The 44075-nt window shown below is 31.4% G+C and carries 37 protein-coding genes, 1 tRNA gene and 1 rRNA gene (1 of these 39 cut by a window edge); 25 read left to right on the top strand and 14 right to left on the bottom strand.

What is annotated here, in order from left to right; genetic code table 11:
• Both rrf and FHS04_RS13135 read left to right on the top strand, forming a co-directional pair.
• Window positions 1–74 (top strand): 5S ribosomal RNA (rrf, locus tag FHS04_RS14450); the annotation flags it as partial.
• Between the two features lie 99 nt (window positions 75–173).
• Complete coding sequence (locus tag FHS04_RS13135; RefSeq protein ID WP_106678770.1) at window positions 174–2612, top strand: helix-turn-helix domain-containing protein; 2439 nt, start codon at window positions 174–176, stop codon at window positions 2610–2612.
• A gap of 58 nt (window positions 2613–2670) precedes the next feature.
• Here the strand turns inward: FHS04_RS13135 and FHS04_RS13130 are convergent, their stop codons facing one another.
• Window positions 2671–3813, bottom strand: coding sequence for an acyl-CoA dehydrogenase (locus FHS04_RS13130; protein ID WP_106678772.1), 1143 nt, complete (start codon window positions 3811–3813; stop codon window positions 2671–2673).
• 94 nt (window positions 3814–3907) lie between these two features.
• Here FHS04_RS13130 and FHS04_RS13125 point away from each other — a divergent pair, with 94 nt between their 5' ends.
• The 10 genes from FHS04_RS13125 (at window position 3908) to FHS04_RS13080 (ending at window position 13382) form a co-directional block, all read left to right on the top strand.
• Window positions 3908–4972 (top strand): anhydro-N-acetylmuramic acid kinase, encoded by a 1065-nt coding sequence (locus FHS04_RS13125; RefSeq protein ID WP_106678774.1) that lies wholly within the window; start codon window positions 3908–3910, stop codon window positions 4970–4972.
• 96 nt (window positions 4973–5068) lie between these two features.
• A complete protein-coding gene (locus tag FHS04_RS13120; protein WP_106678776.1) occupies window positions 5069–5716 on the top strand; it encodes a hypothetical protein in 648 nt (215 codons plus the stop codon).
• Window positions 5709–7217, top strand: a complete 1509-nt coding sequence (locus FHS04_RS13115; protein WP_106678778.1) for a hypothetical protein — start codon at window positions 5709–5711, stop codon at window positions 7215–7217. The genes FHS04_RS13120 and FHS04_RS13115 overlap by 8 nt, the downstream gene beginning before the upstream one ends.
• 162 nt (window positions 7218–7379) lie before the next feature.
• Window positions 7380–8606: a Glu/Leu/Phe/Val dehydrogenase dimerization domain-containing protein gene (locus tag FHS04_RS13110; RefSeq protein ID WP_106678780.1), complete on the top strand. Its 1227-nt coding sequence runs from the start codon at window positions 7380–7382 to the stop codon at window positions 8604–8606.
• A gap of 7 nt (window positions 8607–8613) precedes the next feature.
• Window positions 8614–10008, top strand: coding sequence for a sodium:proton antiporter NhaD (nhaD, locus tag FHS04_RS13105; protein ID WP_106678782.1), 1395 nt, complete (start codon window positions 8614–8616; stop codon window positions 10006–10008).
• Between the two features lie 51 nt (window positions 10009–10059).
• Window positions 10060–10764 carry a MotA/TolQ/ExbB proton channel family protein gene (locus FHS04_RS13100; RefSeq protein ID WP_106678784.1) on the top strand — a complete coding sequence of 235 codons (705 nt, stop codon included), beginning with the start codon at window positions 10060–10062 and terminating at the stop codon, window positions 10762–10764.
• A 1-nt stretch (window position 10765) separates the two neighbouring features.
• Window positions 10766–11158 carry an ExbD/TolR family protein gene (locus FHS04_RS13095; protein WP_027880332.1) on the top strand — a complete coding sequence of 131 codons (393 nt, stop codon included), beginning with the start codon at window positions 10766–10768 and terminating at the stop codon, window positions 11156–11158.
• A gap of 7 nt (window positions 11159–11165) precedes the next feature.
• Window positions 11166–12026, top strand: coding sequence for an energy transducer TonB (locus tag FHS04_RS13090; protein ID WP_106678786.1), 861 nt, complete (start codon window positions 11166–11168; stop codon window positions 12024–12026).
• Window positions 12026–13243 (top strand): bifunctional folylpolyglutamate synthase/dihydrofolate synthase, encoded by a 1218-nt coding sequence (locus FHS04_RS13085; RefSeq protein WP_106678788.1) that lies wholly within the window; start codon window positions 12026–12028, stop codon window positions 13241–13243. Before FHS04_RS13090 ends, FHS04_RS13085 begins: the two co-directional genes overlap by 1 nt.
• A 64-nt stretch (window positions 13244–13307) precedes the next feature.
• Window positions 13308–13382: transfer RNA gene (locus FHS04_RS13080), tRNA-Val, on the top strand.
• Window positions 13383–13417: 35 nt separating this feature from the next.
• Here the strand turns inward: FHS04_RS13080 and FHS04_RS13075 are convergent.
• On the bottom strand, window positions 13418–14698 hold the full coding sequence (locus FHS04_RS13075) for a UDP-N-acetylmuramoyl-tripeptide--D-alanyl-D-alanine ligase (protein WP_106678790.1): 1281 nt from the start codon (window positions 14696–14698) through the stop codon (window positions 13418–13420).
• 69 nt (window positions 14699–14767) lie between these two features.
• A complete protein-coding gene (gene gldJ, locus FHS04_RS13070; protein WP_027880336.1) occupies window positions 14768–16447 on the bottom strand; it encodes a gliding motility lipoprotein GldJ in 1680 nt (559 codons plus the stop codon).
• Between the two features lie 263 nt (window positions 16448–16710).
• Between gldJ and porU the strand changes: the two genes are divergently transcribed.
• The 6 genes from porU to FHS04_RS13040 all read left to right on the top strand — a co-directional run bounded on the left by porU (window position 16711) and on the right by FHS04_RS13040 (window position 25947).
• A complete protein-coding gene (gene porU / locus FHS04_RS13065; RefSeq protein WP_106678792.1) occupies window positions 16711–20610 on the top strand; it encodes a type IX secretion system sortase PorU in 3900 nt (1299 codons plus the stop codon).
• 32 nt (window positions 20611–20642) lie between these two features.
• Window positions 20643–21884 carry a type IX secretion system outer membrane channel protein PorV gene (gene porV, locus FHS04_RS13060; protein WP_027880338.1) on the top strand — a complete coding sequence of 414 codons (1242 nt, stop codon included), beginning with the start codon at window positions 20643–20645 and terminating at the stop codon, window positions 21882–21884.
• 81 nt (window positions 21885–21965) lie between these two features.
• Entirely contained in the window at window positions 21966–22448 is a 483-nt protein-coding gene (gene cdd / locus FHS04_RS13055) for a cytidine deaminase (protein ID WP_106678794.1), read from the top strand.
• Between the two features lie 89 nt (window positions 22449–22537).
• Entirely contained in the window at window positions 22538–23536 is a 999-nt protein-coding gene (gene pdhA, locus FHS04_RS13050; RefSeq protein WP_027880340.1) for a pyruvate dehydrogenase (acetyl-transferring) E1 component subunit alpha, read from the top strand.
• A 3-nt stretch (window positions 23537–23539) separates the two neighbouring features.
• A complete protein-coding gene (locus tag FHS04_RS13045; protein WP_106678796.1) occupies window positions 23540–25174 on the top strand; it encodes a pyruvate dehydrogenase complex dihydrolipoamide acetyltransferase in 1635 nt (544 codons plus the stop codon).
• A 92-nt stretch (window positions 25175–25266) separates the two neighbouring features.
• On the top strand, window positions 25267–25947 hold the full coding sequence (locus FHS04_RS13040; protein ID WP_106678798.1) for an SDR family NAD(P)-dependent oxidoreductase: 681 nt from the start codon (window positions 25267–25269) through the stop codon (window positions 25945–25947).
• Between the two features lie 3 nt (window positions 25948–25950).
• Here the strand turns inward: FHS04_RS13040 and FHS04_RS13035 are convergent, their stop codons facing one another.
• Window positions 25951–26376, bottom strand: coding sequence for a hypothetical protein (locus FHS04_RS13035; RefSeq protein WP_146131305.1), 426 nt, complete (start codon window positions 26374–26376; stop codon window positions 25951–25953).
• Window positions 26377–26492: 116 nt separating this feature from the next.
• On the opposite strand from FHS04_RS13035, the gene FHS04_RS13030 reads away from it, so the two are divergent.
• The gene (locus FHS04_RS13030) at window positions 26493–27047 is read left to right on the top strand and encodes a thioredoxin family protein (RefSeq protein ID WP_106678802.1); all 555 of its coding nucleotides are present in this window, start codon (window positions 26493–26495) and stop codon (window positions 27045–27047) included.
• A 74-nt stretch (window positions 27048–27121) separates the two neighbouring features.
• The gene (gene ctlX / locus FHS04_RS13025) at window positions 27122–28054 is read left to right on the top strand and encodes a citrulline utilization hydrolase CtlX (protein WP_106678804.1); all 933 of its coding nucleotides are present in this window, start codon (window positions 27122–27124) and stop codon (window positions 28052–28054) included.
• Between the two features lies 1 nt (window position 28055).
• Here the strand turns inward: ctlX and FHS04_RS13020 are convergent, their stop codons facing one another.
• Window positions 28056–30122: a tetratricopeptide repeat-containing sensor histidine kinase gene (locus FHS04_RS13020; protein WP_106678806.1), complete on the bottom strand. Its 2067-nt coding sequence runs from the start codon at window positions 30120–30122 to the stop codon at window positions 28056–28058.
• Window positions 30123–30431: 309 nt separating this feature from the next.
• On the opposite strand from FHS04_RS13020, the gene argS reads away from it, so the two are divergent.
• Window positions 30432–32216: an arginine--tRNA ligase gene (gene argS, locus FHS04_RS13015; protein WP_106678808.1), complete on the top strand. Its 1785-nt coding sequence runs from the start codon at window positions 30432–30434 to the stop codon at window positions 32214–32216.
• A gap of 56 nt (window positions 32217–32272) precedes the next feature.
• On the opposite strand, the gene FHS04_RS13010 is transcribed toward argS, so the two are convergent.
• Complete coding sequence (locus tag FHS04_RS13010) at window positions 32273–32872, bottom strand: NAD(P)H-dependent oxidoreductase (protein ID WP_106678810.1); 600 nt, start codon at window positions 32870–32872, stop codon at window positions 32273–32275.
• A gap of 162 nt (window positions 32873–33034) precedes the next feature.
• Between FHS04_RS13010 and FHS04_RS13005 the strand changes: the two genes are divergently transcribed.
• The 3 genes from FHS04_RS13005 to FHS04_RS12995 are packed head-to-tail and all read left to right on the top strand — an operon-like array spanning window position 33035 to window position 36214.
• Window positions 33035–33634 carry a SprT-like domain-containing protein gene (locus tag FHS04_RS13005; protein ID WP_027880349.1) on the top strand — a complete coding sequence of 200 codons (600 nt, stop codon included), beginning with the start codon at window positions 33035–33037 and terminating at the stop codon, window positions 33632–33634.
• Window positions 33635–33638: 4 nt separating this feature from the next.
• Window positions 33639–34721, top strand: coding sequence for a mannose-1-phosphate guanylyltransferase (locus FHS04_RS13000; protein ID WP_106678812.1), 1083 nt, complete (start codon window positions 33639–33641; stop codon window positions 34719–34721).
• A 14-nt stretch (window positions 34722–34735) separates the two neighbouring features.
• Window positions 34736–36214 (top strand): DUF389 domain-containing protein, encoded by a 1479-nt coding sequence (locus FHS04_RS12995; RefSeq protein WP_106678813.1) that lies wholly within the window; start codon window positions 34736–34738, stop codon window positions 36212–36214.
• On the opposite strand, the gene FHS04_RS12990 is transcribed toward FHS04_RS12995, so the two are convergent.
• On the bottom strand, window positions 36211–36978 hold the full coding sequence (locus FHS04_RS12990) for an ABC transporter ATP-binding protein (protein ID WP_027880352.1): 768 nt from the start codon (window positions 36976–36978) through the stop codon (window positions 36211–36213). The two genes, FHS04_RS12995 and FHS04_RS12990, sit on opposite strands and share 4 nt — an antisense overlap.
• The gene (locus tag FHS04_RS12985) at window positions 36978–37715 is read right to left on the bottom strand and encodes an MlaE family ABC transporter permease (RefSeq protein WP_027880353.1); all 738 of its coding nucleotides are present in this window, start codon (window positions 37713–37715) and stop codon (window positions 36978–36980) included. Before FHS04_RS12985 ends, FHS04_RS12990 begins: the two co-directional genes overlap by 1 nt.
• Window positions 37716–37824: 109 nt before the next feature.
• Here FHS04_RS12985 and pafA point away from each other — a divergent pair, with 109 nt between their 5' ends.
• The gene (pafA, locus tag FHS04_RS12980) at window positions 37825–39489 is read left to right on the top strand and encodes an alkaline phosphatase PafA (protein ID WP_106678815.1); all 1665 of its coding nucleotides are present in this window, start codon (window positions 37825–37827) and stop codon (window positions 39487–39489) included.
• Here the strand turns inward: pafA and FHS04_RS12975 are convergent.
• From FHS04_RS12975 to ftsH, 6 genes are all read right to left on the bottom strand, one after another.
• Window positions 39486–39833 (bottom strand): SdpI family protein, encoded by a 348-nt coding sequence (locus tag FHS04_RS12975; protein WP_106678818.1) that lies wholly within the window; start codon window positions 39831–39833, stop codon window positions 39486–39488. The genes pafA and FHS04_RS12975 overlap by 4 nt on opposite strands.
• Before the next feature lie 6 nt (window positions 39834–39839).
• Window positions 39840–40106 (bottom strand): acyl-CoA-binding protein, encoded by a 267-nt coding sequence (locus FHS04_RS12970; RefSeq protein WP_027880356.1) that lies wholly within the window; start codon window positions 40104–40106, stop codon window positions 39840–39842.
• Window position 40107: 1 nt separating this feature from the next.
• Entirely contained in the window at window positions 40108–40758 is a 651-nt protein-coding gene (locus FHS04_RS12965; protein ID WP_106678820.1) for a phosphatidylserine decarboxylase family protein, read from the bottom strand.
• Window positions 40748–41572, bottom strand: coding sequence for a phosphatidate cytidylyltransferase (locus FHS04_RS12960; RefSeq protein ID WP_106678822.1), 825 nt, complete (start codon window positions 41570–41572; stop codon window positions 40748–40750). Before FHS04_RS12960 ends, FHS04_RS12965 begins: the two co-directional genes overlap by 11 nt.
• 4 nt (window positions 41573–41576) lie before the next feature.
• Window positions 41577–42185, bottom strand: a complete 609-nt coding sequence (locus tag FHS04_RS12955) for an LUD domain-containing protein (RefSeq protein ID WP_027880359.1) — start codon at window positions 42183–42185, stop codon at window positions 41577–41579.
• A gap of 114 nt (window positions 42186–42299) precedes the next feature.
• On the bottom strand, window positions 42300–44075 hold the 3' portion of the coding sequence (ftsH, locus tag FHS04_RS12950; RefSeq protein ID WP_106678824.1) for an ATP-dependent zinc metalloprotease FtsH. Its footprint extends 186 nt past the window's final position; only the last 1776 of its 1962 coding nucleotides appear in the window; its start codon lies off the right edge, out of view; it ends in the stop codon at window positions 42300–42302.

Genomic DNA, 44075 nt, shown 5'->3' with positions numbered 1-44075 from the left:
CCATTCCGAACAGAGAAGTTAAGCCCATTAGCGCCGATGGTACTACATTGTGGGAGAGTAGGTCGTCGCCTTTTTTAAAGTCCTCAACATATTTTGTTGAGGACTTTTTTTTTTGTTCTTTTGTTTTCTATTTATGCTTTTTAATATATTTATTTCTTTTATTTTTGAAGGTGATGGAAATAAATAAAGAGTTAGAATTAGCTTGGAATTTTGTAAACAAAAGCCAGCGAAATATTTTCTTAACAGGTAAAGCTGGAACTGGTAAAACAACGTTTCTTCATAGATTAAAATTAAATTCACTTAAAAGAATGGTTATTGTTGCACCTACGGGTGTAGCAGCAATTAATGCTAAAGGTGTAACTATTCATTCTTTCTTTCAATTACCTTTTGGGCCTATTCTTCCTGATGATATTCTTTCTAATGCTAGTGGTTTTAAAACTAAATTTAGTAAGACTAAAATTAATATTATTAAATCATTAGACTTATTAGTAATTGATGAAATTAGTATGGTCAGAGCAGATTTATTAGATGCTATTGACAAAATTTTAAAACGATATAAAAACAGAAATCAAGTGTTTGGTGGTGTACAAGTTCTTATGATTGGTGATTTACAACAGTTGTCACCTGTTGTAAGAGATAATGAATGGGAACTTCTCAAACCATTCTACAATAATGCTTATTTTTTTAGCAGCCATGCGTATCAATATTGTAACCCTATTACGGTTGAGTTAAAGCACATATACAGACAAGATAATCCTAAGTTTATTGAGGTTTTAAATGAAATTAGATCTAATAGCTTATCTAAAAATTCAGTAGAAGAGCTTAATAAACGTTTTGATCCAAATTTTTCACCTTCAGAAAATGAAGGCTACATATTTTTAACTACTCACAACCGTAAAGCCGATCAAGTTAATAAATCAGAATTAGATAAACTTTCAACAAAATTAGTTAGTTATTCAGCTAAAGTACAAGGTAAATTTCCAGAGTTTTCTTATCCGAATGAGGATAAATTAGTATTAAAAGTAGGAGCGCAAGTCATGTTTATTAAAAACGATAGCTCACCAGAAAAGCGTTATTTCAATGGGAAAATAGGAAAAGTAATTCATTTAGACAAAGACGAAGTTGTTGTAAAATGTCCAGACGATGATTTTACTATAATCACAAAACCTGAAACTTGGGAAAATATTACCTATAAAGTAGACAAAGAAACAGATGCCATAACAGAGGACAAAATTGGAAGCTACACGCAGATGCCTTTACGCTTAGCTTGGTCAATTACAATCCATAAAAGTCAAGGATTAACTTTTGAAAAAGCTGTTATTGATGCAGAAGGTGCTTTTGCGCATGGTCAAACCTATGTTGCCCTAAGTAGATGTAAATCTTTAGAAGGTTTAGTCTTAAAAAGTAAGATTGATTCAAGACATATTATAAGTGACACCAATGTTCTTAATTTTACCAAACAAGCTGAAGAAAACCAACCAGATGAAAAAGAACTAGAACAATCAAAATCAATTTTTCAGCTTCAATTAATTTCAGAAGTTTTTGATTTTTTTCAATTTATATATCCTGTAAATAGAATTCTAGATATCTATTATAAAAATAGAGGAAGTATTGAAGGTAATGTAGAGCAACCTTTAACCATTATTAAGGATTGTGCTACAAACTTACTGAAAGTAGCTAATTCATTTAAAATTCAACTAAAAGAATTAGCTCAAGATAAGTTGCCAGAAAACGATCAGGTTATACAAGAACGTTTTAAAAAAGCTATTAATTATTTTTCTGAAGAAACTAAAAGCAAAATTATAGATGCTTATCAAAACTTTAGTTTTAGCACAGATAACAAAGCTTTAGATAAAGATATTAGCAAACAATTAGATACAATTGAAGAACTTATAGCCACTAAAAAACTTTACTTCTCTGAATTAAATCAAGGTTTTGAAGTCAATAATTTTTTAGGTCTAAGAGCTAAATCGGTCTTTTTAACTAAAGACAAACCAAAAAAACTCAGAAAAACTGTCATTGATGGTACTACAAATATTGAATTATTTGAGCTGTTAAGAGAATTAAGAAATACTCTTGCGCAAGAACACGATTTAATCCACTATCAAATCTTTACCCAAAAAGCACTTTACGAGATGTGCGAAACCTTACCAACGACCAAAAAAGAATTATTACAAGTCAATGGTTTTGGTAAAGTGCGAGTTGAAAAGTATGGAAACGATATTTTAACTGTAATTAAAGAGTATTGTGAAGAGAATGATATTGATACTTCAGATGATACTCAATTTGAATTTGTAGAAGAAGAAAAGCCAAAACGTAAAAAGGGAGATACACAAAAAGAGTCTTTAGCACTTTTTAAAGACGGTAAAACTATAGAAGAAATTGCTCACATTAGAGAATTAAATGAAAATACAATATTCGGTCATTTGGCTAAATTTATTAAATCTGGTGAAATTAAAATTTCCGATTTAATGCCAAAAGCGCATTATCAAGAATTAAAAGAGTTAATACCAAAACAAAAGTTTGATACACTTTCAGATTTAAAACATCAACTAGATGATAAATATAGTTATGGTGAAATCAGGTTGGTTTTAGACGAATTAAACTCATAAAAAAAAAAAGGCTTCAACAGTATATGCGAAGCCTTTTCAATTTTATATAATTGAAATGTTACCCTTTAATAACACCTCTAGAAATTACAATTTTTTGGATTTCAGAAGTTCCTTCATAAATCTGAGTGATTTTTGCATCACGCATTAAACGTTCTACGTGGTATTCTTTTACAAAACCATTTCCACCGTGTATTTGTACAGCTTCAACCGTTTGTTCCATAGCAACTTTACTAGCGTATAATTTTGCCATAGCACTAGACATATCGTAATTGTTACCTTGGTCTTTATCCCAAGCAGCTTTCATTACTAACATACGTGCAGCTTCAATTTCTGTATACATATCTGCAAGTTTAAAAGCAATTGCTTGATGGTTACAAATTTCGGTACCAAAAGCTTTACGCTCTTTACTATATTTTAAAGCTAACTCGTAAGCTCCAGAAGCAATACCTAAAGCTTGTGCAGCAATACCAATACGTCCACCAGAAAGTGTTTTCATTGCGAATTTAAAACCAAATCCATCTTCACCAATTCTGTTTTCTTTTGGTACTTTAACATCGTTAAATTGTAGCGTGTGTGTATCACTTCCTCTAATTCCTAATTTATCTTCTTTAGGACCAATATCAAAACCTTTCATACCTTTTTCAACGATAAAAGCATTGATTCCTCTGTGTCCTTTTTCTCTGTCTGTTTGTGCAATTACTAAATAAACATCAGATCTACCACCGTTGGTAATCCAGTTTTTTGTTCCATTAATTACATAATGGTCACCTTTGTCTATTGCAGTAGTTGTTTGCGATGTTGCATCACTACCAGCTTCTGGTTCACTTAAACAAAATGCACCAATTTGCTCACCAGTAGCTAATTTTGTTAAATATTTTTGTTTTTGCTCTTCTGTTCCAAAAGCTTCAAGACCGTAACAAACTAATGAGTTGTTTACAGAAACCATTACAGAAGCAGACGCGTCTATCTTAGATAACTCTTCCATAATTAATACGTAAGAAATCGCATCCATACCACTTCCACCGTATTTTGGGTCTACCATAATTCCCATAAATCCAAGTTCTCCCATTTTTCTAACTAAATCTTGAGGGAATTCTTGTTTTTCGTCACGTTCTATAACGCCAGGTAATAATTCTGTTCTTGCAAAATCACGAGCTGCGTCGCGAATCATTAAATGTTCTTCTGTAAGATTAAAATCCATAGTGGTATATAAAATTGTTAATTCAATAAAAAATGTCTTCAAAGATAACTTTTTATTAGCATTTTTTCAATCGTTATAGTTATTTTTACTCGATATGTTAAAAGAAAATTATCACATAGTAGGTGTTATGTCTGGAACATCTTTAGACGGAATTGATTTAGCTGAAATTAATTTTACTAAAAAAGATACTTGGCAATTTCAAATTTTGAATTCGAATACAGTATCATATTCTGAAGAATGGCTAATAAAACTTAAAAACTTAACCCAACAATCTATAAAAGATTTACAGCAAATAGATGTTGATTACACTAATTATTTAGCTGAAGTTATTTCGACTTTCATTAAAAAAAATAACATAAATCACCTTGATGCTGTTTGCTCTCATGGTCATACCGCATTACACCAACCAGAAGAAAAATTAACGTATCAAATCGGGAATTTACCTGTATTGGCAGAACAATTAAAGCAAACTGTTGTATGTGATTTTAGAGTACAAGATGTACAATTTGGTGGTCAAGGTGCGCCATTAGTACCAATTGGTGATCAGCTTTTATTTTCGGAGTGTGATTATTGTATCAATCTTGGCGGATTTGCAAACGTGTCTACATTTATTAATAAGCAACGCATCGCTTTCGATATTTGTCCAGTTAATATTGTACTTAATAAATATGTACAACAATTAGGATTTGACTATGACGATAAGGGACATTTAGCTTCACAAGGAAAAATAAATCAACAACTATTAGAGCAGTTAAATGCTTTAGATTTCTATAAAAATTCATATCCAAAATCTTTAGGTTTGGAATGGGTAGAGCAGCAAATTTTTCCATTAATAGATAACTACAAATTAGAAGTAAAAGATATTTTGCACACTATGATTTATCATGTGGCGCAACAAATAGTAAAGGTGATTAACCAAAAAGATAATGCATCTGTTTTGCTAACTGGTGGCGGAACGTATAATGATTTTTTAGTTGAAAGAATTAAAGCTTTAACCAATGCTAAAATCGTTATTCCATCTGCTGAATTAATAGAGTTTAAAGAAGCATTAATTTTTGGCTTTTTAGGTGTGTTAAAATTAAGAAAAGAAAATAACTGTTTAGCATCTGTTACAGGAGCAAGTAAAGATCACTCTTCTGGGAAGATTTATAAATTTTAACAATACAATATCAGTAGTTTACTTAATTTTGAAGCTTTGATACAGCTTTTGAAAAGTATATCAAAAAATAATAACAATTAATAAATAATTAAAAAAATGAAACAACTATTACTAGCATTTGCATTACTAATTTCTGGATTAACTTATGCTCAAGATTTTGATGATAATTGGGAAGACAGATCAGAAAAGTTACCAGGTTACGTAATCACTAATAAAGGTGAAAAGATAGAAGGTTACTTAAAAAGATTCTTAAAAATTAAAAGCCAACGTAAAGTAAAATTCTTCAAAACTTTAGAAGATAAACCAGTAGTTTATGATCCAAAAGATTTAAAAGCCTATAAAATTGGAGAGGATTATTACGAAACTCATCCTTACGAAGGTTTAAGCGGAAAAACAAAAGTCTTTTTATTAAGAACAGTAGATGGAAAAATTAGTCTTTTTGATTATTACATAAGAGTAGAAGATGATAAAGGTGCAGAAATGACACTTAAAAAAGATGGCAACAAAGAGATTATTTTAGACTTTGATGGTACAAAAATTCAAACAGAAGTGTTAGCAGTAAAAGATGGTGATGATTACCTAAAATTTGCTTCGCCAAAGGTATTGTTTAGCTTTAAAAATGTAATGAGTAAATACGTAAGTGATTACCCAGAACTAGCTAAAAAAATAAAAAGCAAAGAAAAAGGATATCGTGTTTTAGGTATTTTAAAAATTGTAAACGAATACAACGCACATTTTGAATAAGATACAATTTAATAAAATAACACTGTTGTTAATATTACTATCTACAACAGTGTTTTCTCAAACCGCCAATTTTACTTGGACAGATTGGGCAAAAAATGGTCATAATGGATATCAAAATCCAAATATTATTTTTCCAACAACAGAAGATTTTACAATCTATAGTATAGAAAAATCAGGATCTCATGTTTACGCACCAAAGCTAATTTACATTACAAAGCACGATTACAATCGTCAAGTTTTAAAGGATGTGAGTTTTAAATTACCACAGCGTCAACGCATGGATGCTACTTTAATAGATGTTATAGAAGGCGATAATAAACTTTACTTTTTCTCTAATATTGCTTTAAAAAAAGATGGTAAAAACGTGTTATACGTTCAAGTATTTGATAATGATAGCTTTACTATTTCAGAAGAAAAAGAGCTGTTTACCTTACCTATAGAAAAAGTAAATAACTCAGGTTTTTTTAATGTAGAAATTTCTCCAGACAAAAACACAATAGCTGTTTTAGTAAATAATGTTTTTGAGAAAAAGCAAAACGAAAAAATTACAACAGTTTTATTTGATAAAGATTTAAATGAAATAGCTAATTCAAATTTCACTTTAAATTTTGAAAGCGAAAGAGCTTACAAAGAACAGCTTTACATCACTAATGATAAAACAGTACATATTGTAAAACATACAGATATTTTTAAAAAAGAACCAAAAACAGCTGTTATTACAATAAACGGAACAGATATAAACACACAACAAGTTTCAGCTTCAGAGTTTTATATTTCAGACAGTAAAGTAATAACTGTAGCTAATACAAATTATCTAATAGGTTTTGCGACAGATAACGTAAAACCAGGAATTTCGGTTGGCGGAAAAAAAGATAAAAGCTATTTTCTTTACGATATAACTAACGGAAATTTAATAAGAAATCAAGGTTGGTCAGACACTATACTTAAAAAAGTTTTAGGTAAAGGCTTTTTAGATTTAACAATTCAAAATGTACTAACTCAAGATAACAATATATATTTAATTGGCGAATGTTATAAATCCGAAAGTGCCTTAAAAGAAGGCGCAAGTTTTGAGTATGATTACACGTATAATATAGGTCCAGGAATAGTTGTAAAGTTAGATACAGCAGGACAAGTAAAGTACGAGTCTTACTTAAAATATTCAGACACTTATAAAAATGAAGCTAAGCGTATAGCCTCATTTTATCCTTTTTTAAATAACGGAAAATTAAATCTGCTAACAACAGAAAAAGAATACGTTTTAAAAGAGAAAAAAATTGTTTTAGGTAATAAGAAAATCGAAGCAAGAGCAGTTATTTTAAACACAATTGATGATACAGGAGATCAAACAATTGTACCATTTTGGGACAGTAAAGTTGGCGGCGAAGATTTAATAATAGACTTTGCACCAACCTTTACAAAGCAAATAGATACTAATAATTTTGCTATTTATGGCTATGGTAATCTATATCATGCATTTGGAAAAATGACTTTAAACTAAAAACTTAACAATAATTTATAATAATAAAAATGGCTTTACTTTTAAAGCCATTTTTTGTTTTTTATATTTGTTGTTACTAATTAACAATTCTTCAAAAAAATGAATCAACTAAAAACCTGTTTAAACCTAAACTAACTAGTTGATTTTATTCTTAATAATTAAATGAAAGACTTACTAAAAATTTACGAAAATAAGGCGCCAGAAATTGTATTTAACTGGAAAGATTCAGAAACAGATGCAGAAGGATGGACAGTTATAAACTCTTTACGTGGTGGCGCTGCTGGTGGCGGTACACGTATGCGCAAGGGATTAGATATGAACGAGGTTTTATCTCTTGCCAAAACAATGGAAGTAAAATTTACGGTATCTGGACCAGCAATTGGTGGTGCAAAATCAGGAATAAATTTTGATCCAAAAGACCCAAGAAAACGCGGTGTTTTAGAGCGTTGGTATAAAGCAGTTTCACCATTATTAAAAAGTTATTATGGTACCGGCGGAGATTTGAATGTAGATGAAATTCACGAAGTAATTCCAATCACAGAAGATTCAGGTGTTTGGCATCCGCAAGAAGGTGTATTTAATGGTCACTTTCAACCTACAGAAGCAGACAAAATTAACCGTATTGGTCAATTACGTCAAGGTGTAATCAAGGTTTTAGAAAACGTAAATTATTCACCAGACGTTTCAAAAAAATATACTGTTGCAGATATGATTACTGGTTATGGCGTTGCCGAAGCGGTAAAACATTATTATGAAATTTATGGCGGAAATGTAAAAGGGAAACGTGCCGTAATCCAAGGATTTGGTAACGTTGGTTCTGCAGCAGCTTATTACTTAGCACAAATGGGAGCAAAAGTGGTAGGAATTATAGATATTTCTGGAGGAGTAATTAATGAAAACGGATTTACTTTTGAAGAAATTAAAGAGTTCTTCTTAAATAAAAACGGAAATACTTTACTAGCAGAAAACATGATTCCGTTTGAAGAAATGAATCAGCGCGTTTGGTCACTTGAAACCGAAATATTTGCACCTTGTGCTGCATCACGTTTAATTACTCAAGATCAAATTGACAAAATGATAAGTACAGGTTTAGAAGTCATTTCTTGTGGCGCAAATGTACCATTTGCAGATAAAGAAATTTTCTTTGGACCAATAATGGAGCAAACCGATGAGCGTGTAAGTTTAATACCTGATTTTATCTCTAACTGTGGTATGGCACGTGTATTTGCTTATTTTATGGAGCGTAAAGTACAAATGACAGATGAAGCTATTTTTAATGATACTTCAGACATAATCAAAAAAGCAATTCAAAACGTTTACGATAAAAGTCCTTTAAAGACTGAAATTAGTAAAACAGCGTTTGAAATAGCACTTAAACAACTTATTTAAATAAAACATGGAATCAGTAATTATTATTGTATTTGTAATTGGTTATTTAGCAATTACTTTAGAGCATAATTTAAAAATAGATAAACTTATACCAGCTTTAGTTATGATGGCTATAAGTTGGGCATTAATTTCTTTGGGTATTGATGCTTTCCCTCAATGGTTTGACTCTGCAAATCATGGTTTAGTAGATGGTTTTACGTCTATGGCGCATGATAGTAAAATGCACTTAATGGAAGAAACATTATTACATCATCTTGGTAAAACAGCCGAGATTTTAGTGTTCTTATTAGGAGCAATGACAATTGTAGAAATTATAGATTATTTTGATGGCTTTTCTACAATCAAAACATTTATAAAAACTAAAAAGAAAAAAAACATACTTTGGATATTTTCTATTTTAGCTTTTATACTTTCTGCTATAATAGATAACCTTACAGCAACCATAGTTTTAATTTCTATTTTACAAAAAATAGTAAAAGATAGAAACGTACGTATTTGGTATGCAGGTATTATTATTATTGCCGCAAACGCTGGTGGTGCTTGGTCACCAATTGGAGACGTAACAACAACTATGCTTTGGATTGCAAATAAAGTGTCTGTTGGTCACTTAGTAGGCTATTTATTATTACCATCTTTAGTTTGTATGGTTGTACCAACTTTTATAGCTTCATTTTTACCATCATTTCAAGGTCAATTAGAACAAGATGATAGTGCAGATGATAAACCAAAAAGTAGATTTAGTTCTACAATGTTATACCTTGGTTTAGGAGCTATTGTTTTTGTTCCAATTTTTAAAACAGTAACACATTTACCTCCATATGTAGGTATGATGTTTGCTCTTGGTGTAGTAGCGGTTTTTGCAGAAATCTATAGTTCTTCTAAATTTAGTTTAGCAGAAGTGGATCATACAGAAAGTGACTCTCATGCACATCATAGTCCTGTACACAGCTCTTTATCAAAGATTGAGTTGCCAAGTATTTTATTCTTTTTAGGAATATTAATGGCAGTAGCTGCGTTAGAATCTTTAGGAATATTATTTGGGTTTGCAACTACTTTAAAAGAAGGAGTGCCAATGATTGGAACAGAATTACACGGAGAAGGTGTTTCTGATTTAGTAATTTTATTACTAGGTATTGGATCTGCAGTTATTGATAACGTTCCGTTAGTTGCAGCAAGTTTAGGAATGTTCTCAGAGCCTATGGATAACGAGCTTTGGCACTTTATAGCATACTCTGCCGGAACTGGAGGAAGTATGTTAATTATTGGTTCTGCAGCAGGAGTTGTAGCAATGGGTATGGAAAAAATTGACTTTTTCTGGTACTTAAAAAAGATAGCTTGGTTAGCTTTAATCGGTTTCTTAGCTGGTGCTTTAACCTTTTTCTGGACAAGAACTTTATTTTAATAGACGAAATTCTAAATTGAAACGTTACATATAGGTACTTAAAATTTAAATATGATAAGCAATTTAATTCAAGACACTGCTCAAGAAGCTTCTGAAGTTTTACAAGATGGAGAATCAGTTGAAAAAACTTTATCTATAATAGAACTAATTACCTCTGGTGGTACAGCAGGTATGATTATTATAGCAGTTTTAATTTTGATGTTAATCTTCACCTTATACATTTATTTTGAACGTATGCTAACCATAAAAGAAGCTTCTAAAATAGATGCTAATTTTATGAATCAAATTAAAGATTACGTTAGTAACGGAAAAATCGACTCTGCACAAAATTTGTGTTCTACAGTTAATTCGCCAGTATCAAGATTAATTAGTAAAGGAGTTTCAAGAATTGGTAAGCCTTTAGAAGATATCAATACAGCAATAGAAAACGCAGGAAGATTAGAAATTTATAATCTAGAAAAAAACGTAAGCGTTTTAGCAACTATATCTGGTGCAGCACCAATGATTGGTTTTCTTGGTACGGTAATAGGAATGATTTTATCCATATTTGAAATAGCTAATTCAGGCGGATCAATAGATATTAAAACATTGGCAGATGGTTTATACACAGCAATGACAACAACTGTTGCAGGTTTAATAGTTGGTATTGTTGCCTACATTGCCTATAACCATTTAGTGGTTAAAACAGACAAAGTAGTGTATCAAATGGAAGCTAATTCACTAGAGTTTTTAGACTTATTAAACGAACCTAGTTAATATGCGATTAAGAGGAAGAAATAAAGTAACACCAGAATTTAACATGTCGTCAATGACCGACATTGTTTTCTTATTGCTTATCTTTTTCATGATTGCATCCACATTAGTTTCAGCAGAAGCTATAGATTTACTATTGCCAAAGTCTTCTAGTAAAACGACGCAAACAAAAAATGTTTCTGTAAGCGTAGATAAGGATGTAAATTATTATGTAGACATGAAAAAAGTGTCTAAAGATAATTTAGAAGCAGAAGTTTTAGCAAAAGTTGGTCAGTCAGATTCGCCTAGTATCACTATACGATCGGATCAAGATGTAGAGATGAAACATGTGGTTTATATTATGGATATAGCCAACCGCAATAAGATAAAATCTACTTTAGCAGTTAAGTCGAAGTAATTTTTAAATGAAATATTTAAACACCAAACACGAACGTAATTCAGCAAAAATAACAGCACTAATTGTACTGATTTTATTGCTATTACTATTTGTAGTCGGACCTCAATATATGGATCCGCCAATAGAGTATGGTGTTTCTGTTAATTTCGGTAACTCTGCAGTAGGTAGTGGTAATGTGCAACCAGATAAACCAGTAAAATCTGAAGATTTAAACATTAATAAGCAACCACAAGAGGAACAAGCACAAGAAGAAACTCAGGAAGAAGCTGCAGCATCTACAAACGAAACTTCAGAAGAAGTGATTACTCAAGAGTCTGAAGAGGCAATAGCAATAAAAAAACAGAAAGAAGCAGAAGCTAAGGCAAAAGCAGAAGCCGAAAGAAAAGCCAAAGAAAAGGCTGCAGCAGAAGAGAAAAAGCGTCAAGAAGAAGCAAAAAAGAAAGCAAAACTAGATGCTATGATGGGCGGACTTAATAACTCTAATGGTGAATCTAGCGGTAGTGAAGGTAATGACAACCAAGCAGGAGATAAAGGACAATTAAATGGAGATCCTTATGCAAGAGTTTATTTTGGAGCTCCTGGTACTGGAAGTGGTGGTGTTGGATATGGCCTAAAAGGAAGAGGTAAGCCAACCAAGAAGATATATGAACAACCTTGTGAAGAATATGGATTAGTTGTGGTTGAAATTCAAGTTAACCAAAAAGGAGAGGTTATTAAAGCGGTGCCGGGTATAAAAGGTTCAGAAAACACATCACAATGTTTATTAGATACAGCCAAAAAAATTGCTCTGTCTCATAAATGGGATTCTGATTATAATGCACCAACACGTCAAATAGGTTTTGTGAGTATAAACTTTAAGGCAAACTAATGACTTATAAAGAGACTGTTAATTGGATGTTTACTCAACTTCCAATGTACCAAAAGCAAGGTAAAACAGCATTCAAAAAAGATTTGACTAACACATTGTTGTTAGCTAATCACTTAAATAATCCACAACATAAATTTAAATCTATACATGTAGCTGGTACTAATGGTAAAGGATCTAGCAGTCATATGTTAGCATCTGTTTTACAAGAAGCAGGCTATAAAGTAGGTTTGTATACGTCACCTCATTTAAAAGATTTTAGAGAGCGAATTAAAATAAATGGAGTAGAAGTAAGCAAGCAATTTGTAATCGGTTTTATTAAAAGAAATAAATCTTTTTTTAAATCAAATCCATTATCTTTTTTTGAAATGACCGTTGGTATGGCGTATGACTACTTTGTAAAACAAAAAGTAGACATTGCTATAATAGAAGTTGGTTTAGGAGGAAGATTAGATTCAACAAACATTATCATTCCAGAAGTTTCATTAATTACTAATATTGGTTATGATCACACACAGTTTCTTGGAGAAACGTTACCATTAATAGCCTCAGAAAAAGCAGGTATCATTAAATCTAATGTTCCTGTAGTAATTAGTGAAACCCATAATGAAACTAAACCTGTTTTTGAAGAAGTAGCTAATAAAAATAACTCAAAAATATATTTTGCAGATCAAATAATTAAAGCGAAGTATTCAACTGATTTGCTTGGAGATTATCAGAAGAAAAATATTAAAGGTGTTTTGAAGACACTTAAAATTCTTCAGCAGAAAAAATATAAAATTTCAGATTTAAATATAAAAAACGGACTTTTAAATGTAGTAAAAAATACTGGATTAAAAGGACGTTGGCAAATATTACAAACAAAACCTAAGATTATTTGTGATACAGCACATAATAAAGAAGGGTTGAGTATAACTATGACACAATTGCAAAAAGAACAATTTGATAATCTTCATATTGTTTTTGGAGTAGTAAATGATAAAAATTTAAGTCAAGTTTTTAGTCTTTTACCTAAAAAAGCCACATTTTATTTTTGTAAACCTGATGTTCCAAGAGGTTTGGATCAAAATATTTTAAGAGATCAATTTTTGGGTGAAGGTTTTGTTGGGGAATCATATCTCTCTGTAAAAGAAGCTGTTGATAAAGCAATAAGCAAAGCAAGTGATGATGATGTGATTTATATTGGAGGAAGTACTTTTGTTGTGGCAGAAATTTTTTAAAAATTTTTTCAAAAAAGTTTTTGCATATTCAAAAACTAGTCTATATTTGCAATCCAATTACGAAGGGCGCGTAGCTCAGTTGGTTCAGAGCACTTGGTTTACACCCAAGGGGTCAGGGGTTCGAATCCCTTCGCGCCCACAAAAAAAGGTCTTCTTTTGAAGACCTTTTTTATTTTATAATAATTCTAAAACTCTTTCTAGAGCCATACCTCTAGATCCTTTTATTAGTATAGTTGAGTTACTAATTTCTTTAAAGTTTAATTTGAAATTATCAAAAGAAGAAAATATTTCGATTTTATAGTTTTTACTAGATACTTTATTAAAGTTTTCTCCGATAAGATAAATTTTATCAAGATTTAGTTTTGTAACCAAGTCAGCTATTTTTTGATGTTCTATTGCTGCATCATTTCCTAATTCAAACATATCACCTAAAATAGCTATTTTACGCTTATCAGAAAGCTTATTTAAATTATCTAATGCAACTTCCATACTAGAAGGATTTGCATTGTAAGCATCCATTATTATTTGGTTGTTCCCTTTTTGTATTATTTGTGATCTATTATTGGTAGGTACGTAACTTTCAATAGCAGATTTAATATCATCTGTTGATACTTTAAAGTGTTTGCCTATTGTTGTTGCAGCACAAAGATTTGTAAAGTTATATGTGCCTATTAATTTTGATTCAATTATTGTATTGTCAAAAGAGAAAGCTACAAATGGGTTTACTTCTTTAAATTCTATTTGATAATCACATTCTTCTTTTGATGAAGAGAAACATATTGTTTTTTTATAGTCTTTTAATTTTTGTTGCTGAATTTTATCATCACCATTCATGAATATGTCTTTATTATTTTCAATTAAGTGATCATATAATTCGCTTTTACCTTTTATGATTCCTTCAACACCTCCAAACCCTTCTAGGTGTGCTTTTCCGAAGTTTGTTATGTATCCGTAATCAGGCTCAGCTATTTTGCATAAAAACTGAATTTCTTTTTGATGATTCGCACCCATTTCTACTATACCTATTTCGGTATCTTTATGTATAGAAAGTAGTGTAAGAGGTACACCAATATGATTATTTAGGTTACCTATAGTAGCTACAGTTCTATATTTTTTAGAAAGTACGGCATTAATTAATTCTTTAGTTGTTGTTTTTCCGTTACTTCCAGTTAAGGCTATAATGGGTAAGTCTAAATGTTTTCTATGATAGTTTGCTAATTTTTGTAAAGTTTCTAGTGCGTTTTTTACGCAAATAGTTTTATTATCTATAATATATCCTTCTTGATCAATTATAGCATATTTAGCGCCTTTTTCTAGTGCTTGTTTAGCAAAAGTATTGCCGTTAAAATTATCGCCGCTTAAAGCAATAAATAAACAGTCTTTAAATATTTTTCTTGTGTCTGTACATACACCTGTACAGTTCAAAAATTTATTATGTATTTGTTCTATTGTCATAAAATAAAAGTATAAAAAAAGTCCTAACAAATTTGTTAGGACTTTTAATTTATTCAAATATTTATTGAATTAGTTTTTTGTCTTGCGGTTACCTTTTGATTTAGATCCAACTCTTGACATAGCACATCTAAAACCAATATAGTCTGTTGCCATGTTTTGAGGATAGTAACGTCTTTGTGCTGGGTCTAACCAGTACTCTCTGTCTTTCCAAGATCCACCTTTATAAACTCTTACTTCGTCGTTTATTAAAGAGGTACGTCTATCTGATTTGTCGTATTCTCTAATAAAGTTTCCTGCAGAATCTACTTCGATGTTGTGTTTAGGTGAGTTGTACATTTTTCTTGTAAACTCATCTGTAGAAGCTTCACCTTCTTCTTCATCAAAGTCTGTGTAGTATCTTGAAGATTGAACATCTCCATCTCTAAAGTTTCTGTTATCACTTCTATCAAAGTTTGTACGTAAGTATGTTTCTTTTTCATCAACTGGTTGTGTTGCAATTTCACCAGGTAGATCTCTTGCAATTACATCTCCATTTGGAAGTGTATCAAAAACAATTTCATCAGTAGTTACAACTTTTACAGTACCTTCTTCTGTGATAACGTTTTTAGTATAAACGTTACCTCTGTAATAGTTAAAGTCATTAAATTCGTCATCTACTATAGGTCTGTAAACATCAGCAACCCATTCTGCAACGTTTCCTGCCATGTCGTATAAACCAAAATCATTTGGATCGTAAGATTTTACTTGAGCAGTAATATCTGCGCCATCATCAGACCATCCTGCGATACCACCGTAGTCACCTTTACCTTGTTTAAAGTTAGCTAATTGATCACCTCTAATCTTACGTTTTCCTGATCTTGTATATTGTCCATCCCAAGGATATTTTTTACGACCTCTATATACATTATAACTTCTTACTTCAGATAAGCCTAAAGCTGCATATTCCCATTCTGCTTCAGTAGGAAGTCTGTATTTAGGAGAAATTAATCCTGTTTCTCTAGACGCATAAACATTAATTTCTTCTCCTGCTGCATTTGTTTGAGCTTTTAATTTTCCACCTCTTAAAACATCTTCGTTTCCTCCGTAAGTTTGTGTTGGACTATTAATATATGTATCTGTGCTAAAGTTAGCGTCTGCAGTTGCTTCTAATTCGCTACCTTGTTTTAAGTATCCGTTTTCTTGAAGTTGTAATTCGTTAACACGATCAGTTCTCCAGTTAGCAAATTCGACAGCTTGTATCCAACTTACACCAACTACAGGGTATTCTCCATAACCTGGGTGACGTAAATAGTTTTCTGTCATAACTTCATTATATCCTAAACGGTTTCTCCATACTAATGTATCTGGTAAAACACCGTTATATATTGCTCTAAAGTTTTCTTCTTCTGGTGGATATGTTCTTTTAATCCAATCTAAATACTCAAGGTACATTTTGTTAGTTACCTCAGTTTCATCCATGTAAAAAGACTGAACGTGTTGTTGTGTAGGAGTATTGTTCCAGTCATGCATAACATCGTCTTGGACTCTACCCATTGTAAAAGTTCCTCCTTCAACAAAAACTAATCCTGGAGCTGTTTCTTGCTCTTTAAATTTGGTGTTATATTGAAAACCACCATCTTTTGAGTTAATGTCCCATCCTGTAGCTCTTGAAGTGTTTGAGCCACCACCAGATCTTTTACAACCTACCAAGGTTAGAGATACTGCTAAAACTAGACATAACCTTGATAAAAATACTTTTTTCATATTCATGCGTTTAGAATAAAAATGTTTTTAAGAGGACGCAATATAAGAATTATACCCAACACTACAAGAGATTTTAGCTTTTTTGAATAAAAAAAATACTGCACTTAATCCTATTTATTTACTTTACAACGATGTTTTGTATGAGTTTTATCGTTGTTTTCAGTCACTATAACGTGTTTATTTCAATTTTATTATTGTAATTTTGAAACTGTTTTATGAAATTATTAAGAATTAAATAATATCATATAAAATTAGACGTTATTATTGCAATGAAAAAGATTTTAATTGTACTTGCTGTACTATTTGTTTTGCCACTTTTTTCTCAGCAGAAAAGTGTAACCTTAAATTGGGATTCGTACAAAACACTTAAAGCAGATGGCTTTTCGGTTGTTGTTTCAGCATTTTTACCTGAAGAAAATTTTAATTTTGATTTAGATAATGGTGTTATTTATTCTAACGAATGGAAAACATCAATACCAGTTAATGAAAATTCTGTAAACCTATCTAATGTAACCTATCAAACAGTAACTAGAGAAGAGCTAAAGGGATTAAAACTCTCTTCAATTCCTTCTACCTTAGAATATTCTTTAAAAAATGCAAGAGGGAGAAAAGATAGCTATGCTGTATTTAGGCTTAAAACCTTTGTTAAAGAAGGAAACCGTATAAAAAGGGTGAAGTCTTTTACTATTAATTATACTACTAGTAATTCAAATTCTTTTAGAAGCTCAAGTTCTTTTTCTGTCACTAACTCAGTATTAGCAAACGGAAGCTGGTATAAGTTTGAAGTCCAAAAATCTGGAGTCTATATTTTAAATAAATCTTTTTTAAGTCAACTAGGAGTTAATGTAGATAACGTAGACCCAAGGAATATAAAGATATATGGTTATGGCGGAATGATGATGCCTTACAATAACGTAGCAAATTTTCCTTTTGATCCAATTGAAAACGCTATTAAAGTAGTTGGAGAAACGGATGGTGTTTTTAATGATTCTGATTATATATTATTTTATGCTCAAGGACCATCTGCAGATGTGTATAATACAAGTGTTAATACTAATATAAATCCTTATACCGATAAAACGGTTTACTATATAAGCATAAGCTCTGGCAATGGAAAACGTATACAGAATTACATACAACCAACAGGAAGTGTTAGTGCATCATTTACTACTTTTCATGACTATAAATTCCATGAAGTAGACGAAAGAAATCTTGTTTTTGTAGGGCGAAGATGGTTTGGAGAAGAATTTAATGTAGAAAACTCTCAAAACTTTAGCTTTGATTTCCCAAATTTAGTTGTTACAGAACCAGTAAATGTTAGAGTGCATACCGCATCTACCGCATCTAATAGTACAACTTTTGGAGTTAGTGTTAATGGTACTCAAATAGGTAGTATTAATCATTCTAGCGCAAATTCTTCAGATGGTGTTTATGCTACAGGCGGTAGTCTTACTCAAAATATTAATGTAAGTTCAAATATGATCAATGTTGGTTTAAATTATAATAACCAAGGTAATCCAAGTGCAAATGGATATTTAGATTATATAGGTGTAGAAGCAGTAAGAGATTTAGATTTTATTGGTGATCAATTTAAATTCTTTAACCGATTAGCTTTTCAAGGAACTGGTGTAGCATCTTACACTTTATCAAATGCAAGTCAAGTTCAAGAAGTTTGGAATATTACAGATTTATATAACGTATCTTCAATTGTAAATGAAGGAAACGCTACATTAAATTTTAATACAAATTTAGGTGTAGAGAATAAATTTGTAGCAGTAACCTCTCAAGACTATTACATACCTACAATACCACAAAACGCTATAGTTGGTAATCAAAATTTAAAAGGCTCAATTTTTTTAGATAACAACGGAAATTTTCAGGATATTGATTATTTAATACTAACAACAACTTCTCATTTAGGACAAGCTAATCGTTTGGCTCAAATTAATCGTGAAAAATATGGGTTAAATGTAAAGGTTGTAACGCTTGGCTCTATTTATAAAGAATTTGCTACAGGAAACCCAGATATTGCATCTATAAGAAACTTTGTAAAATACGTTTATGATAATGCAAGTTCACCAGAAAATAAACTTAAATACCTGTGTCTTTTTGGAGACTCATCATTTGATTACAAAGGAAGAATTTCATCAAACACATATAATTTTCCAACATGGAATGCTTACAGTAGTTTTAATCTTTCTAACTCTTTTATTTCAGATGACTTTTATGGGTATTTAGATTTAGGAGAAGGAAACTTAGATGCTTATAACAGTGCAAATAAATTAGATGTTGCAATAGGTCGTATCGTAGCAGATTCTCCACAATTAGCAAAAGATATGGTAGATAAAATTGTTACTTATCACTCTAAAGATGCGTTAGGTGGTTGGAGAAATAACTTTGTAGTCATATCAGATGATGTGGATGAACAATGGGAAGCAACTCTGCAAGAGACAACAGATCAAATAGCTAATGAAGTGTCTTTAAATAAACCTTATATAAATGTAACAAAAATTCATTCAGATGCTTATCAACAAGTGGCTTCTGCTGGAGGAGATAGATATCCAGAAGTAAATGTTGCGATAGCAAATGCAGTAGAAAAAGGAGCTTTAGTTGTAGATTATTTTGGACATGGAGGAGAAGATGGTTTAGCAAAAGAGCGTATCATGCAAAAACCAGACGTACAAGCATTAAATAACGAGTGTAAATTAAATCTGTTTATTACTGTAACTTGTGAATTTACAAGATTTGACAACCCTTTAAGGGAAACTGCAGGAGAATTAATTTATTGGAATAAAGATGCAGGAGCAATAGGTTTAATAACCACTACTAGACAAATATTTGTAACTGTAGGAAGAGATTTTAATGAAATATTAAAAGAATATTTATTTTCTTTTAGTGATCAAGATACTTATGACGATCATGAATATCCTAGTGCTGCAGAAGCTTTAAGATTAGCAAAAAATGATCCATCATTTACATCATCTCAAAAAAGTCTAGCGTTTTTTATCGGTGATCCTGCATTAAAGTTAGCATTTCCTCAGCCTAATATAAGGCTAACAAAAATAAATGATGTTCCAGTAGACCAAAACACAGATGTTTTACAAGCGTTAAGTTATGCTAAGCTTTCTGGAGAGGTAACAGATGTTAATGGAAATGTGTTAACAGACTATAATGGTACTTTAACAGCAACAATCTATGATAAAGAAATTGAAAGACAAACCTTAGCTAACGATAATACAACAAATAATAATGGTACTATTTATTTAGATTTTACCACTTTAGGAGCATTAGTGTTTAGAGGTCAGGCTTCTGTTACCAATGGGCAATTTGAGTTCGATTTTATCGTTCCTAAAGATATTGGTATTCCTGTAGGATATGGTAAAGTTAGTTTTTATGCTGTAAAAGAAGACTCCTTAGAAGACAAAACAGGCGCTAGTATTAATACACTACAAATTGGAGGTATAAATCCAGATGCAGCAGAAGATAATTTACCACCAACAATCCAATTATATATGAATGATGAAACTTTTGTTTCTGGAGGAATTACTAACGAGTCACCAATGATCTTAGCAAAATTAGAAGATGAAAACGGTATTAATACAGCAAGTGGTATCGGGCATGATATAGTTGCGATTTTAGATGGTGATGAGGTTAACCCATTTGTGTTAAATGATTACTACACTGCAGATGTAGACAATTATACTAAAGGGTCATTAACTTATCCATTAAGAAATTTAGAGCCAGGCTTACACACCTTATCACTAAAAGCATGGGATGTATACAATAATTCTTCTACTACCGAGATACAATTTGTAGTGCATGAAGAAAATGAAAATTTAGTTTTAACAAACGTCTTAAACTATCCAAACCCTTTTGTAAATTATACAGAGTTTTGGTTTAGTCATAATAGCTCAGAAGCATTAAACATTTCAGTCCAGATATTTACAATATCAGGTAAATTGGTGAGAACACTTAACGGGACAACAGGAGCAAACGGTGGTTCATGTTGTGGTGGCTCTGCAGCAGGAACTTCAAGAGATATTATTTGGGACGGACGTGACGATTTTGGTCAAAAAATAGGAAAAGGAACTTATATTTATAAACTAAAAGTACATTCGCCTTCAACAAATAAAACCACAGAGAAAATAGAGAAACTTGTAATACTATAATAATAAATTATATTTGCTAACAAATTATATATATGAAAAATAGATTTTTAATGGTGCTGGTGTTATTAACATCTTTTTATGGACTAGCACAAGAAAATGTAGTAGAGATATCTCCTTATCAAGATAGTAGAGTAATTACTACAGGAGTACCTTTTTTATTAATAGCACCAGATGCACGTGCTGCATCACTAGGAGACATGGGTGTAGCTACATCTGTAGACGCTTTTTCTCAGCAATGGAATGCTTCAAAATATGTTTTTTCAGAAGATAAATCAGGAGTAGCAATAAGTTACACACCATATCTAAGTAAGTTGGTTAATGATATTTTCTTAGGAAATGTAACATACTTTAATAGAATAAATGAAAATAGTGCTTTTGCTGCAAGTTTTAAATATTTTTCTTTAGGAGATATAGAATTTGTTGAAGATGAATTTTCTGAAGCATTAATACAAAGACCTAATGAGTTTACTGTCGATTTATCATACGGACTTAGATTAAGCGACCAATTTGGTATGGCAGTTACAATGCGTTATTTAAGATCAGATTTAAAGCTAAATACTGGTAATAATGATAACTCGGCAGCAAGTACATTTGGCGTAGATATTTCAGGTTTTTATCAAAGTGAAGAAGAAGCTTACAGTGATTTTAATGGTCGCTGGCGTGGTGGATTTGCTATCCAAAATATCGGACCTAAATTTAAGTATGACGAAGCAGGTGTAGAAAACTTTCAGCCAACCAACTTAAGATTAGGAGGAGGATTTGATTTCATATTTGATGAATATAACAAATTAGCTGTTACAGCAGAAGTATCAAAATTATTAGTGCCAACACCACCGCAAAGAGGTAGAAGATTAGAATATATAGATAACAACGGAGAACCAGGTTATCAAGCAGATGCAGATGAGCTAGTAAGTGATGACGCTAACTACATTATAGCAGGTCAAGATAACGATGTGCCATTTTTATCAGGGATTTTTCAATCTTTTGGTGATGCACCAGGAGGTTTTAAAGAAGAGTTACAAGAATTTACCTACGCTTTAGGAGCAGAATATGTTTATCAAGATGCATTCTCACTAAGAGCAGGATATTTTAATGAGCACGAAACTAAAGGTGCACGTAAGTTTTTTGCTTTAGGAGCAGGATTTAAATACAACGTGTTAAACTTAGATATGTCGTACTTATTTTCATCATCAAAAGTGCCAAGTCCTTTAGAAGGAACATTAAGGTTTTCTTTAACCTTTAATCTTGGAGCTGGAGAATACGATGAATATTAGAAAATATTAAAAAGACGTTAAAAAAAACTATTGTGAAAGCAATAGTTTTTTTGTCTATAATTGTTTAGTATCTTTATTAATATGAAAGAAGTGAAAATAGAAACAACTTTGCAGGTATATGATCATTTAAATGATACACCAAAAGAAGTTCAAGATTTAATGGAACAAGCAATAAGTGCCAGAGAAAAAGCTTATGCACCATATTCTAAATTTAATGTAGGCGCTGCTTTGCTATTAGAAAACAAAGAAATAATAACAGGTAGCAATCAAGAAAACGCTTCATATCCTTCAGGATTATGTGCAGAACGTACGGCAATTTATTTTGCAGGAGCTAAATATCCTGAAGAAAAAATAATAAAAATGGCTATTTCTGCAAGTTCAAAAATACATACTACAATAACACCTATACCTCCATGTGGAGCTTGTAGGCAAGCTATATCAGAGTATGAAAACAAACAAAACCATCCAATAGAAATTTATTTTATGGGAGAATCAGGAAAAGTAGTAAGGTCTAACTCTTTAGCAAATCTTTTACCATTAGGTTTTGATAAAAGCTACCTATAACGATTTCGTTAATTTTTTATTATTTTCAGTTTTTTCATTACTAACTAAAGTGTTACTTTTGTTAATCGGTAAAACTATAAACGTCACCAATGCAAAAAATAACTAAAGAAACGTATTTAAAATGGTATGAAGACATGCTGTTTTGGAGAAAGTTTGAAGACAAACTAGCAGCAGTTTACATTCAACAAAAAGTTAGAGGTTTTCTACACCTTTACAACGGTCAAGAAGCAGTATTAGCAGGAGCATTACATGCTATGGACTTAACTAAAGACAAGATGATTACTGCTTATCGTAATCACGTGCAACCTATAGGAATGGGTGTAGACCCTAAAAGAGTAATGGCAGAGCTTTATGGTAAAGCAACTGGTACATCTCAAGGTTTAGGTGGTTCAATGCATATTTTTTCTAAAGAACACCGTTTTTACGGTGGTCACGGTATTGTTGGAGGACAAATACCTTTAGGAGCAGGTATTGCTTTTGGTGATAAATATCACGATAGCGATGCGGTAACAATTTGCTGTTTTGGTGATGGTGCTGCAAGACAAGGATCATTACACGAGTCTTTTAACTTAGCTATGTTATGGAAGTTGCCAGTAGTTTTCGTTTGTGAAAACAATGGTTACGCTATGGGTACATCTGTAGAGCGTACCGCCAACCATACAGACATATGGAAGTTAGGTTTAGGTTACGAAATGCCTTGTGGACCAGTAGACGGTATGAATCCAATTAAAGTTGCAGAAGCTTTTGACGAAGCTATCCAACGTGCAAGAAAAGGTGGCGGACCAACATTTTTAGAGGTTAAAACTTACAGATATAGAGGTCACTCTATGTCAGATGCACAACACTATCGTACAAAAGAAGAAGTAGAAGAATACAAGAAAATAGATCCTATTACGCAAGTAAAAGATATTATTTTAGAAGAAAAATACGCTACAGAAGAAGAGATTAAGCAGATTGATAAGCGCGTAAAAAAATTAGTTTCAGAATGTGAGAAATTTGCAGAAGAGTCTCCATTCCCAGAAAAGAATGTAATGTACGATTCTGTATACGAACAAGAAGATTACCCATTTATACAACACAAATTATAAGCTATGGCAGAAGTAATAAATATGCCTCGTTTGAGTGACACCATGGAAGAAGGAACTGTCGCAACTTGGTTAAAAAAAGTAGGTGATAAAGTTGAAGAAGGTGATATTTTAGCAGAAATTGAAACCGATAAAGCAACAATGGAGTTTGAGTCTTTTTACGAAGGGACATTATTACATATTGGTGTTCAAGAAGGAGAAACTACTAAAGTAGACGAGCTTTTAGCAATTATAGGAGAAGAAGGTGAAGATATTTCAAGCCTTTTAGACGGTAAATCTTCAACAAAAGAAGAAGAGAAGTCAGAAGAAAATACAGATGATAAAGAAGACACTTCTGAAGATAATTCATCTGAAAGTAGTTCAGAAGAATTACCAGAAGGCGTTACAGTAGTAACAATGCCTCGCTTAAGTGATACAATGGAAGAAGGTACTGTTGCAACTTGGCTTAAAAAAGTTGGTGATGCAGTAGAAGAAGGAGATATCTTAGCAGAAATCGAAACTGATAAAGCGACGATGGAGTTTGAGTCGTTTCAATCAGGTACGTTATTACACATTGGTTTAGAAGAAGGACAATCTGCAAAAGTAGATGCTTTATTAGCTATTTTAGGACCAGAAGGAACAGATGTTTCTGGTGTTGCTAAAAACTTCAAAGCTGGCGGAGATGCATCAGCTAAAAAAGAAGAAGCTCCTAAAAAAGAGTCTAAAACAGAGCCTAAAAAAGAAACGCCAAAACAAGACACTAAAACAGAATCTAAACCTGTTGCTCAGCCAACTCAAACAGCTTCTGGAGGACGCATTTTTGTGTCGCCATTAGCTAAGAAAATGGCAGACGAAAAAGGAATTAACTTATCTCAAATTAAAGGTTCTGGAGAAAACGGTCGTATTGTAAAGCGTGATATAGAAAACTTTACTCCAGCAGCACAATCTGCTCAAGTTGGTAAGTTTGTACCTTCAGGTCAAGAAGATTTTGATGAAGTGCCAAACAGCCAAATGCGTAAAGCAATTGCTAAAAACTTGGCTAAATCTAAGTTTACTGCACCGCATTACTATTTAAATGTAGAGTTTGATATGGATAATGCAATAGCATTCCGTACACAATACAACTCTTTACCAGATACAAAAATTTCATTTAATGACATGGTTGTAAAGGCTTGTGCATTGGCATTAAAACAACATCCACAAGTAAACTCTCAGTGGTTTGACGATAAGATGAAATTAAACAATCATGTACACATTGGTGTTGCAGTAGCTGTAGAAGATGGTTTACTAGTACCAGTTGTAAAGTTTGCTAACGAGCAATCTTTGCCTCAAATTGGAGCTGCAGTAAAAGATTTTGCAGGTAGAGCTAGAAACAAAAAATTAAGTTTAGATGAGATGGAAGGAAGCACATTCACCATTTCTAACTTAGGTATGTTTGGAATAGAAAGCTTTACGTCTATCATTAATCAGCCTAATTCTGCAATTCTATCTGTTGGAGCAATCGTACAAAAACCTGTTGTTAAAAACGGTCAGATTGTACCTGGTAACACAATGAAATTAACTTTAGCGTGTGACCACAGAACAGTAGATGGTGCTACAGGAGCGCAATTCCTTCAAACATTAAAAGGATATATAGAAAACCCTGTAACAATGCTAGTTTAAATTTCCGCGTAAGCGAAAACTAAATAAAATAAAAACCTGTTTCATCTTATTTGAAACAGGTTTTTTTAAATTTATAATCCAAAATAATTGAGATGAAAAACATAATAATAACAGGGACAAGTCGCGGAATTGGTTTTGAATTAGTTCAAATCTTTGCGCAAAAAGGTTGTAATGTATTAGCATTATCAAGAAATAAGCAGCCAGTTATTGATCTTAATTTGCAAAATGTTACTTCGTTTTCTTTTGATTTAGGTAAAGAAGACGATTATCATAAAGTTGAAGATTTTATAAAAGCCAATTGGCAACAAGTTGATGTACTTATTAATAATGCTGGAGCTTTGTTAAACAAACCTTTTGTAGAAACATCTATATCTGATTTTGAATACGTGTATAAAACTAATGTTTTTGGTGTAGCCGAAATGACAAGAGTCGTAATTCCTTTTATGGCAAAAGAAAGTCATGTGGTTACAGTAAGTTCTATGGGAGGAGTACAAGGTAGTATGAAGTTTCCTGGATTAGCTGCTTACAGTTCTAGTAAAGGCGCTGTTATTACTTTAACCGAATTATTAGCTGAAGAGTTTAAAGAAACTGGACCAAGTTTTAATGTATTGGCTTTAGGCGCTGTACAAACTGAGATGCTAGAAGAGGCTTTCCCAGGATACATTGCACCAACAACAGCTAAAGAAATGGCAGATTATATAGCTGACTTTTCTTTAAACGGACAAAAATATTATAACGGTAAAATGTTGCAAGTATCAAACTCGACACCTTAAAAATTAGATGCGCTCTAAAGCTGCATATGCATCTGCACTAGAAAAATTATCCTTATAAAAGATATTATACTGTAAGATTTTTACAATTTTTATTAGCTTTTCAAACTCTTTGTTTTTGTAAGCCTCTTTTAAGTTGTTATGAATTTTAAAAAACATTTCTGTTTTATTAGTTTCTTTATTAACACCATAAAAGAAAAGTATTTCATTTTTTTTAGGTTTAAAAAACTTATAATCTTCTATAATACTTCCTTTGTGATTTTTATAAATCTTTAGGTAAACGTTATCAGAATTAATATCTTTATGTAATGCTAATTCGGTTGGTTTAAGTCTGTATCTAGTCACTTTTAAAAACTTAGACGTATCAGACATGTCTTGCGCTTTTACAACAGAAAGTGTCATAAAAAGCAATAGAAAGAGGGAAAACTTCATATGTGCTATTAATCAATTAGAATGTTAGGGAAAACATTAATCTTTATCTAAGAAAAGTAATATAATTTAAAGTTCAAAATAAATTATTGAAAAATATATAAAAAATTAACAAAATCATGGCGTTAACACCTTCAAACCCTTTTCCTTTACATACAATTGCACCAGAGTTTTCTTTAGAAGATTCAGTTACGGGTAAAACTTTTAACTTACAGCAATTAAAAGGAAAACAAGCAACAGTAATTATGTTTATTTGTAATCATTGTCCTTTTGTAATTCATGTAAATAGTAAGCTTGTAGAGTTAGCTAACCAATTTAAAAGTCAAGGCGTTAATTTTATTGCCATTAGTAGTAATGATGTTGAAAATTACCCACAAGACGCTCCTGATAAAATGAAAGAAGTTGCTGCAGAAAATAAATATCCATTTCCTTATTTATATGACCCAATACAAGATGTAGCAAAAGCTTATGATGCAGCATGTACACCAGATTTTTATGTTTTTGACAAAGATTTAAAATCTACTTATCATGGACGATTAGATGATAGCAGACCAGGAAACGATAAACCTTTGACAGGTAAAGATTTAATAGCAGCTATCAACGCAACCTTAAATAATGATACACCATTAAAAAATCAGTTACCATCAATGGGTTGTAATATTAAGTGGAAATAATTAGTTAAAACGGCAATTAATATCTTTTAAAAATCATAATTTTGCGCTCAATTTAAAATCATTTTCTAAACAATATGAAGCAAACAACTAACACCATTTTAATGATTCGTCCAGTAAATTTTAGGATGAATGAGCAAACAGCAGTAAATAACTATTTTCAAGAAGAAATAGATTTAAAAAATGCTGAGGTAAATGCTAAAGCACAAGAAGAGTTTGATGCGTTTGTAGAAAAATTAAGAAATGTTGGTGTAAATGTAATTGTAGAAGATGATGATATTAAACAAGATACACCAGATTCTATATTCCCTAATAACTGGGTGAGTTTTCATGAAAATGGAGATGTCGCTTTATATCCAATGTTTGCCGAAAATAGAAGAAGAGAAAGAAGGGAAGAAATATTTTTACGTTTAGAAAAAGAAGGTTTTAAAATCAATAATTTTATTGACTATACAGAAGCTGAAGACGAAGATGTATTTTTAGAAGGTACAGGAAGTTTGTTATTAGATCGAACAAACAGAAAGGCTTACTGTGCATTGTCTCCAAGAGCAGACGAAAGTTTGTTTGTAGAGTTCTGTGAAGATTTTGAATTTACACCAATAGTGTTTACGGCTAATCAAACCGTAGATGGTAAACGTTTGCCAATATATCATACTAACGTAATGATGTGTTTAGCAGAAACATTTGCTGTTATCTGTTTAGATACAATAGATGATAAAAAAGAACGTAAAAATGTAGTTAAACACTTAGAAGCAGACGGTAAACAAATTATAAAAATTACTGAAGGCCAAATGCATGAATTTGCAGGAAACATGCTTCAAGTGAAAGGTGATGATGACAAGTTATATTTAGTAATGAGTCAATCTGCTCACGACAGTTTAACGCCAGAACAAATTAAAATGATTGAAGCACATTGCCCAATACTATCAAGTAGTTTAGAAACTATAGAGACTTGTGGTGGCGGAAGCGCGAGGTGTATGATGGCTGAGGTATTTCTACCGAAGGTGTAGTTCATGTCTCACCAGGATTTTCAACTTTATTTTTTGGTAGTTCTACATAAAAAGTGCTTCCAACATTTACTGTACTTTCTACCCAAATAGATCCTTTATTTAACTCGACTAACTCTTTACATATTGTTAGTCCTAAACCTGTTCCTTTTTCTTTATTAGTACCACGTGTGGTAAAGGTATTATTGCCAAAAATTTTGCTTACGTCTTCTTTTTTAATACCAACACCTGTGTCTGCAACACTAATAATACACTTACCATTGCTAATTTGATTAGAAATAGAAATACTATCTCCTCTATTACAGAATTTTACTGCGTTAGCTAAAAGGTTTTGTATAACTATTTCTACCATGCTTCTATCTGCATAAATAAAATCTCTAAGAGTATTATCTATTAGATGTATTCCTTTAGCATCAAGCTTTCTTTCAATAAGTTTTACTTTGTCTGCAAAAACTTCTTGGATATCAAACAAACTAGGTTTTGGTTCTAAAGATTGCATTTGTGACTTAGACCAGTTAAGTAAATTAAACAATAGTAAAGACGCATTATTTGCATTTTCACTTAATTCTGGTAAAAGACTATGAAATTCATCTTGACTTAGTTGTCCATCTTTTAATAAGTCTATAAAGCCTTTTGTAGAGGTTAAGGAGTCTTTTAGGTCATGGGATACAATAGAAAATAGTTTGTCTTTAACTTTATTGATGTTTTCTAGATGCTTGCTTTGTTCTAAAATAGCTTCATTTTGAAGCTCTATCTTTTTGTTTTTAGCTTCAAGCTCTCTAGTATACTTTAATTTGTTATTACGTTTCATTAAAAACAATACAAAAAATGTAAGTAGTACAGCAAATGCAGCTAATAAAGCATAAAAGATAAGTTTGAATTTATCAAACTTATCTTTGCTTACAGAATTAGTAGTATCTTCTTTAGTGTCAGGGATTAATGTAAGGTCTTTATTTAAAGCTTGTTCTGGCTCTTCAATAATTAAAGGCGTAACTTTTACTTGTTGGCTATCTATTTGTTCTTTTAATTTATGGTAGTGACTTTGCCATACAAAAGCACTTTCAAAATTTCCTTTAATAGAATCTAAGGTTTTCATTAACCTGTAGTTTTCCATTAGTACTTCGTCATTATTAGCAATTCTGCTTATATTGGCAGCTTCTAATAATTGTTCTTCTGCAGTTTTTAATCTATTTTGAACAAGATTTAATTCCCCTAAAGCATTTAGGGCAATAGCCATTTCTTTCTTATTATCTACTTCGCGATTTAACTTAATAGCTTCTACTAAATATTTGGCAGATGTTTTGTAATCTTCTTTTTTTAGATAAGCATTACCTAAATATGGTAAAATACTAGCTCTTAAAGCTGTATCTGTAGAATTGGCATAACCTAAAGCACTTTCATAATAACTAATAGCTTGTGTGTAATTCTTTTTAGTAGAATAAATATTACCTAAATCTTTATTTGTCTCTACTAACCTTTTTGTGTTATTACTTTGGTTATCTGCATTAAGACGTTTTAGGTTATAAGTTATAGCTTTATCTAAATCACCAGAAGTTTTGTAAGCATTAGCTAAACTTTTATAGATAGAAGATAAGTCGTCAAAACGGTTTCTTTTTTCAAGCTCATTGATAGAAGAAAGTGCATAAGATAATCCTTCTTTGTAGTTACCATTTTCTATTTCTAAAACACCTAAATTACTGTTTACTTTTGCTACAGCAAGTGTGTCTTTTGTTTTAGAAAATAATAAACGAGCATTTTTTAAGGTGTTTATAGCTCTAGTCTTTTTACCTTCTGCTTGATAGATTTTAGCTTTGTAATATATAATTTTAGCTAAACCTTGTTTGTAATCAAGGTCATTAGCTAATCTTTCACTTTGTTGTATAAACTTGCTGGCTTTACTAAAATCCTTATTTTCAAACAAAAGTTTAATAATACTAATAGACGTATTAACCTTTGATGTGTCAGGGTTTTGGTAAGCTAATTGTATTGTAAGACTATCCAGTTCTTCGTTTTGCGAAAAACATATGGACCCTACAAAAAACATTAAAAATAAGACGAGTAGTCCCTTCATTTCATTCACACAGTGATAATTAAATAATGGTAGCGATAAACCATTACTTTAAATTATACACATAACTTAGTTTAATTAAAATGAAGAAAATAGAGGGATTTTTCCTTCATGGATATAAAAATGAATAATTATAGTCGTTATACATAATTTTTAAGAGGTAATACCAAAAAATTAGACTAACGGTTAAGTTCATTTTTTTTACCTGAAAAATATGTATTTTAAAGAAGTGTTTTAAGTGAAATTAAATTTTGTTACATTCAATTAAAACCTTAAAAATACTATCTTTGCGCTTTAATTTTTATAAGAAATATGAATCTTCAAGACATCCTAACAACGCAAATAAAAAGCGCAGTAAAAAGTAACTTTAATGCCGATTTAGAATCTGTAGAATTTCAAGCAACACGTAAAGAATTTCCTGGAGATATTACTGTTGTTGTATTTTCTATGTTGCGCGTTGTAAAAGGTAATCCAGTGCAAATTGGAGAATCTATAGGTAATTATTTAGTAGAAAATGTAAACGAAGTCGAAGGTTTTAACGTTGTAAAAGGCTTTTTAAATTTAGAAATTAGCGCATCATATTTTGTAGAGTTTTTTAATGCAATAAAAGATAAAACAACTTACGGTTTTGAAGATGCTATTGCAGAAAATGATGCTGTGATGGTAGAGTATTCTTCGCCTAACACTAATAAACCACTACATTTAGGTCATATACGTAATAATCTTTTAGGGTATAGTGTTGCTGAGATTTTAAAAGCTTCTGGTAAAAAAGTTTATAAAACACAAATTATAAACGATAGAGGTATTCATATTTGTAAAAGTATGTTAGCTTGGCAAAAGTTTGGAAACAACGAAACACCAGAAACTACAGGTTTAAAAGGCGATAAGTTAGTCGGGAATTATTACGTCAAGTTTGATCAAGAGTATAAAAAAGAAATTGAAAATTTAAAAGCTTCAGGTAAAACAGAAGACGAAGCAAAAAAAGAAGCTCCAATTTTAGTTGAAGCTCAAGAGATGCTTAAAAAATGGGAAGCAGGAGATGAAGATGTGGTCGCACTTTGGAGTAAAATGAATGGTTGGGTTTACGATGGATTTGACGTAACCTATAAAAATCTTGGTGTAGACTTTGATAAATTATATTACGAAAGCGAAACTTATTTATTAGGAAAAGAATTTGTTAGCGAAGGGTTAAAATCTGGTGTGTTTTATAAACGCGAAGATGGCTCTGTTTGGTGCGATTTAACCGATGATGGTTTAGACGAGAAAATTGTACTTCGTGCAGATGGTACAGCAGTTTACATGACTCAAGATATTGGTACTGCAATACAACGTATAAAGGATTTTCCAGATGTTGGCGGTATGGTTTACACCGTTGGTAACGAGCAAGATTATCATTTTCAAGTCCTGTTTTTAATCCTTAAAAAATTAGGATTTGATTGGGCTAAAAACTTATACCATTTAAGTTACGGAATGGTAGATTTACCTTCTGGAAAAATGAAAAGTCGTGAAGGTACCGTTGTAGATGCAGACGATTTAATTGCAGATATGGCAACTACTGCAAAAACAATTTCCGAAGAATTAGGAAAGTTAGACGGTTACTCTGAAGACGAAAAAGAAGAACTTTATAAAACTATTGGTCTTGGTGCTTTAAAGTATTATATCTTAAAAGTAGATCCTAAAAAACGAATCCTATTTGACCCTAAAGAATCCATAGATTTTCAAGGAAATACTGGTCCGTTTATTCAATATACGTATGCAAGAATACAATCAATTTTACGTAAATCGGATGTAGATTTTACTGTAAAACTAGATGCAAATGAAGTAGAATTACACGAAAAAGAACGCGAATTAATTAAACAACTACAATTATTTCCTGATACTGTACAACAAGCAGCAGCACAACACAGTCCTGCTTTAATTGCTAATTATACTTACGATTTAGTAAAAGCATTTAATAGCTTTTATCAAAATGTATCAATTTTAGGTGCAGATACTAAAAACGAAATTATTTTTAGAGTTCAGTTATCAAATACAGTAGCAAAGACTATAAAAAATGCGTTTAGCTTGTTAGGTATTAATGTACCTGAAAGGATGTAAAAAGTAACTCAAGAATTATAAGAAAAACGCTTTCAAAAATTGAAAGCGTTTTTTTATTAGACAGTATCTATTATTTTATCAATAGACATTCTAGATTTAGGTTTTTTACTAGGTTGATTATGATCATCTTCATCTCTATATCCTATTGCAACAGCTACTAAAGTAGCATAATTGTCAAGTTCTAAAATTTTATCATAATCTTCAGGGTTAAGACCTTCCATTGGTGTAGAGTCAATACCCATTTCTGCACAAGCACTTAAAAGTATCCCCAAAGATAAATAGACTTGTTTGTCAAACCAGGATTTAATATAAGACTCTGGTTTTGGTTTTATGGTTTCATTGTAATAATTAACAGCAGCTTCTGGCAATTCTTCTTTAATTTGATTTTCAAAAACCTCTAAATTGTCTATTCTACTTAAAACTATTAAAGTGTCGCAATCCAACACTTTTTCTGTATTGATCCACGATACTTTAGATAATTTTTCTTTGGTTTTTTGATCTCTTACAAATGTAAACTTCCAAGGTTGACTATTTATAGAAGAAGGACTTAATCTTAGAATTTCTTTTAATGACTGAATGTCTTCTTCCTTTATTTTTTTTGATGCGTTATATTTTTTTGTACTGTAACGCTGCTGCATTGCTTCTAAAAAACTCATAGTTTATTTTTATTGATTCACTTAAATTTAAAAATAGCTAAGTGTGTATGCAAAATACAAATGGTATTTTATGAAATGATTAGCATTAAACTTCAAGTAATGTTAATAATTATATAAGATAACCCTGAATTGAAGTGGTAAAGTTTATTTAATTTTGCTGTGATGAAACACATCATTTCTAATTATATTCCAGATACTGCATTACCAAATGTTTTAAAGCTTTTAGAGCACGAAAATTTAACAGTATTAATAAAAAAAGAACGAAAAACACGTCACGGTGATTATCGTAAATTACCAAATGGTAAGCATCAAATTACAGTAAACGGTAGTTTAAATAAATATCGGTTTTTAATTACTTTGGTACATGAAGTTGCTCATCTAGAAGCTTATAAAACTTATGGTAAAACGATTAAGCCACATGGGATAGAGTGGAAGAAGACCTTTCAATACTTGATGTTACCTTTTTTAAACCCAGATGTCTTTCCGTCTGAGATTTTACCAATTCTAGCTAATCATTTTAAAAATCCAAAAGCATCTAGCGACACAGATGTGCAATTGGCCTACGCATTAAAGCAGTTTGACGCAAATACTAATAAAACCTTTATATTTGAGATACCTTTACAAAGTACATTTAAAATATATAACGGAAAAGTTTTTAGAAAATTAAAAAAGCGCCGTACACGTTTTGAATGTGTAGAAGTTTCAACAGGTAAAATATATCTGTTTAATGCAAATGCAGAGGTAACTGTAATAAATAATTAACAAAATGCAAAACAAAAATTATTACGCCATTTTAATGGCTGGTGGTGTAGGGTCAAGGTTTTGGCCAGTAAGTACCGAGCAATTCCCTAAACAATTTCATGATATGTTGGGAACAGGAGATACATTACTGCAAAAAACTTTTCAGCGATTAAACAAGTTAATTCCAACTGAAAATATTTTTATTCTGACTAATGAAAAATATAATGATTTAGTCCTACAACAGTTACCAGAAGTTAAGCAAAAACAAGTGGTTTTAGAACCAGCAATGCGTAATACAGCACCTTGTATTTTGTATGCTTCGTTAAAAATACAAAAACTAAATCCAGATGCAGTCATGATTGTGGCACCAAGTGATCATTGGATTGAAGATGAAACTGCATTTACGCAAAATGTCCAGCAAGCCTTTCAGTTTTGTGAGCAAAACGATGCGTTAATGACCTTGGGTATAAAACCAACCTTTCCTAATACAGGATACGGTTATATAGAATTCGGTAATGATTCTGAAGAAAATATAAGCGAAGTTATTCAATTTAGAGAAAAACCAGATTACGATACTGCAAAACAGTTTTTAGCTCAAGGCAATTTTCTTTGGAATGCAGGTATATTTATGTGGAGTGCTTCATCTGTAATTAACGCTTTCAAGAATAATCAACCCGAATTATTTCAGCATTTTAATAAAGGAATGGCGCTATACAATACAGATGCAGAAGCAGAATTTATAGAAGAAAATTATGCTAAAGCAGAAAACATCTCGGTTGATTATGCCATAATGGAATCTTCCAAAAACGTATATGTAATACCAGCAACTTTTGATTGGAATGACCTTGGGACTTGGGGGAGTTTATATGATAAACTAGATAAAGATCAAAACCAAAACGCTGTTGTTAATGCAAAAACTTTAGTAGAAGATGCTTCAGGAAATATGATTAGAACAGCTAAAGAAAAAGTTGTAGTTGTAGATGGATTAAACGATTATATAATTGTTGATAAAGACGAAGTTTTGCTTATCTTTCCTAAAACAAAAGAACAAGACATTAAAAAAGTGCTTCAAAATGTAAAAAACACTTTTGGTGAGCACTACGGATAATTATTAATTTCTGAATGAATACAACCAATAATCCTAAAGAAAACAAGTTTAACTTCTCTGAAGAAGACAAACAAAAAGAAACTGTCGACCAAAAAAAAGAAGCTGTAAAAAAAGATGCAGAAGGTTTGTTTAAAAGTATTAAAACCTTTTTACAAGAACTTTTAGATTTTAGAGAAGATACCGATCGAGACGCTACAATAGAGGCTATAAAAAACGATATTCCTTTTAAAGGAGCAACAGCCTGGATTTTAGTGTGTTCAATATTTGTGGCTTCTATAGGGTTAAATGCAAATAGTACAGCTGTAGTTATTGGCGCCATGTTAATCTCTCCACTTATGGGACCAATTTTAGGTGTTGGTTTATCTATTGCAATTAATGATATAGATACTTTAAAACGCTCATTGATAAATTTAGCAATTATGATTGTGCTAAGTTTATTAACAGCTTTTTTATTCTTTAGATTTTTCCCTTTAAGTGAAGATACTTCTGAGCTATTAGGTCGTGTGCAACCAGATATTCGAGATGTATTAATTGCCTTTTTTGGTGGTTTAGCTTTAATTATAGCACGTACCAAAAGAGGAACTATAGCTTCTGTTATTTTTGGTGTAGCTATTGCAACCGCATTAATGCCTCCATTATGTACTGCAGGGTATGGATTAGCAAAAGCTAATTGGAAATACTTTGGTCAAGCCATGTACTTATTTACAATTAATACCATATTTATTGCATTGGCTACATTTTTAGTGCTTAAAATTTTACGTTTTCCAATGCTTAAATATGCAAATTCTGCAAAAAGAAAACGTATTGCAAGAATAGCATCTTTAGTAGCTATAATTGTTATGATTCCTGCAATGTTTACCTTTTTAAGTGTTTTAGAAGAAAGTCAATTTGAAGTTAACGCTAAACAATTTATAGATAAAGAGCTAGATGCATTACCGAATGCCAATTACATAAAAAAATATGCGACACCAAACTTTAAGCCTTCTGGGGTTTCTAATATAGAGCTAACTACTTTTGGTGCAGATGTTATTTCTGATGAAACCATAAGAGTTTTAGAACAACGTTTAAAAGATTACCCTTATTTAAATAACACTAAACTATTAATCAATCAAACCAAAAATAGGCAGGTTAATAACTTAGAATATATGGAAGAGTTACGCACGCGTGATTCTTTAGACCTTTTAACACAACAACAAAAAATAACTATTTTAGAAAATAAAGTAAGGCAATTATCAGTGTTTGAGAAAGATCAAATCCCGTTTAAATCTCTTACTGAAGAAATTAATATTAATTACGAAAATGTTGAAGAAATAGCTTACTCTAAAGTTGTAAAAAGTAACTTTAAAACAATAGATACCTTGTCTGTTTTTGAAGTTAAATGGAATGATTCTTTGGTCAATAACAATCAAGTAGAAAAAGAAAAAGCTAAACTGTATAAATGGTTGAAATTTAAGCTAGATGTAGATACGCTACTAATTAGAAGAGTAAATTAACCACGCTCTTCTAAATACATTTGACGCACTTTTTTAAATAACTCTGAAGAATATACAAAGTCGGTAACAGCTTTATTGTCTGTTTTAAAAATATCATAACGAGAACCTTCCCATTCTTTATAACCATTTTTTAAAAAGACAATTTTTTCACCAATTTGCATAACCGAGTTCATGTCATGCGAGTTAATAACAGTAGTTATTTGATACTCTTCGGTAATTTCTTTAATTAAATCATCAATTACAATTGATGTTTTTGGGTCTAATCCAGAGTTAGGTTCGTCACAAAAAAGATACTTAGGTTTATTTACAATTGCTCGTGCAATAGCAACACGTTTTTGCATTCCTCCAGATGCTTCACTAGGCATTTTTTTATGTGCATCTGCTAGATTAACTCGCTTTAAAACAAAGTCTACACGATCTTGCATTTCGCTTTTACTTTGTTTTGTAAACATTTTTAAAGGAAACATTACGTTTTCTTCAATTGTCATAGAATCAAAAAGTGCACTTCCTTGAAATACCATTCCTATCTGTGCTCTAATATCTCGCTTTTCATCTTCACTTAATTTCGAAAATATTTTACCATCATAAGCAATACTTCCTTGTTCATAGTTGAAAAGCCCAAGTAAACATTTTAAAAATACAGTTTTACCAGATCCACTTTGACCAATAATAAGGTTTGTTTTTCCTTTTTCAAAAGCGGTGTTAATTCCTTTTAGAATGTGAGCATCGCCAAATGATTTATGTAAATTTTTAACCTCTATCATTAGCTTAAAAGTAACTGAGTTAATAAATAGTTTAGTACGATAATTACAACACTAGTCCATACAAATGATGTTGTACTAGCTTTACCAACTTCTAAAGCTCCTCCTTTCATATAATAACCATGATACGACGGTACTGTGGCTAAAATAAAAGCAAAGATTAATGTTTTTATAAACGCATACGCCATATGAAAAGGAGTAAAGTCTAATTGTACACCTTCTATATAGTCGCCCATACTTGCGTAACCGCCATATACACAAGCAGCAAGTCCGCCAAGAATACCTAAAAACATTGAAATAGAAATAACAAAAGGGTAAAGCATTAACGAAATAAACTTAGGAAATACTAAATAATTTAAACTGTTTATACCCATAACTTCAAGTGCATCTATTTGTTCTGTAACACGCATTGTACCTATGCTTGAAGTAATAAAGGATCCAACTTTACCAGCCATGATAATCGACATAAATGTTGGCGCAAACTCTAAAATAATAGATTGTCTTGTGGCAAATCCAACTAGGTTTTTTGGGATTAATGGATTGTCTATGTTTAAAGCTGTTTGTATCGTAACAACACCTCCAACAAAAAACGAAATAAAAGCAACAATACCTAAAGAGCCAATAATTAAATCGTCTATTTCTTTTAAGATTAATTGCTTCATAACCGACCATTTGGTTGGTTTTTTAAACATTTCAGCAATCATCAAAAAGTAAGTGCCTAAATAATGAAGGTATAACATATCAATTTTTATTACTGCTAAAATATAAAATTCTAACAGCTTATTAACCTTAATTTCAAATTAGATGTCTTAAAAACTGTATTTTTGCAATCTAAATTTATTAAATTATATGAGACCATTACTTTCAATCTGCATTGTATTTTTATTATTTGCTTGCCAATCTCAAAAAGAAGCTATTTCAACTTCAACAGAAACTAATATTCAACCTACAGAAAAACCAAAACTAGTGGTAGGAATTGTAGTTGATCAAATGAGATATGAGTACTTAACAAGATTTGAAAATAAATATGGAAATGGTGGATTTTTAAGATTAATAAACGAAGGTTTTAACTGTAAAAATAATCACTTTAATTATGTGCCAACCTATACAGGTCCAGGACACGCATCTGTTTATACAGGTACAACACCAAAAAATCATGGAATTATAGCTAATAACTGGTATGACAAGTTTAGTGATAGTTTTGTGTATTGTGCTGGCGATACTACAGTACAATCTGTTGGAACTATGGATAAAGCAGGACAAATGTCTCCACACAGAATGAAAACTACAACTTTTGCAGATGAAAATAGGTTGTTTACACAAATGAATGGAAAAACTATAGGAATATCTATAAAAGATCGTGGTGCTATTTTACCAGCAGGACATAGCGCAAATGCAGCATATTGGTTTCATGGGAAAGACCAAGGTCATTTTATTTCAAGTAGTTACTATTTTGAAACTTTACCACAATGGGTCAAAGATTTTAACGCAACAAATCCAGCCGAAAAATATTTAACAGAATGGAATACTTTATATGATATAGCGACATATACAGAAAGTGGAAGTGATTTAAACGATTTTGAAGGTGGATTTAGAGGAAAAGACACAGCAACATTCCCTTATGATTTAAAAGCATTAAGTAAAACAAACGGAAATTATAATATTATAAAAGCAACACCTTACGGAAATAGTATTGTAACAGATTTTGCAATAGCAGCTTTAATAGGAGAGCAATTGGGTAAAGATAATTATACAGATGTGTTAACAGTAAGTTATTCTAGCACAGATTATATTGGGCATAACTTTGGTGTAAATAGTAAAGAAATAGAAGACACATATATAAGGTTAGATAAAGAAATTGAACAATTATTAAATACGCTTGACGCGAAAGTGGGCAAAGAAAATTACACCGTCTTTTTAACGGCAGATCACGGAGCAGTTAATGTACCAGCGTATTTAGAAAGTGTAAAAATACCAGCAGGTTATTTTGATGGTGCAGCTTTTGAAGAAAAGGTAGGCAATATTACAATTGAAACTCACAAAGTGTCATCTTTCTTAAAGAATATTAGTAATCAGCAAATATTTTTAGATAGAGAAAAAATACAACAATTAGGCTTAGATTTAGTTGTAGTACAAGAGGCAATAGTAAACCAGATAATTACTTATGATCAAGTATATAAAGCATATACAGCGACTTCAATGAGTAATACTCAATACACAAAAGGAATTGAAAATTTATTGCAAAATGGATACAATCAAAAACGATCTGGAGATATTTTATTTGTTTTAGATCCAGCAGTAATACAGTATAGTAAAACAGGATCAACACATGGTTCTCCTTTAAATTATGATACACACGTACCTTTGATTTTTTATGGTAATGGTATTACAAAAGGACACACAACAGCATATACAACTATACCAGATATAGCACCAACAATTTCTGCTTTATTGGGTATAACATTTCCAAATGGAGCAACTGGTAAACCTCTAGAATTTGTTTTAAAAAATTAAGGAAAACGTTTTTTAAGCTCGTTTTCAGTCTTAAAAAGTAAAAAGATTACAGAACCAAATATTAAAGCCAAGCTAATAAAAAGTTTGGCTTTATTGTTTATTGTAATTAATAATGAAATGTTGCTTGTCAAGATTAAAAATACACCGCAAAATATTAAAAGTTTAGCTGAATATTTTTGTGAAAAATCCCATTGTTCTTGATTTTTCATAGAACGGGTTGTTCTGTATCCATAAAGCATATTGATGCTTTTAGGCGGAAATTTGAACATTACAAAACCTGTAATTATAAAAATGATTCCGCTTAAAAAACTTGTAAAAAGTAAGTTTTCTACAAGAAAATTCATAGTTATTTATTTTCTGTATAAGAAATAGTTGTTAACTAAGTCAATGTATTTCTGCTTAGCTTCGTTTGCAGATATATTTTTTGTTTGAAACAATGCATTAGTCTTAAAAGCATTAATTATTTGCTTTTTGCTGCTGGGACTTCCATAGTCATTAGTAGCTCTTTTGTAATAAGCGTAGAGACGTAACAAGAAATCTGCAGGAAAAGGTTCCTTATGTTTATTGATTTGTGCTACAGCCTCTTGAAAGGCTTTTTCAAGTTCTTCGGAAGTCATCTTAAATTTCGGCAATAATACTTTCGCCTCCTTTTACTTTTTGGTTTAATTCTACCTTTATATTAGTGTCCAAAGGTAAAAATAAATCTACTCTTGACCCAAATTTTATAAAACCAGAGTCTGTACCTTGCACAGCAGCGTCACCTTCTACAGCATAGTTAACGATACGCTTTGCTAAAGCACCGGCTATTTGTCTGTATAAAACTTCTCCATAAATAGGATTTTCTACGACAACTGTAGTACGTTCGTTTTCTGTACTAGCTTTAGGATGCCAAGCTACAAGGTATTTACCAGGATGATATTTGCTAAAGTTTACCTTTCCGCTAATAGGGTATCTTGTAACATGTACGTTAATAGGAGACATAAAAACACTTACTTGAAGTCTTTTTTCTTTAAAATACTCAGGCTCAAAAACCTCTTCTATTACTACCACTTTACCGTCTACGGGCGATACAACAGTATTGTCGTTTAATATGGTGTTTCTTTTGGGATTTCTAAAAAATTGAAGTATTAAAAACAAGAAAACAAATAGCGTAAAAAATAATACGTACTTAAGCCATAGCGCTATTACAAATGTGTCTACCACAACTGCAGAAATAGAAATAAACAAAAACGTAATTGCTATAATTTTAAAACCTTCTTTATGAAACATAGTTTACAATTCTTAAAAACAAATAAATAAAAGGAGCTGCAAATATAATACTATCAAAACGATCTAATAAACCGCCATGACCAGGCATTATAACTCCGCTATCTTTAACGTTAGCTTGGCGTTTTATTTTAGATTCTATTAAATCTCCAAGCGTTCCTATAACACTTATAATAATACTTAATATTAGCCAATTAGTAAAAGTTAAATGGCTGTCTGTAAATTTAAATATAAAATAACTAGCAATGGTTGCAAAAAACAATCCTCCTAAAAATCCTTCGACAGTTTTTTTTGGTGAAATGCTAGGAAACAGTTTTTGTTTACCAAAATTTTTACCAACTAGATAAGCAAAAGTGTCATTAACCCAAACTAAAATAAAAGAGCCTAATATAAGAACTGGGTTAAATAGTTTTCCGTGTTTACCTATTAAAACTAAAAATACAAAACCACTTGCTAAATAAAAGGTGGTAATTATATATCTTTTTGAGCTAAATAAAGGTATTTTTTTCTCAGAGAATAAATCTTTAATTAGTAGTAATTGAACAAAAATAGTAATGACTTGAAGGATTTGAGTAGCTTCTACTAATCCTATATGAGAGTTCATAACAAACTGCCAATACCCGAAAATAAAATACATTATTGTAAAGATAATATATGGGTATAAGCTTTTAAGTTGTATAAGTTTACAAAACTCTGCCATACAAATTATACCAAACACGTAAAAAAGTATAACAAATGCGTGCTCGTTAAATAACGAAAGGCTAAGCAGGGTTATATATAAAATTCCAGATAGACCTCTGGTTAATGTTTCGCTCATAAAACTATAAATCTTCTAACAACAGCAAATATAAGTTTTTTGTGCTGCTTCCGTAAGATAAAAAGTCTTTTTCCTCTTCTAGCTTAAAATGTTTAATCGTAGTGATGTTTGTTGGAAGTTTACTAGGGTTTTTGCTTTTAATTTCTCTTAACCCTTCACTAATTGTTGGTACTATTTGACTTGTAGTAGCAAAAACGATTACGTTATTAGGAAATTCATTTAGTTTATTCTCTGCTAATTGATTAGAGCTTACTAATAAAGACCCATCATTTGCAATTAGGTTTTCGCAAGTGGTGATAAAGTAAGTACATTGTGATAAGTTTTGTCCAACGTTTAATTGAGCACTTTTAAATTTATCTTCAAGGTTTTTATCGTAGAAAAAAGCTTTATGATCTTCCCAGCTGTTTTCTATTATAATATTGTTGAGGTTATCGTACACTTCGTCTAACGAGTCGCAATACAAAAATTTACCACCATTTTTTTTAAAGTTTATAGTAAAACTTTCGTCAATTGGTAGCTCAACTTTTGGCATGTATTTGCCTCGTTCATTAGACTTTATGTCTTCCTTTTTCTTTTCAGATTTAGAACTAAATAACTTTCTAAAAAGACTCATTTACTTTGCTATAATCAATTTTCTTTTTTGAACTATATCAAATATAAAAAAACTTAGACTATCTAAAGAGATAATCTAAGTTTTTTGTGTTTAAATACTATAAATATGTTCTGTTTACTCTTCTTCTTCAGATTTTTGATCTGTAAGCTGAGCTTCTTTTTTAAAGTTTCTTTCTCCAAATATCTTTTCTAAATTGTCTTTAAAAATCACTTCTTTTTCAAGTAAAACTTCTGCTAACTCGGTTAATTTATCTTTGTTTTCTTCAAGAAGGTTGACAGCTCTTTGGTATTGAGTCTCTATAATATCTGAAATTTCTTTATCAATTAGTTCTGCTGTTTGTTCACTATATGGTTTAGAGAATCCATATTCATTTTGACCAGATGAATCGTAGTAGGTTAAGTTTCCTACTTTATCACTTAAACCATAAACAGTAACCATTGCTCTAGCTTGTTTTGTGACTTTTTCTAAGTCACTTAAAGCTCCAGTAGATATTTTATCAAAAATAACTTTCTCTGCAGCACGACCACCAAGAGCGGCACACATTTCGTCTAGCATTTGCTCTGGTCTAACGATTAAACGTTCTTCTGGTAAATACCATGCAGCACCTAAAGATCTACCACGTGGTACAATTGTTACTTTTACCAATGGTGCGGCATGTTCTAGCATCCAACTAACAGTTGCGTGACCTGCTTCATGAAAAGCAATTGCACGTTTTTCTTCTGGTGTAACAATTTTATTTTTCTTTTCTAAACCACCAATAATTCTGTCTACAGCATCTAAAAAGTCTTGTTTTTCTACTGCCTTTTTATTGTTTCTAGCAGCAATTAAGGCTGCCTCATTACATAGGTTAGCAATGTCTGCACCTGAAAAACCTGGTGTTTGTTTAGATAAAAAGTCAAGGTCTAAACCTTCAGCTTTTTTTAGAGGTCTTAAGTGGACTTCAAATATTTCTTTACGCTCTCTAACGTCTGGAAGATCTACAAAAATTTGTCTGTCAAAACGTCCTGCACGCATTAAAGCTTTATCTAATATATCTGCACGGTTAGTTGCTGCAAGTACAATTACGTTAGTATTTGTTCCAAAACCATCCATCTCGGTTAGTAATTGGTTAAGCGTATTTTCACGCTCGTCATTACTTCCAGACATTGCGTTTTTGCCTCTTGCACGACCAATAGCATCAATCTCATCAATAAAAATAATTGAAGGCGATTTTTCTTTAGCTTGCTTAAATAGGTCACGTACACGTGATGCACCAACACCAACAAACATTTCTACAAAGTCAGAACCAGAAAGCGAGAAAAAAGGGACTTGTGCTTCTCCTGCTACTGCTTTTGCAAGTAAAGTTTTACCTGTTCCTGGAGGACCAACTAATAATGCTCCTTTAGGAATTTTACCACCTAAGGATGTATATTTTTCTGGGTTTTTAAGGAAATCTACAATTTCTTGAACTTCTTCTTTTGCACCTTCTAAACCAGCAACGTCTTTAAAGGATGTTTTTACATCTGTTTTTTCGTCAAATAGTTTTGCTTTAGATTTTCCTATGTTAAAGATCTGTCCGCCAGCTCCGCCACCGCCACCAGAAGACATACGTCTCATGATGAAAATCCAAACTCCAATTAGTAAAATAAAAGGAAGTAAGCTAAATAATAATTCGCCCCAAGGATTAGTTTCGGTTTTATATTCAACAGATGTAGTAATGCTGTTGTTTGCTTTTATTTCTTTTAACTGATTTTCAAAATTTTGAAGATCACCAAATTCGAAAGTATAATTAGGTATGTTATTAGAATCTCCAAATAAAGCAGTTGGTATAGACTTTTTGTGTACTTCTTTTTCTTCTGCTTCTTTAGTTAAGTAAACTTTTGCTTCTCTTCTGTTAACAATATCTACTTT

The organism is Mesoflavibacter zeaxanthinifaciens subsp. sabulilitoris (genome assembly GCF_014191595.1).
Lineage (GTDB): Bacteria > Bacteroidota > Bacteroidia > Flavobacteriales > Flavobacteriaceae > Mesoflavibacter > Mesoflavibacter zeaxanthinifaciens.
The sequence above is the reverse complement of the archived record's forward strand: the minus strand, read 5'-3'. Positions and strand labels throughout refer to the sequence as shown.

Excerpts from the sequence above, each read along its gene's own strand:
- FHS04_RS13135 (WP_106678770.1), top strand. The coding sequence starts at position 174 with ATGGAAATAAATAAAGAGTTAGAATTAGCTTGGAATTTTGTAAACAAA.
- FHS04_RS13130 (WP_106678772.1), bottom strand. The coding sequence starts at position 3,813 with ATGGATTTTAATCTTACAGAAGAACATTTAATGATTCGCGACGCAGCT.
- FHS04_RS13125 (WP_106678774.1), top strand. The coding sequence starts at position 3,908 with ATGTTAAAAGAAAATTATCACATAGTAGGTGTTATGTCTGGAACATCT.
- FHS04_RS13120 (WP_106678776.1), top strand. The coding sequence starts at position 5,069 with ATGAAACAACTATTACTAGCATTTGCATTACTAATTTCTGGATTAACT.
- FHS04_RS13110 (WP_106678780.1), top strand. The coding sequence starts at position 7,380 with ATGAAAGACTTACTAAAAATTTACGAAAATAAGGCGCCAGAAATTGTA.
- nhaD (WP_106678782.1), top strand. The coding sequence starts at position 8,614 with ATGGAATCAGTAATTATTATTGTATTTGTAATTGGTTATTTAGCAATT.
- FHS04_RS13100 (WP_106678784.1), top strand. The coding sequence starts at position 10,060 with ATGATAAGCAATTTAATTCAAGACACTGCTCAAGAAGCTTCTGAAGTT.
- FHS04_RS13095 (WP_027880332.1), top strand. The coding sequence starts at position 10,766 with ATGCGATTAAGAGGAAGAAATAAAGTAACACCAGAATTTAACATGTCG.
- FHS04_RS13090 (WP_106678786.1), top strand. The coding sequence starts at position 11,166 with ATGAAATATTTAAACACCAAACACGAACGTAATTCAGCAAAAATAACA.
- FHS04_RS13085 (WP_106678788.1), top strand. The coding sequence starts at position 12,026 with ATGACTTATAAAGAGACTGTTAATTGGATGTTTACTCAACTTCCAATG.
- FHS04_RS13075 (WP_106678790.1), bottom strand. The coding sequence starts at position 14,698 with ATGACAATAGAACAAATACATAATAAATTTTTGAACTGTACAGGTGTA.
- gldJ (WP_027880336.1), bottom strand. The coding sequence starts at position 16,447 with ATGAATATGAAAAAAGTATTTTTATCAAGGTTATGTCTAGTTTTAGCA.
- porU (WP_106678792.1), top strand. The coding sequence starts at position 16,711 with ATGAAAAAGATTTTAATTGTACTTGCTGTACTATTTGTTTTGCCACTT.
- porV (WP_027880338.1), top strand. The coding sequence starts at position 20,643 with ATGAAAAATAGATTTTTAATGGTGCTGGTGTTATTAACATCTTTTTAT.
- cdd (WP_106678794.1), top strand. The coding sequence starts at position 21,966 with ATGAAAGAAGTGAAAATAGAAACAACTTTGCAGGTATATGATCATTTA.
- pdhA (WP_027880340.1), top strand. The coding sequence starts at position 22,538 with ATGCAAAAAATAACTAAAGAAACGTATTTAAAATGGTATGAAGACATG.
- FHS04_RS13045 (WP_106678796.1), top strand. The coding sequence starts at position 23,540 with ATGGCAGAAGTAATAAATATGCCTCGTTTGAGTGACACCATGGAAGAA.
- FHS04_RS13040 (WP_106678798.1), top strand. The coding sequence starts at position 25,267 with ATGAAAAACATAATAATAACAGGGACAAGTCGCGGAATTGGTTTTGAA.
- FHS04_RS13035 (WP_146131305.1), bottom strand. The coding sequence starts at position 26,376 with ATGAAGTTTTCCCTCTTTCTATTGCTTTTTATGACACTTTCTGTTGTA.
- FHS04_RS13030 (WP_106678802.1), top strand. The coding sequence starts at position 26,493 with ATGGCGTTAACACCTTCAAACCCTTTTCCTTTACATACAATTGCACCA.
- ctlX (WP_106678804.1), top strand. The coding sequence starts at position 27,122 with ATGAAGCAAACAACTAACACCATTTTAATGATTCGTCCAGTAAATTTT.
- FHS04_RS13020 (WP_106678806.1), bottom strand. The coding sequence starts at position 30,122 with ATGAAGGGACTACTCGTCTTATTTTTAATGTTTTTTGTAGGGTCCATA.
- argS (WP_106678808.1), top strand. The coding sequence starts at position 30,432 with ATGAATCTTCAAGACATCCTAACAACGCAAATAAAAAGCGCAGTAAAA.
- FHS04_RS13010 (WP_106678810.1), bottom strand. The coding sequence starts at position 32,872 with ATGAGTTTTTTAGAAGCAATGCAGCAGCGTTACAGTACAAAAAAATAT.
- FHS04_RS13005 (WP_027880349.1), top strand. The coding sequence starts at position 33,035 with ATGAAACACATCATTTCTAATTATATTCCAGATACTGCATTACCAAAT.
- FHS04_RS13000 (WP_106678812.1), top strand. The coding sequence starts at position 33,639 with ATGCAAAACAAAAATTATTACGCCATTTTAATGGCTGGTGGTGTAGGG.
- FHS04_RS12995 (WP_106678813.1), top strand. The coding sequence starts at position 34,736 with ATGAATACAACCAATAATCCTAAAGAAAACAAGTTTAACTTCTCTGAA.
- FHS04_RS12990 (WP_027880352.1), bottom strand. The coding sequence starts at position 36,978 with ATGATAGAGGTTAAAAATTTACATAAATCATTTGGCGATGCTCACATT.
- FHS04_RS12985 (WP_027880353.1), bottom strand. The coding sequence starts at position 37,715 with ATGTTATACCTTCATTATTTAGGCACTTACTTTTTGATGATTGCTGAA.
- pafA (WP_106678815.1), top strand. The coding sequence starts at position 37,825 with ATGAGACCATTACTTTCAATCTGCATTGTATTTTTATTATTTGCTTGC.
- FHS04_RS12975 (WP_106678818.1), bottom strand. The coding sequence starts at position 39,833 with ATGAATTTTCTTGTAGAAAACTTACTTTTTACAAGTTTTTTAAGCGGA.
- FHS04_RS12970 (WP_027880356.1), bottom strand. The coding sequence starts at position 40,106 with ATGACTTCCGAAGAACTTGAAAAAGCCTTTCAAGAGGCTGTAGCACAA.
- FHS04_RS12965 (WP_106678820.1), bottom strand. The coding sequence starts at position 40,758 with ATGTTTCATAAAGAAGGTTTTAAAATTATAGCAATTACGTTTTTGTTT.
- FHS04_RS12960 (WP_106678822.1), bottom strand. The coding sequence starts at position 41,572 with ATGAGCGAAACATTAACCAGAGGTCTATCTGGAATTTTATATATAACC.
- FHS04_RS12955 (WP_027880359.1), bottom strand. The coding sequence starts at position 42,185 with ATGAGTCTTTTTAGAAAGTTATTTAGTTCTAAATCTGAAAAGAAAAAG.